Here is a 41,289-nt window from a genome sequence, read left to right as displayed (position 1 = left end):
CGCGACCGCCGCGGGTCGTGTTGCACGCGCGCGGACATCGATGCCCCGGCATCGGCTGCCGATGCGCGAATCTGCACGAAACGCCAGCCCGACGCGGGCTCGGGCGCTTCCGCGGCGGACGCCGCGTCGGCCGTATCGCCGGCGGCGGCCGCATTGTCGTCCTGCTGGAGGTCGCACGCGCAGAGCACGGCGCATACGGCGAGCGCGATACCCGCGCGGCGTCCCGGCACCCGGGCCGCCGCGCGCGACAGGAGCGACACGAACGGGATCAGTGCCATGGGCTGCACGGCCCCACGAAAGCGGTGACGATCCCCGTAAACACGAGACCGATCACGAAGCCGAGCGCGGCGAGCATCCCGCAGCGCGCGAGAAAACGCATGCTGTCGTCGTGCGTCGCGGCGGGCGCATCGGCGTCGTGGCGGTGCCGCCATGCACGTGCGAGCCACGTCGCGCAGGCCGCGGCCAGTGCGAACGCACACGCGGCGATCAGCGCGAGCCACACGCCGACGTGTGCCCAGCGCGGCACCGCCTGCGCGATGCCGAGCGGATAGCACGCGGTGGACGCGAGCGTTTCGGACACGAGCATCTGCGCGAACCACAGCGCCGGCGCACCGACGAGCCCGGCCGCGATTGCGAGCAGCGGCGTCCACGCGCGTCGCGCGCCGTTCATTCCGTGCTCCTGAGCCAGAACGGCGAGACGTACAGCGCGGTGAAGATGAACAGCCACACGAGGTCGACGAAGTGCCAGTAGAGTGCGCCGACCGTCAGCGCGACGCGCCGCTCGCGGTCGAAGAAGCCGGCGGCCGTCCAGCCGGCGAGCAGCGCGAGGATGGCGAGACCCGCGACGACGTGCGCGAGGTGGAATCCGGTGATCGTGAAATACAGGCTGCCGTACAGATGCGCGGTCGGGCCGTACGGATGGTCGCGCCATTCGTGCAGCTGGACCAGCGCGAACGCTGTGCCGAGCACCAGCGCGACGGCGAGCATCGCGACCGCGCGCCGCTGCCGGCCGGCCCGTACCGCGCGCTCGGCGAGCCATACGAACCCGCTGCTCGACAGCAGCACGACCGTGTTGACGGCCGCGAGCCCGATCTTCGGCATCCCTTCGGGCGGCCACGGGGCCGAGGTCTGCGACTGCAGATAGAAATAACAGAACAGCAGGTAGCCGAACAGTCCGGCCTCGGTCACGATCAGCGTCAGCACGCCCCACCAGCCGCCCGCGCGCGCGCCGCAACTGCCGACCGGCAGCGGCTCGACGCAGGGGGACGGCGCACCGTGGGGGAGCGTCGCCGACGGCGGTTCGTCCGGATGAAGGCCAGCGGCGGCGGGCGCCTGCGTGTCGGGGTGGGCCGCCAGGCCGGCGCGCTGCCCGAGCGTGCGGCGCGGCCACAGCCACGCGGCGGTCGCGATCGCGCAGCCGGCCACGGCCGCACCGACGAGCGCGGGCGAGCGCACGAGCATCGCCGCGAACACGGCGGTCGCGAGCAGCGCGAGCCCGAATGGAATGCAGGTGTCGTCGGGCATCTTCAGGATCGCGTTCGGCGTTGCGGAAAGCGGCGTGACCGCGAGCGCCTCGCGCCCGTCCGCGAGCCGGTAGCCGATGCGCACGCTGGTGCGACGCGCATCGTCGCGCGTCTCCCACAGCGGGTGCCGCGATGCGACGAGCGGCAGCGTCGCGAAGTTGTACACGGGCGTCGGCGACGTGACCGACCATTCGAGGCCGGCCGCGCCCCAGGGATTCTCGCCGGCGCGCGCGCCGCGCCGCGCGCTCACCAGCGCGTTGACGATGAACATCACGATGCCGATCCCGAACACGAACGAGCCTATCGTCGTCAGCAGGTTCGACGTATCCCAGCCCATTCCGGACGGATAGGTATAGATGCGGCGCGGCATCCCGAGCAGCCCGGAGACGTGCATCGGGAAGAAGCCGAGATTGAAGCCGATCAGCACGACCCAGAAGGTCCAGCGGCCGAACCGCTCGTTCATCATGCGTCCGGTGAATTTCGGGAACCAGTACGCGACGCCGCCGAGCACCGGGAACACGTTGATGCCGAGCAGCACGTAATGCAGGTGCGCGACGACGAAGTACGTGTCGGTGAGCTGCCAGTCGAGCGGCACGGCCGCCGTCATCACGCCCGACACGCCGCCGATCACGAACATCAGCACGAAGCCCGCGAAATACAGGAACGGCGTGCGGAACACCGGGCGGCCGGTCCAGATCGTCGCGATCCACGCGAACACCGCGACCGCGCTGGGGATCGAGATCAGCATGCTGGCCGCGCCGAAGAACGCGAGCGCGAGCGGCGCGATGCCCGTCGCGAACATGTGGTGGACCCACACTTCGAAGCCGATCAGCATCGTCGCCACTGTCGATACGGCGACGGCCTCGTACGCGACGAGCGGCCGCCGGCAGAAGGTCGGCAGCGCATCCGACACGATTCCCATCGCGGGCAGCACGACGACGTACACCCACGGATGCGCGAACATCCAGAACAGGTGCTGCCACAGGAGCGGCCGCCCGCCGTTCGCGACGTCGAAGAAATGCGTGCCGGCATTGCGGTCGAGCCACAGCAGCAGGAACGCAAGGCTCACCGACGGCACCGCGACGAGGTTCGCGACCGACGCCGTCAGCGTGCCCCACACGATGATCGGCAGCCGGTCGATCGACATGCCGTGCGCGCGCATCCGCAGCAGCGTGACGACGAAGTTCGCGGCGCCGCCGGTCGTCGAGATGCCAAGCAGGATCATGCCGAGCGCGTAGATGTCGATGTTCGCACCGGCACTGTAATCGAGCGACGTGAGCGGCACGTAGTTGAACCAGCCGCCGTCCGGCACCGCGCCGAGCGGGAAGCTCGCATACAGGAACAGCCCGGCGAACAGGAATACCCAGTACAAGAAGGCGTTCAGCCGCGGGAACGCCATGTCGCGCGAGCCGAGCATCAACGGCCAGAGGTAGTTCGCGAAGCCGGACAGCACGGGCAGCGCATACAGGAAGATCATCGTGACGCCGTGCATCGTGAACAGCGAGTCGTATTGCGCGGGCGTGAGCAGCGTCGCGTTCGGCCGCGCGAGCTGGATGCGCATCACGAGCGCCTCGACGCCGCCGAGCAGCAGGAACGCGAACGCGGTGACGATGTAGCGCAGGCCGATGCGCTTGTGATCGACCGTCCCGAGCCAGCCGCGCCAGCCGGGCGCCGATTCCCACAGCGCGGCCAGCGCACGCTCGTGCGCGGAGCCGGGCGGCGCGTCGCCGAGGTCGGGCACGCGGCTGAGCGGGGGCGGCGTGTCGCGGGCAATGGCCATCGGCATTCTCCGTTCAGTGCAGCGTGGCGAGATACGCGGCGAGATCGTCCGCGTCGCGCGGCGCGAGCGCGATCGACGGCATCAGCGATTGCGGCTTGATCTGCTGCGCCTGCGCGATCCAGCGGCGCAGGTTGTCGGGGGCGTTGTCGAGCGTGCCGGCCGCGAGCAGCCGGCGTGAGCCGACGTGCGTGAGATCGGGGCCCGCGTCGCCGACGGCGTCGGTGCCGTTTACCGCGTGGCAACCCGCGCAGCGCGCGGCGAATACGCGCCGGCCGCGCCGCTCGGCGTCGGTGCCTGGCACGGGAGCAGGGCGGCGCTGCGCGGCGAGCCATGCGCGAAACGCGGCGGGCGGCTCGGCCACCACTTCCAGTGCCATGTGCGCGTGCTGCGCGCCGCAGTATTGCGAGCACTGTCCGCGATAGACGCCCGGCCGGTCGGCCTGGAGCCATTGGCGATTGGTCTGGCCGGGGATCGTCTGCGTCTTGCCCGCGAGTTGCGGTACCCAGAACGCGTGGATCACGTCGGCGCTGTTCAGTTCGATCGCGACGGGCTCGCCCACCGGGATGTGCAGCTCGTTCGCGGTGACGAATGCGCTGCCGTTCGCGTCGGCCGGATAGCGCGCGGCCCACCACCAGTCGTGCGCGGTGACGACGAGCGTCAGCGCTGGCGGATGCGGCGGAGATGCCACCGCGCCAAGCACGCGCAGCATGTACACGAGCGCGCCGAACAGCAGCACGATCGAGATGCCGCTGCCGAGCGCGACGAACGTCACGCCGCTGCCCGGGCGGCCCGCGGGGGCGCGGCGGCGAAACAGCGCCACGAGCAGCAGCACCGCGATCGCGATGCACACGAACGTACAGAGCGCGAGCAGCGCCCAGCCGAGCACGAACACCGGCTGCGCGGCCGGCCCGGCCGCGTGCACGACGTACGCGAGCGGCAGCGGCCCGGCGGCTGCGCAGGTGGCGGCCGGCGCGACCGCGCAGGCGAATCCGGCGACGCGCGCGAGACGGCGCGCTTTCATGGGCGGCGGGACGGGCAACGCAACTCCTTGCGGCGGCGGGATGGCGGCAACCCCCGATCGAGCAATTTCCGTGCGTGCGATCGACACGGGGGTGCCGCCGCCGGGTTGCATGCGCAACGTCCGATGCGTTACAGCCGGCTTGTAATTCGGCGCCTGCGTCCGCCGGCGTTACGTGCCGCCCTTGCCGCCGTGCTCGCCGTTGCCCGGCAGTACGGCCGACAGCACTTGCCGCGCGGTTTCGACGATCACGCTGGTTTCGCGGCTATCGCCCTTCACCAGCGTTTCGGCGAAGTGCTTCGCCTGCTGGAGCGTCACGTGCGGCGGCAGCGGCGGCACCTCGGGATCGCTCTTGACTTCGAGCACGACCGGCCGGTCGGCCGCCAGTGCTTCGTCCCAGGCGGCGCCGAGCTGTTCGGGATCGTCGACGTAGATGCCTTTCAGGCCGAGCAGCGTTGCGAAGCGGTAGTACGGCACGTTCGGAATCTGCTGCGACGCGTCGAACTTCGGGTCGCCTTCCATCACGCGTTGCTCCCACGTGACCTGGTTCAGGTCCTCGTTGTTCAGCACCATGCAGATCCAGCGCGGATCGGGCCATTGCCGCCAGTATTTCGCGACCGTGATCAGTTCGGCCATGTTGTTCATCTGCATCGCGCCGTCGCCGACCATCGCAATGACCGGACGCGCCGGATGCGCGAACTTCGCGGCGATCGCGTAGGGCACCGCGGCGCCCATCGACGCAAGCCCGCCGGACAGCGAGCCCATCATCCCGCGCCGGATCATCAGGTCGCGCGCATACCAGTTTGCGCAGGAGCCCGAATCGCTCGTCAGGATCACGTCGTCGGGCAGCCGCGGCGACAGCTCGGTAAATGCGCGCTGCGGGTTCACGCCGCGCCCCGGCGTGGCCTTGGCGGCCGCCCGCGCCGCGAGCGTCTCGTGCCAGGCGTCGTTCCATGTCGCGATCCGCTCGCGCCAGCCGGTGTCGTCACGCGCCTTCAGCAGCGGCAGCAGCGCGCGCAGCGTTTCGGCGCTGTCGCCGACGAGGTTGACCTCCATCGGGTAGCGCAGGCTCAGCATGTCGGCCTTCAGGTCGATCTGTACGCCGCGCGCCTGGCCCTCCTTCGGCAGGAATTCCGAATACGGAAAACCTGAACCGACGACCAGCAGCGTGTCGCATTCGGTCATCAGCTCGTAGCTCGGCCTGGTGCCGAGCAGGCCGATCGAGCCGGTGACCCACGGCAGGTCGTCCGGCAGCGCAGTCTTGCCGAGCAGCGCCTTGGCGGCGCCCGCGCCGAGCCGGTCGGCCACCGCGATCACCTCGTCGGTCGCCTTCAGCGCGCCCGCGCCGACCAGCAGCGCGACCTTCTTGCCGGCGTTCAGTACGTCGGCCGCGCGCTGCAGGTCGTGGGCGTACGGCACGACTTTCGGCGCGGTGTAACCGATGCCCGAGTGCACGGTACCGTGCGCGCGTTTCGGCGGCGCGTAGTCGAGTTCCTGCAGGTCGTTCGGCAGCACGAGCGCGGTGACCGTGCGTGCGCCGAGCGCGGTGCGTATCGCGCGGTCGACCAGGTGACGCACCTGGCCGGGCACCGTCGCCATCTGGACGAATCCGCCGGCAACGTCCTTGAACAGCGCCGGAAGATCGACTTCCTGCTGGTAGTGGCCGCCGAGTGCCGCCCGTGCCTGCTGGCCGACGATCGCGAGCACCGGCATGTGGTCGAGCCGCGCGTCGTACAGGCCCGTCACGAGGTGCGACGCGCCCGGGCCGGACGTCGCGACGCACACGCCGAGCTCGCCTGTAAATTTTGCGTGCGCGGAGGCCATGAAGGCGGCCATCTCCTCGTGGCGCGCCTGGATGAATTCGATCTTGCCGTCTGCGCGGTTAAGCGCACCGAAAAAACCGTTGATGCCGTCGCCCGGGTAGCCGTAGAGGCGACGCACGCCCCAGTCGTACAGCCGCTCGACGATGAAATCCGCCACTGTCGCCATGCCGTTTCTCCTTGATTCGCGATGAGCCGATGCCGGCTGTCGCGCAAGGCATGTGCCGCGCCGGGCACAGCGGTTGCATGCGGTGGGCGCGTACGATCCGTCAACCTTTATCGAGGATGCGCCACATGACTGCATTCAACCGTTTATCCGCGCGCCGTTGCGCCGCCTGCTTGATGCTCGCGGCCTGCGCGTCGGCGCTGCCCGCTGCGGCACAGTTGCGCCCCGCCGAGCCGGCCAGCGTGCCCGACTCGTCCACGCAGGCTTTCAAGCGCGCCGACCGCAGGATGATGGACGCGATGGACGCCGCGCGGTACACGGGCGACGCCGATCGCGATTTCGTCGCGCACATGGCGCCGCATCACCAGGGGGCGATCGATATGGCGCAGGTCGAGCTGAAATACGGTAAGGACCCGACGCTGCGGCAGCTCGCCAGCCGGATCGTCGCCGCGCAGCGCGACGAGATCGCGCTGATGGAGCGCTGGCAGAAGGAGCATGGCAACGCGCCGTGAGCCGTAAAGACCGCAAGGCTTCAGCGGCGATGCGGGCACGCGTGATGCTCGTCGGTCATGCGCAGATACGGGACCGAACCCCGGGCGGCTTCGTGCGCGACCGACGTGGCCGGACGCGGCACGGGAATCCGCGTGCGCAACCAGATCAACATCCGATAGCCGGAGACATCATGCGCGAATCCCAAGACTCACAGCCCGAGCGTTGCGACGCGGGCAAGGCCGGCAAATCCGCCGGGCAGGCCGGGCATCCCGTCACGCACGCGTTCGAACGCTTCGCGTCGCACGTGACCACCTGGGCCGGTTCGCCGGTCGCGTTCGGCAGCGCGGTGGCGATCACGGTGCTGTGGCTCGTCACGGGGCCCGTGTTTCACTATTCGGATGCGTGGCAACTCGTGATCAATACCGGCACGACGATCATCACCTTCCTGATGGTGTTCCTGCTGCAGCGCAACCAGAACCGCGACAGCGTCGCGCTGCACCTGAAGCTCGACGAGCTCCTGGCCGTCACGCATGCGGCGAGCGACCGGCTGATCGGGATCGAGGACGCATCGGAAGCAGAACTGCGCGCGATGGCGCAGACCTACCTCGACATAGCGCAGCAGGCCGCGGATCGGGAAGACGAAGCGGGCACGAACCGCCCGGCGACGGCCGACACGCCGCCCGAATCGTGACCGGGCGGCGTGCGCGCCGATGATTTTTCAAACGCTTGTCGTTTCTGTCGCCGTATCGCGTGGCGACGGCGGATGCGCGGCACGCGCGCGGGGAACGGCATGTGCTCGACGTCCTCACGAAGCCCGGTCGTTCCGGGTATTGCCCACGGTGCCTCCATGAACTCCAGAACGCCTTCGAATCCCGTGTTGAATCTTGCGGTGGCCGTTGCCTGCGGCGCGGCCGCGATGTACTTCCTCGATCCGTCGTCCGGCCGGCGGCGGCGCGCGTATCTTCGCGACAAGGCGGCTGCGGGCCGTCACGACGTGGCGGACTATGCGGCCACGCAGGCGAAGCGGGCGGCCGCGCATGCGCGCGGCACGATCGCCGGCCTGCGGGCAGACTGGCTTGCGGGCGAAGCGAGCGACGTGCAGGTGGCCGAGCGCGTACGCTCGGCACTCGGCCGTCTCGTCGGCCACCCGCGCGACGTCGACGTGAGCGTCGAGCGCGGACAGGTGCGCCTGACCGGCCAGATCGACGAATCCGAACGACAGGCGATCGTCGACGGCGTGACCGCGCTGCATGGCGTGCAAGGCGTCGAAGACGCGATGGGCGCGCGCAGCGAGTACAAGGCGCCGCTCGACGGCCACTCGCGCTGATGCCACCGCGGCTGCCCGCCGCGACAGCCCGACGCCTCATCCGGAGCAAGCCCATGACCGAACGCCAGCCTCCCGACACGACGCCTCCGCCTGCGGAGCCCACGGCGCGCGACGCCCTCGAACATCTGCTCGGCAGCCTGCACCGTCACGGCTACTTGCACTTCGCGAACGAGGTCGTCAGCGCGAACGCGCGGCTGGCCGACACGTTCGTCGACGCGCTCGACAAGCCCGGCATGCGGAGCGGCATGCAGAATCTCGCAGTGCTTCTGACGGCGCTGTCGCGCATTCCGACTGATCAATTCGGACGCGCCGCGTTCGCGGCCGCCGACGCGCTGCATCACGTCGGCGCGTGGCAGCCGGCGCAGCATCCGCATGTCGCGCCCGGCGTGCGCGGCGTCTACCGGCTGCTGCACGACGAAGCGCTGTGGGATGCGCTGACGCCGTTGATCGAAGGATTGAAGGTGTTTGCGCAAGGGCTCGCGCGCGAGCCGCAGACGCCGGTTGCCGGGTTCGACGAGACGACGAAAGACGCGTGACGGTGTCCGGTCGAACGTCGTCCTCGAATCGTGCGGGACAGACGGGCGATTGAAAGCTTCGAGACGATCCCCCGCGACGCGTACTCCTGTATCCCTGTTCCCATGCCGCCGCCGCGCTCCGCGATTTTTCAACGGCTTGTCATTTCTGCCGCGACCTTCGTCGAGAGAGCCGGGGGAGAGCCAAATCGGCGATGTCATGGTGCGCCCCAGCGGACCGGATGAACAGAGGACAAGTGCATGGCCGATTGGGATCGCCATCGCAGCCGGGCCGGGCCCGCGGTTTGCTGGAGGGCGGGTTTGAGGCGGACGTGTGCAATGGCGCATGCGGCCGCCGCCCGGAGTCCTGTTCGATGTCCGATGCCATCCTGTGTCCGTGGTCCGTTCGCGAGCGAAGGCGCGTCGTATTGCGGCGTGGTCCGAGCCGGCGCACGGCGATCGTTCCGACACGCGCCGCTTCCGTGTTGCCGACGTCGGGCCGGGCGCGCTTCACGGCGGCCGAATCCATGCCGCCCGCCGTCGCGCGCGCGGGCGACGGCGGCAATTCGCCGGACAGCGGCCGGCGTGACGGCCCTGCACCGGGCCACCGCGCCGATCAGCCGACCGACGCGCCGGGCGGCGGTGGCGGCGATGGCCATCCGCACGACGACCGCGGCGGCCGCACCGGCGGCGACGGCGACGGCAACAACGGCGAAGGCGAACGCCGGCGGTCCGGCAAGAAACCGTTGATCATCCTCGGCGTGGTGCTGTGCGTGCTGCTCGTCGCGGCGCTCGTGTGGTGGTTCGCGACGCGCAACCAGGAAAGCACCGACGACGCGTACACCGACGGCAACGCGGTGGCGGTCGCGCCGCACGTGTCCGGCTACGTGACGCGGCTGGCCGTCGACGACAACACGTTCGTGCGGCGCGGCGACGTGCTCGTCGAGATCGATCCGCGCGACTACCGCGCCCAGGTCGATGCCGCGCAGGCGCAGCTCGGTCTCGCCCAGGCCCAGCTCGACGCGTCGCGCGTGCAGCTCGACATCGCGCGCGTGCAGTACCCGGCCCAGTACCGGCAGGCACGCGCGCAGATCGAATCGGCGGAAGCGGCTTACCGCCAGGCACTCGCCGCGCAGGAGCGGCAGCGCGCGGTCGATGCGCGCGCGACGTCGCAGCAGGCGATCGACGCGGCCGACGCGCAGCGCGCCAGCGCCGACGCGAACGTCGCGATGGCCCAGGCCCAGGCGCGCACCGCGAGCCTCGTGCCACAGCAGATCCGGCAGGCCGAGACGGCCGTCGAGGAACGCCGGCAGCAGGTGCTGCAGGCGCGCGCGCAGCTCGACACGGCCAACCTGAACCTGTCGTACTGCGAGATGCGTGCACCGTCCGACGGCTGGGTCACACGCCGCAACGTGCAGCTTGGCTCGTTCCTGCAGCCGGGCACGTCGATCTTCTCGATCGTGACGCCGCGGATCTGGATCACCGCGAACTTCAAGGAGTCGCAGCTCGAACGGATGCGCATCGGCGACCGCGTCGACGTGTCGGTCGACGCGTATCCCGATCTCGCCCTGCACGGCCGCATCGACAGCATCCAGCTCGGCAGCGGTTCGCGCTTTTCCGCGTTCCCCGCCGAGAACGCCACCGGCAATTTCGTGAAGATCGTGCAGCGCGTGCCGGTGAAGATCGTGCTCGACGGCCCGCTGCCGACCCGTCCGCCGCTCGGTCTCGGCCTGTCGGTCGAACCGACCGTGCACCTGAAATGACTGGCCGCCGCGCCGCGGCCGGGTTCGACCGGAGCGATCGACTCATGCCTGCCATCCGCCTGTCGTTGCCGTTTCCCGGAGCGTGCCGGTGAACCGGCCGCCCGACCGGCCGGCTTCGTCCGGCGACGCATGGCGGCCGGCCGCGAACCCGTGGCTCGTCGCGATCGTCGTCACGCTCGCCGCGTTCATGGAGGTGCTCGACACGACGATCGTCAACGTCGCGCTGCCGCACATTGCCGGCACGATGTCCGCGAGTTACGACGAGGCGACCTGGACGCTCACGTCGTACCTCGTCGCGAACGGCATCGTGCTGCCGATCTCGGGTTTCCTCGGGCGCCTGATGGGCCGCAAGCGCTACTTCCTGCTGTGCATCGCCGCGTTTACCGTGTGTTCGTTCCTCTGCGGCGTCGCGACCAATCTCGGCGAACTGATCGTGTTCCGCGTGCTGCAGGGGCTGTTCGGCGGCGGGCTGCAGCCGAACCAGCAGTCGATCATCCTCGACACGTTTCCGCCCGCGCAGCGCAATCGCGCGTTCTCGATCTCGGCGATCGCGATCGTCGTCGCGCCGGTGCTGGGGCCGACGCTCGGCGGCTGGATCACCGACCATTTCTCGTGGCGCTGGGTGTTCCTGCTGAACGTGCCGATCGGCGCGCTGACCGTGCTCGCGGTGATGCAGCTCGTCGAGGATCCGCCGTGGCGGCGCGGCGCCGAACGCGGGATCTCCGTCGACTACATCGGCATCGGGCTGATCGCGATCGGCCTCGGCTGCCTGCAGGTGATGCTCGATCGCGGCGAGGACGAGGACTGGTTCGGCTCCCCCTTCATCCGGGTGTTCGCGGTGCTGTCGGCGCTCGGGCTCGTCGGCGCGACGCTGTGGCTGCTGCGCACGAAAAAGCCGGTGGTCGACCTGTCGTGCCTGCGCGATCGCAACTTCGCCCTCGGCTGCGTGACGATCGCGACGTTCGCGGCCGTGCTGTACGGCAGCGCGGTGATCGTGCCGCAGCTCGCGCAACAGCACCTCGGCTATACGGCGACGCTCGCCGGGCTCGTGCTGTCGCCCGGCGCGTTGCTGATCACGCTCGAAATCCCGGTCGTGAGCCGGCTGATGCCGCACGTGCAGACGCGCTATCTCGTCGGCTTCGGCTTCGTGCTGCTGTCCGGCGCGCTCGTCTATTCGCGCATGCTGGTGCCCGATATCGACTACCTGCATCTCGTGCTGATCCGCTGCGCGCAGTCGCTCGCGATCGGTTTCATGTTCGTGCCGATCACGACGCTCGCCTACCTGACCGTGCCGCAGCGGCTCAATGACGACGCGTCCGCGCTGTTCACGATGTTCCGCAACGTCGCGGGCTCGATCGGCATCTCGGTGTCGACCGCGTTGATCCGCGAGCGCACGCAGGCGCGGATGGCGCATCTGTCCACGCACATGTCGCCGCTGTCGCAGAACTTCCAGGACGCGCTGCAGCAGAACGCGCAAGCGATCGGCGCGCTGACGGGCGCGCGGCCGGCGGCCGCGCTGCAGACGGCCACCGGGCGGCTGTACGAGACGTTCGTCGCGCAGGCGACGATCCTCGCGTATATCGACGTGTTCGCGATCCTCGCGGTGTTCTGCGCGTTCAGCATTCCGCTGACGTTCCTGTTTTCGCCGGCGAAGGCCGCGCGCGGCGCGGGAGGGCATTGAGATGAGTGCGTGCCGCGACAGCCGCCGCCGCCGGATTCGTTCCGTCGCGGGCGATGCCGCCATGCTATTCCTTGCATGCGCAACGATATCGGGGTGCACCGTCGGGCCCGACTACCAGCCGCCGCACGCGGAGGTTCCGCCTGCCTGGCATGCGATGCAGGCGGCGCCCGCGTCGGACGTCGCGGCGCGCTCCGCGCCGGTAACTGATGCGGATCCCGATCCCCGCTGGTGGCATGCGTTCGGCGATCCGGTGCTCGACCGGCTCGTCGAGCGTGCGGCGCGCGACAACCTCGACGTGCAGGCCGCCGTGCTGCGCATCGAGCAGGCTCGCGCGCAGGTTCGGGCGGCTGCCGCGCAAGGCCTGCCCGACGTGCGCGCGAACGCAAGCTACCAGCGCGAACAACTCGGCCTGCGAGGCATCGTCGAGGAGCAGGGCATCGACCAGCGAGTCGACCGGCTCGGCGCACCGGGCTCGCCGCTCGACCGGTTCGGGCCCGGGACCGGCGCGAGCGTGCGGCAAGGCGCGCGCGGCGTGCTCGATGCCCTCGAGGCGCCGGTCAACCTGTGGCAGGCCGGGTTCGATGCATCGTGGGAGCTCGACCTGTTCGGGCGCGTGCGCCGCTCGGTCGAGGCGGCCGGCGCACAGGCGAGTGCGGCGGTCGCGAGCCGCGACGACGCGCTGCTGTCGCTCGAAGCCGAAGTCGCGCAGACCTATCTGCAACTGCGTGGCGCGCAGGCGCAACGCGCACTGGCCGAGGACCTGCAGCGCGCGCAGCGCGAACTGCTTGACCTGACGCGCGAGCAAGCCGCGCACGGGCTCGCGAGCGACCTCGACGTACGGGCGGCCGAGGCGCGGCTCGCGCAGATCCGCGCGCAACTGCCGCAATTCGACCAGCAGATCGTGCTGCTGCGCAACGGCCTGGCGTATCTGGTCGGCGGCGCGCCGGGCGCGCTCGACGATTGGCTGGCCGCGCCGGCCACGCTGCCCGGCGTGCCGCCGACCGTGCCTGTCGGCCTGCCGTCGACGCTCGCGCGCCGGCGCCCCGATATCCGCCGGGCGGAGGCCGACCTCCATGCGGCCACCGCCGACGTCGGCGTCGCGGTCGCGCAGTTCTATCCGGACATTTCGCTGACGGGGCAGGTCGGCCTGCGCGCGTCGCACGTGCGGGAGCTGGCGCACTGGTCGCACCTGTTCTATGCGTTCGGGCCGGCCGTTTCGCTGCCGATCTTTTCCGGCGGCGCGCTCGTGTCGAACTTGAGGCTGTCGCAGGCCCGCCAGGCCGAAGCCGCACTGGCCTACCGGCAGGCCGTGCTCGTCGCGCTGCGCGACGTCGACAATGCACTGGCCGTGTATCGCACCGACCAGGCGCGTGCGGCGGCGCTCGACGATGCGGTGAAGGCCGAACAGGGGGCGCTGGATCTTGCGCGCGATCGCTACCGGAAGGGGTTGTCGCCGTTCCTCGACGTACTGGATGCCGAACGGCAGTGGTCGCAGGGGCGGCAAGACGCCGAGCAGGGAACCCTGCAGACGACGACCGACCTCGTCGCGCTTTACAAAGCCTTGGGCGGCGGATGGCAGGCCGGACGCTGATCCGGCACACGTGCGGCAGCCGCGGGCGCATGCCGGACGTCGCGGCCCGAGCACCGTGCAACGCCGCATGGTTGCGCGCGCAGCGAATCACTCCCACGCGTGCTTGCTGAACTGATAACCCTTGGAGCGAATGGTCTTGATCCGTTTAGGCTCGGTCGCGTCGTCGCGCAGTTTGCGGCGCAGCTTCGAGATGCGGCCGTCGATCGAACGATCGAGGCCATCGAACGCGATGCCGCGCAGCAGCAACGTCAGGTCGGCGCGGCTGACTACTTCGCCGGCGCGGCACGCAAGGGCCCACAGCAGGTCGAATTCGGTCGACGTCAGGCGCGGCACGCTGCCGTCGGGAAGGTGGACGCGGCGATCCGTGCGGTCGATCGAGAGCTTGCCGAACGTGAACCGCTGCGGCGATTCCGGCCCGCGGTCGGCCGGCTGCGGGCGTGCCCGCCGCAACTGCGCCTTGATCCGCGCGAGCAGGATGCGCGGCTCGACCGGCTTGCGGAGAAAGTCGTCGGCGCCCAGTTCCAGGCCGAGCAACTCGTCGAACGGTTCGTCGCGGGCCGTCATCATGATGAGGATGCCGTCGTATTGCGTGCGCGCCGCGCGGCAGATCTCGAAGCCGTCCTTGCCCGGCAGGTTGATGTCGAGCAGCACCAGGTCCGGGCGGCTCGCGATGATCGTCGCCGCCGCGCCCGTGCCGTCGGACAGCGTGTCCACCTGGTAATGATGCTGGCGCAGATAGTCGGCGATCAGCGCGGACAGGGGGACGTCGTCTTCGACGAGCAGGATTCGGATGGGCATCGCGGAACGAGGGGGGAAACGGGAAAGTGGCGAGCGGTCAGGCCCAGTCCGAACGCGGGGTAGCCGACGCGACGTGCATGGTACTGCGCGACATTCCGACGGAATGTGACGAAATCTGATTCGTTCGGTGAGCGTATCGATGGGGGGACCGCCGCTGCCTGGCGAAGCGGCGAATGGCTGTCGGCGTGCAGACGCACGTTTGGCCGAAACGGTCGGCGCGATAGCCGGCGCGGGGCCGGCGAGGATGCGCGATCGGGCATCCTTCAGACGAAAACGTTTGCGGAAAATCCGTTGTTTCCACCGTCGTCTGTATGGGCGAAACCGAGGCCAGGCAAGGTTACTCGACATATCATTACAAAATATTACCAATGTCGCCGAGTATCCGTCCCTACAATTTCGGCACCTGTCGCGCGCGCCGGACGGATCGCGATTCGTTGCAGGTGCGCGGGGCGGGGAGCCGGGTCGCGCCGCACGAAATCCACGCGGGGATCATCGCGCCGAAGGCGGCACCGCCGCCTCGAGCCGCGCTTTCCGCGCGGGCACCCGATCCGTTTCCCGTCCGGCAACACGAAGCGGATATTCGCTTCCTTTGGGAATGGCATGAGATTCAGAAAACGCACCAGTTATGTCGATGCAACACGGTGGTTCGCCGACGGCGATCATGACCGGGTGAAGAGCCGTCACGGCGTTTGGGCCATCGCGACGCCGGAAGGCTGGCGCACGGTGAAGCCGGGCGACTGGATCCTGCTCGATGAATGCGGAAACTGCTGGCCGATGGACGACAGTCTTTTCAGGCATTTCTACGAACCGGCAGCGGAGTGAGGCGGCCGCCGGATTAACGCGGTATTCGCGTCTATCGACGCCTGCGCGAGAACAGCAACGAATCGGCGTCGTTGAAGCGGATGCGTTCCGGTTCGCCATACCCGGCCTTCTCCGCCACGCGGATCGACGCGACGTTGGTCGGCGCGATCAGGCACACGCTGCGCTCGAAGCGCTGCTGCCCGTCGAGCCACGCCAGCGCGGCCGCGAGCGCCTCGGTCGCATAGCCCTTGCCGTGCGCCCAGCTCGCGAGCGCCCAGCCGGCTTCCGGCACGCCGCGCACCGACGGCTCGATGTTCCGGTGGAAATCCGCGAAGCCGAGATCGCCGACATAGCGCCCTGACGCCTTCTCGCGAATCGCCCAGTAGCCGTAGCCGAGCAGCGGCCACAGCCCGCGATACGCGAGCATGCGCATCCACGAATCGCGCGGCGCGGACGGCTGGCCGTTGAAGATGTGCGCGACGACCGCCGGCTCGGCCCACATCGCCGCAAGCGCGTCGAAGTCGCCGAGCGGATGGCCTTCGAGGACGAGGCGGGGCGTGTCGAGAACGGGCGGGGAAGAGACCGGCGGCATCGAGGTTTCCGGAACAGGGTTGAACAGAACAACCAGGCCGTCAAGGCGCCGAAATCATATCAAAACCCCTGCGCGGCGGTGGCGGCGTCGCGCAGCCGCTGTTGCCCGATGCAACGGGAATCCGCATGGCCGCGGGCATCCCCGCCGTGGAACCCCGTGCGGCCGCAACCGGCAATCGGGCTCCTCCCGTGCAAGGCAAGGCCGCTCGCGGGCGGCGGCCTATTTCCGGCTTTTCAGGAAGGTCCGCCCTTCGGCCGTGATCGACGCGCCGGAGCGGCCGTGCACCGGATGACTGACGAAGCCGGCGCTGACGAGCTCCCGCGCGATCGACCAGCCGAGTGCCGGCGCATCGCGTCCGTAGCGGACATCGGCGAGGCGTTCCAGCGCCCAGATGGCGGAGGCGGACAGGTTGGGGGTGTTGGACATGTCGGTATCGCTCATCGCTTCCTCGGGGAGTGGAGATTCGGGGGGCGCGGCGCAATGCCGCGAGACGGGTGGCGCAAGCATCAGCGCGCCTGGAGCAGCGGCAGCAGCGCGTGCAGCGCGGCTTCTTCATCGGGCCCGGTGGCCAGCACCTGGGCCGACGTGCCGCCGTGTACCTGCAGCGACGCGATGGCCGCGCTGTCCTTCGCGTTCCCGCTGAGCCCGTTCGCGATCAGCAGGATGTTGCTTTCGAAGCGGCGCGCTGCGTCGGCGGTTGCGTCGCGGGCGGCGGCACCGCGGTTGCGGTTCCACGCCGAGCCGATCTGAACGTACACAACGGTTGCCACGATGCTGGAAATCCTCCGGACGGGGGCGGGATCGATGTGCGGCGTGCACCGTCGGGCCGGGCTTTCGCGGTTTTCCGCGGGAGCGCGGCGCGCGATCCGGTGCGAACTTGCAGACATCCTCAGTAAAGCTGCCTTCAAGTTCGCTGAATATCGTGAAGTCGAGGATTATAATGCATCGGTCAGGATATGTGTATTGCATTATAATGTCGTGTGCGCCGATGGCGACCTGCGCGTCCCTGGCAGGCGTGTCCCGGTTGCATGACCGGCCGGGTGTGCAACCTGCCCGCCCGGCATTTTCCTGACCGATCCAACTCCTCCCGAATGGAAGCTGCAATGAACGCCGCCCCCGCCTGCCCGCAATGCGCGATGGAAAACACTTACCCGGACGGCACGCTGACCGTCTGCGCCGACTGCGGCCATGAATGGTCGGCGGGTGCCGAAGTGGTCGACGAACCGGCGGGTGACGTCGTCAAGGATGCGAATGGCAACGTGCTGTCGGACGGCGATTCGGTCGTGCTGATCAAGGATTTGCGCGTGAAGGGCTCGTCGATCACGCTGAAGATGGGTACCAAGGTGAAGAGTATCAGGCTCGTCGGCGGCGATCACGAAGTCGATTGCAAGACCGACCTGGGCGGCTTCATGCTGAAGGCCTGCTACCTGAAGAAGGTCTGAGCGCACGTCGCGCCCGGCCGTTTTCGCCCGATTGCCCGCCCATGATCGACGATCCAGCTTCCTACGACGCGTTCGTCAAATTCCTGGCGACGCCGCTGAACGACGGCCGGCCGTTCGTGCTGGAGACACGGCATGCGCTGTCGCTGCACTTCGATCATTTCGCGACGCAGAGCTTCATGTCGCTGCGCGATCCTGTGCGGCTCGAGCTCGGTTATACGCGCGTGATGATGGGCTTTCTGCTGCTGCAGCCCGAGCCTGCGCACATCTGCATGCTCGGGCTCGGCGGCGGTTCGCTCGCGAAATATTGCTACCGGCACCTGCCCGGTACGGCGATCGACGCGGTCGAGATCAATCCGGACGTGATCGCGCTGCGCGACATATTCAGGATTCCCGCCGATGATGCACGGTTCTCGGTGATATGCGCCGACGGCGCGGATCATGTGAACCGGGCGGACGTCCGGACGGACGTGATCCTGCACGACGCGTTCGTCGCCGACGGCACGCCGGGCCGGTGTACCGGCCCGGCCTTCCTCGACGCGTGCCGCGCGCGCCTGGGCGACACCGGCGTGCTGGCGATCAACCTGATGGACGACGATCCGGCGCTGCCCCGGCATCTCGAGCACCTGCGAACGGTGTTCGGCGCGTCGTATACGCTGGTGCCGTGCGGCGACGACAACAACTTCGTCGCGTTCGCATGGAAGCACGACACCCGGCTGCCGTCGTTGCGGATCCTGCTCGAACGCGCGCTCGCGTGCGAGCAGGCCGGCACGCTGAAGCTGGCGGCCACGGCGAGGCGCATGAAGGCAGGGGAGAACGTCGATCCGCGGCGGCTGGCGCGGCGCGCGCAAGCGCGCGGGCGATGGGAAATCGGCGCATGACCGGCGTGTGACCGCCGTCGCGGGCGCGGCCGGTGTGGCCGCGCTTACTTCACGCGCTTGCCGAGCGCGCTCTTGGTCTTGTACGTGACGCCGTGCCGGTCGAGATAGTCGCGGATCAGTTGCCGCACGACTTGCGACGGCGTGAGATCCTGCTCCGCGCAGAGCATTTCGAAGGCTTCCTTCTTCGCGGGGTCGATCAGGACGGTCAGGCGGGCGGTTTTCGTTTCCATGACGGGTCGAGCGTGGTCGGTATGTTAATCAAATTATAATCGATCCGACTTCGGTGCCGCCGCCGGAACGAGGGCCTCGGGGCCGATCAGCGGCTGCCGCGGAGCAGCGCGAGCAGATCGTCGATCACGGGAACGATCGCGAGCATCACGAGCACCGCGGCGAGCGGCACCGTCGATACGTAGCCGACATGCTTGAAGCCGATCGCGCCGGCCAGCCCGCCGACGAAGAACGACGTGAGCATCATCGCGTGAATCCTCAGTTTCGAACGGTTGGCGATCACCGCATGCGCGTCGACGTCGATGGCCGACCGGTTCCAGTAGAACAGCTTCCCGAGCTCGATGCCGAGATCGGTCACGATGCCCGTCATGTGCGTCGTGCGGATCTCCGCGCCCGAGAGCTTCGTGATCGTCGCGTTCTGCAGCCCCATGATGAAGCACAGCAACGTCACGGTCACGGGCACGAAGAAGGTTTCCCACAGCGCGAGGTGGCTGCCGAGCAGCCCGAACAGGAGCAGCAACGCGGCCTCGACCAGCAGCGGCAGCACGAACTGGCTATGCAGCCCGCGGCGGCGCCCCCAGTTGACGAGGATCGCCGAGCAACTGGCGCCGAACAGGAACGACCCCAGCGAACTGATGCCGGCCAGGGCCAGCCGGACGTCGCCGAGCGCCGTCTGGTCGGCGATCGCGGACACGATGCCGCTCATGTGCGACGTGTACTGCTTGACCGCGAGAAAGCCGCCGGCATTGGCCGCGCCGGCGACGAAGGCCAGCGAAAACCCGAGCTGACGGTTCGCGGTCGCGCTGCGGTGTTTTCCGGTCAGGTTTCGAAAGTACTGCGCTGGCATAAGGGTTTCGCTCAATCGCCGCGGATCGCGGGCACGGACGGGAAAGCCGGCGCCGGGCGGCAGGGTGGGCACGCTGCCTGCGCCGGAGACCGGGTCTGTCGAATCATGTGATGAACATGATAATGTCATTATCATACTCTGTTAGCCGGATGGGGCTTTCAGTACAATATGCCCGGTACGACCGGCCTGTGGCTTCGCTGCCGCGCGGCCCGCGTTTGCGATTCCTTCGACCCACCGCTTCATGACCCCGATCAAGTTCATCCTTCGCTACACGGCGATCCCGTTCACGGCCATCGTGGCCGTGGTGCTCTGGACTGTCATACCATCGTCGAAAGAGATCGATGCGAGACAATATGCGGCGCTGTCGCGCGCCTACGCGAGTTTCCCGCTGCCGTTCCGGCGCGAGATCTCGGAAGCCATGGATCACGGCCGGCTCAACGACCGGCGCTACCAGGCGCTCGTGCGCGATTCGCTGGGCAACGGCGTCGCGCTGGACTGGCCCGCGTCAGGCGTCGGCGGCATCGCCGACGAACGGAATAAACTGGCCGAACTGATTCAGGCCGATTCGGATCTTCAAAGGCAACAGCAATGAAAACCCTGCTGGTTTCTGTGGCATTCGCGATGATCATCGCGAGCTTGATCTTCGCGCTGTATTTCATGAATCACGATCGCGGCAAATCCAAGCGGATGGCGTGGTCGCTCGCGGCCCGCGTCGGGCTGTCGGTCACGCTGTTTCTGTCGCTGCTGATCGCGTACAAGCTCGGCTGGATCGAGCCGACCGGATTGCCGATCGGACGTTGAGCGGGGCGCCTCGCGGCATGCGGGGCGTTCTCGTAAATGCGAGTTTGGTTATCTAATCGTGGTGTTGTGATAAGAAAACTTATCCTGACGTCGTTGATGTAAATGAATCCCGTTGGCGGAAGTGCCGCTTCGGCTGTGCCGCCGAGGCCATTCGCGGGCGCCAACAGACGCAGAGGCGACCGGCGCTAGCGGCCCGACCCGTCGGCCAGACCATGCCGATACGCGCGCGGCGAACAACCCACGATGCGCTTGAATGCGTGTCCGAACGCGCTGTCCGAGTCATAGCCGAGCCGCTGCGCGATCGCCGATATCGAGACGTTCGAACGTCGCAGCTCCCGCATCGCAAGTTGTATCCGCCAGCGCAGCACGTATTCGAGCGGCCCGAATCCCAGCCGTCGCTTGAAGTGCAGCGCGAACGTCGAGCGCGACACGTGGCAGCAGGCCGCGAGTGCGTCGACGCTCCAGCGTCGCGCCGGCTCTGCGTGAATGGCGGCCAGCGCCGCGCTCACCCGCGAATCCGCGAACCCCGCAAGCCACCCGACATCGCCGTTCGCACCGTCGTCCACATAGCGCCGCAGGATCTGCACCAGCATCATGTGTCCGAGATGCCGGACCATCAGCGACCCGCCTGGCGACGACGCACCGAATTCCTGCGCGAGTTGCTGCAGCGCCCAGCGCAGCACCGCCGCCTGTTCGGAGCCGCCGTTCACGACGACGACGGGCGGCAGGCTGCCGAGCAGCAGCGGCATGCCTTCTTCGTACACGAAGCGGCCACCGATCAGAAAGCAATCCGCCGGCTCGCCAAAGTGCGCGATACCGCGTTCGACATTCCGATAGACGTCGGCGGCCGGCACCGGGGCGAGCGCGGGATCGCTCGCCAGCGAAAACGCGCGCGGCGAAGCGAGCAGGAAACAGTCCCCCGGGCGTAGCCGGACAGGCGGCCCCGCTCCGTCGACGGTCAGCCAGCAGCTTCCTTCGACCACCGCGTTGAACTTGACCCCGTCGGGCGGCGGAATCGCGACTGCCCACGCACCGCCGGCGCGCAGGCCGGTGAAAAACGAATCGCGCGTTTCCAGCAGCGACAGCACTTCCGACAGCGGATCCATGCGCAACTCCCGGACGATCTCGACGAAAAAACGGATTCTATTGCATTCACAGTCCGGGTGCGTGCCCCGAGAATGGGCTCGTGCGGTGACGTGACCGGCGGGCGGCCGCGTGCCGTGCGTATCATTCCTGGAGCCTTCAATGACGAGCAGGCAACACCCCCTTCATTCCGGATTCGGCGCCGCGTCGACGGCGAGCGATGTATTGGCCGGTCTCGACCTTCGAGGCAAAACCGCCATCGTCACAGGCGGCCATTCGGGTCTCGGCCTCGAGACCACGCGCGCACTGGCGCAGGCCGGCGCGCGGGTCATCGTCGGCGCGCGGAGCGCCGATGCCGCGCGCGACGCGACGCGCGGGATGGCCGGCGTCGAGCGCGCGGCACTCGACCTCGCCGATCTCGCGAGCGTCGCCGCATTCGCCGCGCGGTTCGTCGACGCGCGGCGCGACGTGCATATCGTCATCAACAGCGCGGGCGTGATGGCGTGCCCCGAGACGCGCGTCGGCGACGCCTGGGAAGCGCAGATCGCCGTCAATCATCTCGGCCACTATGCGCTGGTCAACCGGCTGTGGCCTGCGCTCGCGCATGGGCACGGCGCCCGCGTGGTCGCGGTGTCGTCGCTCGGGCACCGGCTTTCGCCGATTCGCTGGGATGACGTTCAGTTTGCGCACGGCTACGACAAATGGCTCGCGTACGCACAGTCGAAGACCGCCAATGCGCTGTTCGCGGTGCAACTCGACGCGCTCGGCGCCCGGTTTGGCGTCCGCGCCTACTCGTTGCATCCGGGCAAGATCGCGACGCCGCTGCAACGTCATCTCACCCGCGAGGAGATGATGGCGCAGGGCTGGGTGGACGAGCACGGCGTGCCGATCGACCCGACTTTCAAAACGCCGGCGCAGGGCGCGGCGACGCAGGTGTGGGCCGCAACGTCGCCGCGCCTCGCCGAAATCGGCGGCGTTTACTGCGAGGATTGCGACATCGCGGTGGTGACGCGCGGCAACGAGGAGTCGGGCGTGCGACCGCACGCGATCGATCGGGAGGACGCTGAACGTCTGTGGGCTTGGTCCGCTGCGTTGACGGGGGTCGACGCCTTCGCGCCACGCCGCTGACGCCGGAGCGAGCGCCGGGAACCGCTCGGGCCCGGGCCGGGTTGGCGAGTCGGCGCACGGGTTCTGCCGGAACGGCGCGGCTGGCTGAGCGTTGTCTCTGCGCGCCGCGAGCGGATGGTTTCGTGCGCGGGCATCATCGTGACCGTGCGTCGCCGGCCCATCCGGCGCCGACACGGCAGCCATGCGCGACCATTCCCGGCGCACGCATAACAAAAGCTGAAATCGGCTTTTCACGTGCGCGGGACGCGTCCCTATACTTTGCGATGCCGCGATCGCACTTCGCCGCGACGCACCCGATCACCTCCCACAAGGATTTACCCGATGACTGCCCGTGATGCCGTCGATCCACGCGACGCGTTGCGCGACGCGCTCGCCACGCTGGCCGATCTCGCGAACGCGATCGGCGAGGATGCCGCGCAACGCGAGGCGCGCCGCGAACTGCCGTTCGAGGGCTTCGCGATCTTTCGGCGCTCGGCACTGGGCGCGCTGCGAATTCCGGTGGCGCGCGGCGGCCTCGGCGGCACGCTGGTCGATCTGTTCGATACGATCGCGACGCTGGCCGCCGCCGATTCGAATCTCGCGCACGCCTTGCGCATTCACTACGACCAGACCGAGACGCTGCGGCTGTCGCCGCGCACACCGTTCAACGACGTGCAGCTCGAACGGGTGCTGGCCGGCGCGATCTTCGGCGGCGCGTCGACCGAGCTCGGCACGTCGCGGCCGGGCGAAAACACGACCGTGTTGCGCCGGGACGGCGATCACCATCGGGTCACGGGTCGAAAATACTATTCGACGGGCACCGCGTTTGCCGATTTCGCGCGCATCAACGTGGAAAACGAGCAGGGCGACGCGCTGGCCGTGATCATTCCCGTCGCGCGCGACGGCGTGCAGGTGCTCGACGACTGGGACGGGATGGGGCAGCGCATGACGGCGAGCGGCAGCCTGCTGCTCGACAACGTGCAGGTGTTCGCGGACGAAGTGACCGCGCGCGACGGGTCGACGCTCGTCGGCCGCCATTGCGGCGCGCTGCGGCAGCTGCATCTCGTCGCGACGGCGGCGGGCATCGTGCGCAACGTGGTGGCCGATGCACGTCGCTACGTGCTCGCGCACGGACGCCCGGCGCTGCACAGCCCGGCGCCCACCGCGCACGACGACCATTTCGTCCAGCAGGTCGTCGGCGAGCTGTCCGCGCACAGCCACGCGATCGACGCGCTCGTGCGCGAAAACGCGCGGGCGCTCGATCGCTCCGCCGACGCGATCGAAGCGGGCGACGCCGACGCGCATGCGCACGTGCTCGACAGCGCGCTCGCGACCGCGCGCGCGCAGCTGATCGTCAGCAAGCTCGCGCTGCATGCGGCCGAGCGGCTGTTCGAAGTCGGTGGCGCGTCGGCGACGGCGCGCGCGCACAACTTCGACCGGCACTGGCGCAACCTGCGCACGATCTTCAGTCACAACCCGCTGCTGCACAAGGCGCGCGTGATCGGCGACTACGAACTGAACGGCGTGACGACGCACCTGACCGAAGGGCGCGTGTTCTGATCGCGCCAGGCCGGTTGCCGCGGCCGGACGTCAGCGCCGCAAGCCGGCTTCGCGCAGCAACGGCAGCACGCGTTCGCCGAAGAAGTCGAGGTCGGGCTTGAAGTCGTAGAAGCTCAGCTGGATACCGTCGATGCCGGCGCGGTGCAGCCGCACGATGGTGTCGGCGACTTCGTCGGGAGAGCCGGTGATCGAGATGTTGCCGCCGATCGCACGCGCGGCCGTCTGCGAACGCTGGTCGAAGCCGCCGCGCCACGCATGCGCGTCGCTGTCGAAACGGTGAAAGCTGCCTTCGTCCGCGTGCGCGACGATCGCGTCGCGGTACGCGCGCGCTTGCGCCGCCGTCTCGCGGCAGATCACGAGCGGATTGAGCAGCGTGCGGATCGTCCGGCCGCGTGCGGCAGCGGCCGCCTTCACGCGGGCAGTATGCGCGGGCAGCGCGTCGATCGCCCGTTCGGCGTCGGGGCCGGCCGGGCTCGTGACGAACACGATGTCCGAATAGCGCGCCGCGAATTCGATGCCGGCGTCGGAGCCCGTTGCGTTGATCAGCAACGGGCGGCCGTAACGCGGCTTCGGAGTCACGAATGCGCCGCCCAGGCGCCAGTTCGACAGTGCCGGCGTATAACTGAAGTTGTCCGGTTGCGCCCACAACTGCTGGACCGCATCGAGGAATTCCGCGGCCATCTCGTAGCGTCGGTCGTGCTCGATCCGGTTCCAGCCGAACATCTCGTGTTCGATCGCGCGATGACCCGTCACGACGTTGATGCCCCAGCGCCCGCGCGAGATGTGATCGAGCGTCGCGGTGAATTTCGCGAAATGCAGCGGATGCCACGGCCCGTAGAGCACGTGGCTCGTCGCGACGAGGATGATCCGCTCGGTGCGCGCGGTCAGCGCGGCCAGCGTCATGAACGAGTCGAGCGCCTGGCCGTCGAACACGCCGCCGTAGCCGCCTTTCGGCAGCCACTGCGACAGCGCGAACACCAGATCGAAGCCGAGTGCCTCGGCGCGCGCGACCAGATCGGCGTTGTAGTCGAAGGTCCAGTCGGTGGAGCGCGGCAAGGTCGACGCGCTCCATCCGCCGGCCTGGATCGGCAGGAACAGCCCGAGCATCAGCGGCTGCGCGAGCGCTCGCGACACGGGGCTGTCGGGGAAATCCGCCGGTGAACGGACGTCGACGAACGGCGACGGCGCGAGCGGGGCGGCAAGGGAGGTGTCGCTCATGGCTTGCTCCTGGCGAGGGTGGCGCGCGCCGGGCAACGGCGACGGGCGCGACGCCCGTCCGGTTCGGCGTTCACGCAGGCGGCCTCGCGCGGCGAAACGCACATTCTCGGCAACCGGGCACGGCGCGGCAAACAACGAATCCCGCTTTGCTTATCGCGCCGCCCCGATACGCGTGCCGTCAGAACTTCACGCGCAGCCCGCTGACGAACGCGAGCTGCCGGTTCGTCGACGACGCGCTGCCGATGTTCGAGATCGCGGCGATCTTGCGATAGCCGCCCGACGTGGCCGTGCTCGCATCGCCGGCCGCGAGCTGGTAGATGCCCGATACGTAGATGTCGGTGCGCTTCGACAGCGCATAGTCGAACCCGAGCGTGAACTGGTGCCAGCGGGGCTTCAGCGTCTGGCCGCCGGTGCCCGGCAGGCCGCTCGCGCGCCCGTCGGTGAACGTGTAGACGCCGATCAGCGTGGCGGCCGGCGTGATCTGGTAGCGCGCGTTCACGTCGTAGTTGTTGAACTTGCGCGACGAGCCGTCGACATAGTCGAGTTGCGTGTGGCTCCAGGCGAAGCCGACCGTCGCGCGGCCGAGCGCGTAGTTCGCGCCCAGCGCCCCGATCTGCTGCTTGAGCACACCGCCGTTCAGCCCGTAGAAGAATGCGCCGCTGTAGTCGTTGCCGGTGGTCGAGGTCGCGCCGCCCACCGCGCCGCTTGTGTTCGACGTCGCGTTCGGGTGATTGAACCGCACGTAGCCGCCGCCGACCGACAGCGGGCCGTTCACGTAGTTCGCCGATGCACCCCACGCGTTGTTGTTCGAGAAACCCGTGCCCGCTCCGCCGTTCGCCTGGTTGCTGAATGCATAGAGCAGGTCGGCCGTGAAGCCGGCGATCGTGTCGCTGCGGAACTTCACCGCGTTGTTCAGCCGGAAGCTCTGGTTCAGGTTGTCGTTGTCGCCCACGTGGGTGGCCGGCGACCAGAAGCCGGCGCCGGAGTACTGCGCGACGAGGTCGGTGATCGGCTCGTACTGGCGGCCGAACGTCAGCGTGCCGAGGCCCGACTTGGCGAGACCCACGTACGCGGAGCGGCCGAACAGTCGGCCGCCCTGGCCGAGGCCGCCGTCGCTCGGCCGGAACCCGCTTTCGAGCGTGAAGACCGCCTGCAGGCCGCCGCCAAGATCTTCCGCGCCTTTCAGGCCCCAGCGGCTGCCGCTCAGCTTGCCGCTCGTCTGCTGGATGTTGCTCGCGCCGCCCTGGTTGTTCGTATACGCGATGCCGGCGTCGACGACGCCGTACAACGTCACCGAGCTCTGCGCGTACGCACTGACCGAACCGATCGAAACCAAACCCAGTACTACCGATTTTTTGATCATCGCTATCCTCTGTTTTTTATGGGTACGTCCGTGAGGATCACGATGCTATTGACGACAGACGCGCCGATGAACGGTCGATCCGTGGTTTGTAAATCGTCGCGCGGTCGATTTGTAATGTGCAGGGTCGCCGGCCCGGCATGTCCGTCGTGATCGCGTCCGGCGTGCATGCTGCGGCGAACACATCGCCTGGACCGCATACGGCGGGCAGCGGTAACCCGTGCGTGATGTCATATCGATCGATGAAATCGTTCGATATCCGTAATATGTGCAGCCCCGACCGCGATGTTTTTATGCAACGCCCGCTAGGCGGCGTAGCACCGATGCGCTATGCGGTCCCGCATATCGATTCCGCAAAACGTTGGTAGGGCCGCACGACGCGTGACGGTAGAGTCGGGCATCCGGTCGCGGGCCGGCATGCGCCGGGAATCGACGCGCACACGGGTGCAAGCGTCCCGGCCGGGTGGATCAACGAACATGGGAGCCGATTGACATGAGTCGCGATGTACTGTTTCTGCTGGAACCGGGCTTTGCCGATCCGAAGCATCCGGGCCAACGCTTCGTCTGTCCGCATGGACTGTCGATCGAAGGACTGCTGGCGAGCGCGCCCGATCGTGCCGGCCGCCTCGACGTGAAACGCGTCGGGTTCGAGCGGCCGCGGGCCGCGGTGATCGACGCGCTCGACGATGCCCATCAGGGCCTGCCGGTCCTCGTGCTCGGCCGCGACCAGCCGGCGCCGGACGACGCGCAGACGCTCGGCGACGTGCGCTTCGTCACCGACGCGCGCCGCATTCTCGAGCTGCTGGCCGAGCGCCACGGATTTCCGGCGCTGCATTGACACGCCGGTTCCGGCAACCCAATCAATCGACAGGAGCACCCGATGTCGTCAATCTCGGCGTCACGCCGCCGCCTGCTGCTCGCCGGCGCCGCGGCCGTGGCGGCACCCCTGGCCGCGAGGTCCGTGTTCGCGGCGCCGGCCGTCAACACCGATCTCGCCGGCACGACGTTGCGCGTCGCGACCTACAAGGGCGGCTGGCGCGCACTGCTGCAGGCTGCCGGGCTCGGCGACACGCCGTACCGGATCGACTGGCGCGAGCTGAACAACGGCGTGCTGCATATCGAGGCGCTCAATGCCGATGCGCTCGATATCGGTTCGGGCAGCGAAATCCCCGCGGTGTTCGCCGCACGCCAGAAAGCCAATGTGCGGTTCATTTCGCGGGTGCGCGAAGACCTGAACAACCAGGTCACGCTCGCGCGCAAGGACACGCCGATCCGCAGCATCGCGGCGCTGAAGGGCAAGCGCGTCGGCTATGTGCGTGCGACGACGTCGCACTATTTCCTGTATCGCCAGCTGACGGAGGCCGGCCTCGGTTTCGACGACATCCAGCCGATCAACCTGTCGCCGACCGACGGGTTGTCGGCGTACGATCGCGGCGACATCGACGCGTGGGCGATCTACGGCTACAACGGCCAGCTCGCGCGCAATCGCTACGGCGCGCGCGTGCTGAAGACGGGGAAGGGCTATCTGTCGGGACATTTTCCGGTGTACGCGAATCCCCGGGTGCTCGACGATGCGCGCCGGCGCGCGGCCACCGCCGATCTGCTGCTGCGGTTCCGGCACGCGTATGCGTGGGCGAACGGGCGCTTCCGCGACTATGCGCTCGCGCAGAACCGCGAGACGCGCGTGCCGGTTGCCGATCTCGTCGCGATGTTCGACCAGCGCAGCGAAGACTTCGCGCTACTGCCGGTGACGCCCGACGTGGTCGCGCAGCATCAACAGGTCGCCGATGTGTTTACCCGGATCGGCGTACTCGACGGGCCGGCCAACGTCGCACCGTTGTGGGATACGTCGTTCAATTCGGTGGTTGCGGCGGGGTGACGCGCCGCCGCCGGGCGCTGCTCATGTGAACGGGCGATGCGACGGGCCCGGCGGAATCAGGAGAACGTCGTCGCGACCATGATGCCGAATACCAGCCCGATCGCGATCCCGCTGAGCCGGCCGTAAATCGACGCGCGAACATTGTCGTCGAGCACGAACGGCGAGCGCTTGTGCTTCCAGATCGTGCTCAGCGCCACCGGGCGGGTGAGCAGCGCGATGCATGCGATCAGCACGGGCGTGGCGATGAGCATCGCGATGCGCTGCCCGTTCCAGTCGACGCCGTGCATGGCGAGCGAAACCAGCGCGGCGAGCGGCACCTCGACGCACAGGCCGAGCAACGAGCCGCTGACGAATGAATCTCCCGGGGACTGGAACATGATCGGTCCTGGCGTTCGAATGAAATCGGCAACGCGGTCGAGCTGCCGAGGGAAAACTCCACGGCCGGCGCCCGCGGCCGGTCGACCGTGGGCGGCATCGGCGAGGATGACGGCCGGATGGTAAGGCAAATTGCCGGCCGGTTGTCGGTCATTCAAGCTATTTAACAAATGCCCGGCGCCGCGGCATTTTCATCCCGCATCGGGCGCCGGCGCGATCGTGATCGTCGGGCAATCGGGCCGGGTACGACGCACCGGCGTGCGTCTTCAGGAATCCGTCGTTCTTCATTACAATCGGACATCGCTTGTCGAGCGAACGGATGCGTCGATACGAAGCCGCTGAAATGGATTCGCCGCGATATCGTATGACGATAACGAATATTCGATTGCTGCCCGGCACCCGGTCTCGCGCGCAAGAACCTGCAGCCGGACTGACTCGATACGCGCCACCTTTTCGCCACCACACGCATGAACACGTCCGATAACAACGAGACCAGCCGCCGCCATCTCGTCGCCTTCGCGATCGACGACAACCGGCAAGCCTGGTACGAGATGGTCATTCCGTTCATCGTCTCGCTGCGCGCGACGGACTACCGCGGGCGCATCGGCGTCATCGGCTACGGCTTGTCCGCCGACAAGCAGCAGCGGCTGCGCGACAACGGTATCGAAGTCTATGCCGGGGCAGGCGTCGGCGACCTTTCGTGGGATCGCTACATCTCCGCGGCCGCAGTCTTCGACGCCGATCCCGAACTGCAGACGCTCGCGCTCTACGACGCCGATATCTGGTTCCCGGGGCCGCGATTCGATATCTTCGACGTCGCGACCGATCACGATCTGCTGCACGTCGCGCCCGACGCCCACTTCTGCGCGTTCGTGATGTCGCCGATCATCGGCGAGCGGCGGGACGCGCTGGTCCGTCAATGCGTCCAGGACGTACTCGATCGGGTCGGGCATCCGTTGCAGGCGGGGCTCGTCGTGGGCGGCCGAGCGCCGTGGGCGCGGTTTGCGCAGTATGTCCGCGAGCAGGCTGGACGCATCGGCCTGGACTTCGCCGGGATCCACGGGCTCGATACGACGTTCCTGCATCTGTGGGGCGGGCTGGGGCAGGTTCGCCTGGTCGGCTGCGAACAGAATTTCGTCACGAAATGGGGGCTTCACGAGCGGCACGATTTCGATGCCGTGCAAATCCTGCTCGAGCATCTGGGCAAGCCGATCCGCGGCCTGCACATGACGGGCGACGTGCGCTTCCTCAATCACTGGCGATATCTGTCTCGCGATGCCGAGCAGGCGATCGCGCTCGGCCAGGCGTTCGCGTTGCCGCCCGAACCCGGCATGCGGGAACAGCCGGCCGCCCTCGACGCGCTTCCGCTCGAACGCCTCGCCGCCAACGGGCTGGTGCTCGTGGCCGCGCACGAGGACGTGCTGCCGGATGTCCCGCGTCTCGCCGCGGGAGCGTCGTTCCGGCACCCGCAGGGCAGTGCGCTCAATGCATGGGCGTCGCACACGGTCGAATTCGAGGTGACGCGCGAACGGACGGTGCTGGACATCGGGCTGTCGCACCTGAGCGGCCAGCCGTCGGCGCCCCGGGCGCATGTGGCGCGCAACGGCGAAAGCGTCTCGCTGCAGGCGCCGTACAAGATCAGCGTCTCGACGCAACCGGGCGACCGCATCGTGTTGAGCGCGCTCACGTTGCCGGGGCAGGCATGCCATACCGCGTGGGATATCGTCGTGCGACACGCGTGATGCCGCGGCTGCCAGGCATGCAGTAGGCCGATACGTGCCGGCGCGGATGCGTCAGGCGGCGAAGATCCGGCGCTGGTAGTCGAGGATCAGGCGATCGATGTCCTGCGTGGCGCGCGGCGGCTGGCTTTTCGGTTCGAGCCAGAGCCATCGCATCATCCGGTAGCGCGCCTCGACGCACATCAGCCAGGCGTCCCAGTCCGACCAGTGGCGCAGCAGCGGGATATTGCGAATGTCCCGCAATCCGTCGCGGATCTCGTACACGTGGAAATGCTGGCTCGCGCGCTGGCTCAATTCGTCGAATGCGCGGGCGGCCTGCTCCGGGTCGGACAGCAGGAAATCGTGGATCTCGATGATCACGTGGCTGCCTGAGAGCTGTTCCAGCAGCGTGTCGTCGAACAGGTCGAATTCCGCGCCTTCGATATCGCACAGGATGACGCGCTCGGCCGGCGCGCCGCCGTGCTCCGACAGGATCGCCGGCAGGTCGCGATCGGCCTTGCCGTAGACCGCGACGCGATCCGCCAGCCCCATCTCCGCGGCGCGGTGCTGGATGGCCTGGCGGCGCTGCTCGTCCATCTCGAAGCACAGGCTGCGGGCAAAGACGTCGTTCCGGACCAGGCCGATGCCGAAGATCCCGTCGGCGGCCCCGAGATCGACCAGCACCTTGTCGGGTGACCCGAGCGCCTCGAGGATCGCGCAGACGGCAATTTCATAGGTGCCGAGCAGGTAGCCGCCGACCGCGACTTCCGCCCAGTGACTGAAGCCGATCGGAAACCCGCGAAGGATGCCGTACTGGACGATCGAGCCGGTCTGCTCGCGCAGCAACTGCGACAGATAGTGCAGGCGAAGATTCGCGGCCTGGATCGAGCTTTGGCTGAAGTACTGCGCGTGGTCCATTTTTTCGTTCTCGCTGGGTGAGGAAGCACGTCGGAGCATGCGGCGATGGCCGGACGGGCGTCTTCCGCGGAGGCGAGCGCGTCGTCCTGCTCGGACGAGAATATAGCGCGTTGCCGGCGTATCGCCAGCATGGCATGAACCCGGACGATGCCGGGCGGCGGGCCGGCGGGGCAGCGCAATGGGTTGAACGAACGTGTCGTCTGCTTGGGCGGATGCTTCGGTCACGGTGCCGCGTCGACGCCTCTGCAATGATCCGCCGGTCAACCGCCCGAGAATCGCAGGCGGTTGACCGGCAACGGTCCCCGTCGTTCGCGTGAACGTCGCGTGACCGCGTCCGGCCGGCCTTCGATGCGAAGGACCGAAGGACGGCTGTGCGATCGCCCGACGTTCGACGGGTTCACGCACGCACCGTCAATTCACCCCGACCGCGCTCCAGGCCCGCGCGACCGTTGCGCTTTCGGCCGAGTTCGCGCCATACAGGTCGTTCGCCGCCTGGATCGACGCCCGTCGCGCGTTCGGGTAGCTCGAGTTGGCGTTCAGGTACACGGTCAGCGTGCGGTACCAGATCTTGCCGGCCTTCTCGCGGCCGAGGCCGCTGAAGGTCGTGTCGCCGTTGCAGACCAGTTGCGCCTTCGACAGGCCGGTGTCGGTCGACGGCACCGACGGGCCTTCCGACAGCAGGTAGAAGAAGCGGTTGCCGACGCCCGACGTGAAATGCGGATCGTGGCGCGGATTCGACCACGAGAAGCCGCCGGACGGGTAACAGCTGAACGACCGGCCGTCGAGATCCTGCTTGTACATCTTGCGCAGGCCGCCGCTCACCACGCGCGCGCCGATCACGTAGTTGCCGGGATCGTTCGGGTTGTTCGCGTAGTACTTCACGAGCGTGCCGAAAATGTCGGACGTCGATTCGTTCAGGCCGCCCGCGTCACCCGAATAGTTCAGGTTGGCGGTGGCTTCGGTCACGCCGTGACTCATCTCGTGTCCGGCGACGTCGACTGAAACGACCGGTTTCGGCAGGCGAGTGCCCGGATCGCCGTCGCCATACACCATCACGTGCGACGACAGCCAGGCCGCGTTCGCGCCGGTCGTGCCGCTGCCGGTGTTGAAGACCACGTGAGCGTAGCTCTTCACGCCGCGGCCGTCGTTGAAGATGCCGTTGCGGTTGTGCGTGGTCTTGTAGTAGTCCCACGTCAACGCGAGCCCGTAGTCGATGTCCGCGGCGACCGTCTGCCGGTCGGTCGTCGTGTTGTTGCCCCACACGTTCGTGCTGCTCGTGAAGATCGGCAGGTCGGTCGCTTGCTCGACATCGTCCGAGCTCAGCCCGCGGCCATCGTAGACGGATCCGCTGCCGCGGCCCGGATCGAGCATCCGGTACGCGTTCGTGCCGGTCTGGTCCGTGGTGAGCGTCAGGTTGCCGTAGTACAGCGAGCGGCCGGTGCCGGTCGCGGCGGCGGTCTTGATCAGGTCTTGCGCGTCGAGCACGGTGCCGGTGCGTGCGTCGACGTAGTACAGCACCGCATCGCCGTGCGCTTCGCTGGCCTTGCCGTATACGCGCACCGCGTAGGCCAGAACCGGCGCGACGTCGCGCGCGAACACGACGAGTTCCGCGTCATCGACGCGGCGTACGTCCGAGTTGAAACGCGCGGCCGCGATGCGCGTGGCCCTGGACGCGCCAACATCGGGTGCGTTGCGTACCACCGCGCGGTTTCCGACCTTGCCGATCGTGGCGGCGAGATTGATCGGCGCGGGCTGGGTCAGGCTCGCTTGCTTCAACTGCCCGTTGCGCGAATGGACGACAACGTCGCCGCCTATCACGGGCAGGCCCGCGTGGAAGCGGTCGAAGCGCACGTGCTCGGTGCCGTCGGGATCGACGATCACGTCGCGTACCTGGAACTGATCGCCGTCCGCCGGCGCGTTCGCCTGCGGCCCCGCGAACTTCAACGTGCGTGCCGTGCCGCCGGTGGCGAGGCTGAAGGCGGACGGGTTCTGCTGGATCAGTTGCAGCGCTTTGTCGACCGCGGCCGACGGGTCGCCGGCCTGGGCAAAAACGCTGAGACTCGCGACGGTAATCGCGGTGACGGGCAGCAGTCGAGACAGTTTCTTCATGTAATTCCCCAGATTATGAATGGGTTTGTTCGAGGAATGAATCAAGTGAAGACTTCCATACAAGACATGTCGCGAACAGCAGAGGCATGCTAGAGGGTGGTTTTTATAATTACAAGATATTTCCGTTTGGATTAAATTTTCATATCGCTATCGTTAATCAAGTCATGATTTGGTGATGGATTTGAAATGATCTTGCCGGCTTCATCGGAGGCCTCGCCGGCATTGCATCGGCGGTGGATGACTGCGGGGCGTCTCGTGACGCTCAGCGCAGCGCGGGACGCGGCTCGACGTGGATCGAGAGGAATGAGCGAGGTGGAGCGGAGTGAAAGCAACCTCGGAAACCTGATTTATTAAACGTCGGTTTTTATTGTTGTCATTTGGTACTGAATTTGCGAGCGGGAATAATGATTGAGATATTTTAGTTTTTTGATGGCGATGCCTTCGAATTCGCATTGAGATTTTGGAAGACGCCCGCCGCGTAGCGAAATTTTGAACGTGATGCCGTCAGATATTGTGATGCGGTGTTGATCGTGACCCGATAGCGGGTAATCCTGGTCGTGCCAGCCGCTGCCGGACTGATCGTGTGACGGATATCGAGGCCGGCGACAGGCTTGCCGGGACCGGCCCAAACACAGCCGCTGCCGGTGGCTGCTTCGTCGAAGCGGGCGGCGCACCGCCGCGGGCGCGGGTGGCCGGGTTTATCCGGCCGACGGCTCGATGCTTGTAAGGGAGCGACGGATCGACCGTGGAGACACGAGCTTTCCAGAATCAACTGAGGGCATTCAATCGCAGCAGGCAAGCTCGGAATTATCAATAAAAAAGAGCAAATATCCGCAAAATATCGGGTTTGCCCGATGGTGCGGTATCGTACAAAGAGCGCCGGCAAAGTGACGGATCATTGGCCCGTCGGATTCAGTGCTGTAAAAAAACCTGCGGTGAAATCTGATGCCGACCCGCCATTCAATGACATTTCGTTGATTAGGTGAGCGGCATTTAGTGCGCGATTATTCTCGGTCGATCCTCGGTCGGGCAGTCGTTCTCGTTGAAATTTCGTACTCCATGACGTGCGGGTGCCGCGACATCCATGCACGGGGGCACCTGTACGTCCGTTACTCGACGTCTTTCAGACGGATGCCGGACGGGACGAGGAGTGCTCGTATAGCGCCGATGAATTACCGTCCGGTTGCCGATTACGGTGAAAGGTCGACCGATTGATCTCGGCCGCCGGGATTTTATGCGCCGTTTGAGCAGGATTGATGCAAGGGTTTAATTCGGATTGGTCGATATGTCGAGTCGTTCGAAAGTTTAAATCTATTTAACGTGTTGATCTGCGTCGCAATCGCGGCGTTGTTCGATGCCCCGCTAGATGGATTATCTAGCAATTTGAAACTGGAGAAATGCAATGCAAGAACTGAATCAACAGGAAATCGCACAAGTTTCCGGCGGCTACTACAGCGGCCCGGGCATCCCGTCGGCGTTGGGCAACATCATCGAATGGGGCGGCAGCACCGCGGAGAGCATCGGCAATGCGCTGACGTTCGGCATCTTCGCCGCACCGGTCAAGCAGGCATACAACATCGGCGAGACGATCACGACCGCCGCGGTGAACCTGCTGGATGGCCTGTTCGGCGGCCCGCAGTACTGAGTTGCCTGCATTGAGGCGACGCGGTAGCGGCCGCGTCTCCCGATGATGGAACTGACGATCCGGTATGCACGGGTCTTCCATGTATACCGGATCGCTTTTGCCTGTTCCGACGCGTGGAAGCGGAATGGACGCCGATACCGATATTGGGCGACACGTTGGTGAAAATGGAGTTCGGTCTTTTTCGTTCTGAAGCGGCACAGGCTCGGCGCATGCGGGTGCTGGGCGACATCGTGCTGGTGCGCCCTCTGTCCATGACGCTGCTGACGGTCGCCGCGATGGTCATGGCCACCTGCGTGGTGCTGTTCTTCACGTTCGGTACGTATACGCGGCGCACGACGGTCTCCGGTGTGGTGATGCCGGATGCGGGCCTGGTCAAGGTCTATGCATTGCAGCCGGGCATCGTCGTCGAGCGCGACGTGAAGGAAGGGCAGCGCGTGACGCGCGGGCAGACGCTCTACACGGTGTCGACCGACTTGCAAAGCGCGGCGCAAGGTGCGACGCAGGCCGCGTTGATCGCGCAGGCGCGGCAGCGCAAGGCATCCCTGCTCGCGGAAATGGACAAGACCCGCAGCCTGCAGCAGGACGAGCGCGACACGCTGCGCGCGAAGATCGCCAACCTGAAAGGCGCGCTCGCGCAAATCGACGACCAGCTCGCGGCCCAGCGGCTGCGCACGTCGATCGCGGCCGACGGCGCCACGCGCTATCGCCGCCTGCTCGCGCAGGATTACATCTCGAAGGACCAGGCGCAGCAGCGCGAGGCCGACCTGCTCGACCAGCAGTCGAAGCTGAACGGGTTGCTGCGCGACCGTGCATCGACGCTTCAGTCGCTCACCGAGGCGAGCAACGAACTGTCGGGGCTCGGCTTCAAGCAGCAGAACCAGCTCGCGCAGATCGACCGCAACGTGATCGACGTCGACCAGAACCTGATCGAAAGCGAGGCGAAGCGCCGGATCGTCGTCACCGCGCCGGAGGCGGGCATCGTCACGGCCGCGATCGCGGACGTCGGCCAGTCGGTCGATACGTCGCGGCCGCTCGCGAGTGTCGTGCCGGGCGGCGCGCGCTGGCAGGCGCACCTGTTCGTGCCGAGCACGGCGATCGGCTTCGTGCGGGCCGGCGAGCCGGTGCTGGTCCGCTATCAGGCATTCCCCTATCAGAAATTCGGCCAGTACGGGGCCACGGTCGTGTCGATCGCGCGCACGGCGCTGTCGGCGGCCGAACTCGCGAACGACGGCGGCCCGGCGGCGACCCCGGGCGAGGGGCGCGACGCGACGTTCTACCGTGTGATCGTCGCGCTCGACGCGCAGCACGTCACCGCATACGGCGCGCAGCAACCGCTGCAGGCCGGCATGACGTTGCAGGCGGACATCCTGCAGGAACGCCGGCGCCTGTACGAATGGGTGCTCGAGCCGCTTTACAGCCTGACCGGCAAACTCTGACGGGCGCACGCATGCGATTACTCGATCGACTCTCGTTCGGCCTCGGCCGCAAGCTGCCGATGGTCCTGCAGACCGAAGCGGCCGAATGCGGCATCGCATGTCTCGCGATGGTGGCCGGTTATCACGGCCATCACGTGGATCTCGCGACGCTGCGCGCGCAGTTCCCCGTTTCGCTGAAAGGCGCGGGCCTCGGGCGCGTGATCGAGATCGCGCAGCGCCTGTCGCTCGGCACGCGCGCGGTGAAGCTCGACCTGGCGCAGCTCGGCCAGTTGCGCCTGCCGTGCCTGCTGCACTGGAATTTCAACCACTTCGTCGTGCTGAAGGAAGTGAACGGCAAGACCGCGACGATCCACGATCCGTCGCACGGTATTCGCAAGGTATCGCTCGCCGATGTCTCGCGCGCGTTCACCGGCGTCGCGCTGGAGCTGTGGCCGAACGCCGGCTTCGCGCCGCGCGCGGCGCGGCCGGCGGTCAGGCTGCGCGAACTGCTGGGCCCGGTGTCGGGGTTGTCGCGCTCGCTCGCGCAGATCCTGGTGCTGGCGATCGCGCTCGAAGTCTTCATGCTCGTGCAGCCGTTCTTCCTGCAATGGGTGATCGACGAAGTGATCGTCAGCGCCGATCGAGACCTGCTGACGGTGCTCGCGCTCGGCTTCGGCCTGTTGCTGCTGATGCAGCAGGCGACCGGCGCGATTCGCGCGTGGGCGCTGATGTATGTCGGCGTGACGCTCAACATCCAGTGGCGCGCGAACGTGTTCACGCATCTGCTGAGCCTGCCGGTGCGCTATTACGAACGCCGCCATCTCGGCGACGTCGTGTCTCGCTTCGGCTCGATCGACACGATCCAGCAGACGCTGACCACGTCGTTTCTCGGCGCGGTGATCGACGGGCTGATGACGCTCGTCACGCTGGCGATGATGTTCGTCTACAGCCGCACGCTCGGCTTCGTCGCGCTGGCGACGATGGCGCTGTACGCGCTTGTCCGATGGATGTGGTACGGCCCGTTGCGGCGCGCGACGGAGGACCAGATCGTGCACGCGGCCAAGCAGCAGAGCCATTTCCTCGAGACGGTGCGCGGCGTGAAGACGATCAAGCTGTTCAACCGCCAGACGGAGCGGCGCGCGAGCTGGATCACGCTGCTGGTCGAGCAAGTGAACGCGAGCCTGCACGTGCAGAAGCTGCAGATCTTCTATCAGCAGCTCAACGGGCTGCTGTTCGGCATCGAGAACGTGCTGGTCATCTGGCTCGGCGCGCGGATGGTGATGGACGGCCAGTTCACGGTCGGCGTGCTGATGGCGTTCAACGCGTACAAGAGTCAGTTCGACAGCCGGGTCGGCAGCCTGATCGACAAGTATTTCGAGGTCAAGATGCTGCAGTTGCAGGGCGAGCGGCTGGCCGACATCGTGTTCGCGGAAGCGGAACCCGACGCGAGCCTGCGCAGCGTGCCGGGCGAGGCGGACACGCTCGACGCGAGCATCGAGATCGACGGGCTGTCGTTCCGCTATGCGGACGGCGAGCCGCTGGTGCTGGACGGCGTCAATGCGACGATCGCGGCCGGCGAATCGGTCGCGATCGTCGGGCAGTCCGGTTGCGGAAAGACGACGCTGATCAGCGTGCTGCTCGGGATTCACGAGCCGACGGGCGGCGCCGTGCGCATCGGCGGGCTCGACGTGGCCAGGCTCGGCATCGAGCGGCTGCGCGCGCTGGTCGGCACGGTGCTGCAGGACGACGTGCTGTTCGCGGGGTCGATCGCGGAGAACATCAGCTTCTTCGATCCGGAAGCGGACCCGGACTGGGTCGCCGAGTGCGCGCGCATCGCGGCCGTGCACGACGACATCGCGGCGATGCCGATGGGCTACAACACGCTCGTCGGCGACATGGGCACCGTGCTGTCCGGCGGCCAGAAGCAGCGCGTGCTGCTGGCGCGCGCGCTGTACAAGCGGCCGCGCATCCTGGTGCTCGACGAAGCGACGAGCCATCTCGACATTCAGCGCGAGATGCAGGTCAATGCGGCCGTCACGCAGCTCGCGATGACGCGGCTCATCGTCGCGCACCGGCCGGAGACGATCGCGTCCGCGCAGCGCGTCATCATGCTGCAAGGCGGGAAGGTCGTGCTCGATCAGTCGACCGCGGCGATGCGCGCGGCGGTCGCGGCGAAGTCGCATGCCGGCGTGCCGGCCGCGTCCCGGCCGGCACCGCACGATGCCGGGCCGGTAGAGCCGGTGGCGGGGCGCTAGATGATGAAGCGATCATTCGCCGTCGTGCTGACCGCCGTTGCGCTGGCCGCCGCGCTGCCCGCGAGCGCGCAGATGCTCGACGTCTATCGCACGCGCGACGACGTCGCGGCGACGCAGGCCGGGTCGATGGCATCGGCCACCGCGTGCGGCGCACGGCGCCTCGACGACCGGCCGCTCGCGCTGGAGGACGCGATCCTGCTCGCGATCTGCTCCCATCCGCAACTGAGCCGCACGTGGGCGGATGCACGCGCGGCGACGGCCGAGGTCGGCGTGTCGAAGGCCGCGTACCTGCCGACGCTGAACGCGACGGCCGGGATCCAGCGCGACAACGTGAACACGACCTATACGGGCGGATTCTCCGGCGATCAGCGCAGCACCAGCCGTTACGGCATGCTCAACCTGAGCTGGGTGCTGTTCGATTTCGGCAAGCGCGGCGCGAACCTCGACCGTGCGCGCGCGTTGCTGCGCGCGGCCAACGCGGCGCACGACGACGCGTTGCAGAGCGTCTTCTTCGACGCGGCGCAGGCGTTCTATGCGCTGCGCGATGCGCAGGCGGCGCTCGAGGCCGCCCAGGCGGTCGAACATGCGGCGCAGGAGAGCCTGGCCGAAGCAAGCGCGCGGCATGACGGCGGCGCCGGCACGCTCGGCGACGCGTTGCAGGCGCAGACGACCTATCGCAAGGCGCTGCTCGACCGCGTGAGCGCGGAGGGCGACCTGCAGAACGCGATCGGCACGCTCGCGACGACGCTCGGCGCGGACGCCGACACGCCGCTGCGGATCGCCGACGCGGAACCGTCGCCCGATCGCGACGATTTCACGCGCGGCGTCGCGAACCTGATCGCCGAAGCGAAGCGCGATCACCCGAAACTGATCGCCGCCCGCGAGCGGCTCGAAGCGGCGCGCGACCAGATCCGCGCGGTGCGCGCCCAGTCGCTGCCGACGATTTCGCTGATGGGCAGCCTCTCGCGCAACAACCCGTCGTACCAGCAGCAGCCGTCGCTGTTCCAGTTGCAGAGCAGTCACAGCAACTCGATCGGCATCCAGGTTTCGATTCCGCTGTTCGAGGGATTCGCATCCGGGTATCGCATCGCGCAGGCGAAGGCACAGGCCGATGCGCAGGAAGCCGATGTGCGCAGTACCGAACTCAAGGTGTCGCTCGACGTGTGGAAGAGCTACCAGAGCTTGCAAACCGACACGACGAACCTCGACAACTCGCAGCATCTGCTCGACACCGCGCTGCATTCGCTCGACATCGCCCGCGGCCGCTACAAGGCCGGGGTCGGCACGTTCACGGAACTGCTGAATGCGCAGTCGGCGCTCGCGGATGCGCGCCGGCAGCGCGTGCTCGCGGTGTCGAGGTGGCGGACCGCGAGACTGAAGCTGGCCGAGAGCCTTGGGAGGTTGGGATTATGGAACGACGCGAGTTGAACGGTACCGGGCCGAACGTGGGCGACGCGCAAGCGTGCGGCTGCGCGTTCCTGTTCCCGGGACAAGGGGCGTTCTATGCGGGCGCGTTGCGGCAACTCGGGCGAGAACACCGCGGCGTGCGGCAGACGCTCGACGCGATCGACGCGGTCGCGAGCGAGCGGCTCGGCCAGCCGCTGACCGGCGCGCTGTGGCGCGACGATGCGGGGCTCGATACGTGGCTGCGCGAGGCGCCCGACTTGTTGCAGCTCGGGATCTTCGGCGCATCGGTCGGGATGTTCGGCGTGCTGCGCGAACGCGGCGTCGTCCCCGACCTGCTGATCGGACACAGCTTCGGCGAAATCGCGGCGCTGGTGTGCGGCGGCGTCTATTCGATCGAGCAGGGCGCGCGCATCGTGTGCGACCGGATTGCGTCGTTGCAGGCCGCGGCGCCGGCCGACGGCATGATGGCCGCGATTTCGGCCGGCGCCGACGCGACACTCGCGCTGATCGACGCGAGCGCGATCACGTACGGGGTGCGCAACGTCTGCATCGCGGTCGAGAACCACGCGTCGCAGACCGTCGTGTCTGGCCCGCGCGACGCGCTGGAAGGTTTCGTCGCGGCCTGCGCGGCGCGCGGCGTGACCGCACAGACGCTCCGGTCTCCGTATGGCTTTCATCACCCCGACCTGGCCGGCGCGCGCGCGCAGTTCGCCGCGCGGCTTGCCGCCTATCGACCCGGCGCACTCGCGATTCCGGTGTATTCGCCGATCCTCGGCCGCCGCTATAGCGGCGCCGACGATCCCGGCATGCGGCTCGCGTCGCATTTCGTGATGCCGGTGCGCTTCGCGGACGCGATTCGCGCCGCGCGCGCGGACGGCATCGCCCGCTACGTCGAGTGCGGCGCGCTCAATGCGCTGGCGCGCATCGTCGTGCGCATCGCCGGGCCGGGCGCGGTCAGGACGTTCGGCGGCCCGACGAGCGTGGCAGAGGAATCGAGCGTCGTCACGACGATCACCCGTTATTTCCAGGAGGACAGCATCATGAAGGACGATATTCGCATCGGCAACGCCGGCTCCGGCTTCGACGCGTTCTGGCAAGCGCGCGGACCGCACATCGTCGACTGGCTCAAGGGCGAACTGCGTCACGCGTTCGACGCGGCGGGCACGGTGCCGGCAGGCAA

General features: G+C 67.7%; 40 protein-coding genes and 1 pseudogene. 22 read left to right on the top strand and 19 right to left on the bottom strand.

What is annotated here, in order from left to right:
- From G3N62_RS19030 to G3N62_RS19010, 5 genes and pseudogenes are all read right to left on the bottom strand, one after another.
- Positions 1-278, bottom strand: a pseudogene (locus G3N62_RS19030) (cytochrome c); the annotation flags it as partial.
- Positions 269-670 carry a cytochrome C oxidase subunit I gene (locus G3N62_RS19025; protein ID WP_124669507.1) on the bottom strand — a complete coding sequence of 134 codons (402 nt, stop codon included), beginning with the start codon at positions 668-670 and terminating at the stop codon, positions 269-271. The gene G3N62_RS19025 and the pseudogene G3N62_RS19030, both read right to left, overlap by 10 nt.
- Positions 667-3,303, bottom strand: coding sequence for a cytochrome c oxidase subunit I (gene ctaD, locus G3N62_RS19020; protein WP_124669506.1), 2,637 nt, complete (start codon positions 3,301-3,303; stop codon positions 667-669). Before ctaD ends, G3N62_RS19025 begins: the two co-directional genes overlap by 4 nt.
- Before the next feature lie 13 nt (positions 3,304-3,316).
- Positions 3,317-4,324: a cytochrome c oxidase subunit II gene (gene coxB, locus G3N62_RS19015; RefSeq protein ID WP_241013145.1), complete on the bottom strand. Its 1,008-nt coding sequence runs from the start codon at positions 4,322-4,324 to the stop codon at positions 3,317-3,319.
- Between the two features lie 168 nt (positions 4,325-4,492).
- On the bottom strand, positions 4,493-6,310 hold the full coding sequence (locus G3N62_RS19010; protein WP_124669504.1) for a thiamine pyrophosphate-requiring protein: 1,818 nt from the start codon (positions 6,308-6,310) through the stop codon (positions 4,493-4,495).
- 125 nt (positions 6,311-6,435) lie between these two features.
- Between G3N62_RS19010 and G3N62_RS19005 the strand changes: the two genes are divergently transcribed.
- Complete coding sequence (locus tag G3N62_RS19005; protein ID WP_034190032.1) at positions 6,436-6,819, top strand: DUF305 domain-containing protein; 384 nt, start codon at positions 6,436-6,438, stop codon at positions 6,817-6,819.
- A gap of 20 nt (positions 6,820-6,839) precedes the next feature.
- On the opposite strand, the gene G3N62_RS36270 is transcribed toward G3N62_RS19005, so the two are convergent.
- A complete protein-coding gene (locus tag G3N62_RS36270; RefSeq protein WP_260449317.1) occupies positions 6,840-6,971 on the bottom strand; it encodes a hypothetical protein in 132 nt (43 codons plus the stop codon).
- An 18-nt stretch (positions 6,972-6,989) separates the two neighbouring features.
- Here G3N62_RS36270 and G3N62_RS19000 point away from each other — a divergent pair, with 18 nt between their 5' ends.
- From G3N62_RS19000 to G3N62_RS18975, 6 genes are all read left to right on the top strand, one after another.
- On the top strand, positions 6,990-7,490 hold the full coding sequence (locus tag G3N62_RS19000; protein ID WP_124669503.1) for a low affinity iron permease family protein: 501 nt from the start codon (positions 6,990-6,992) through the stop codon (positions 7,488-7,490).
- Positions 7,491-7,646: 156 nt separating this feature from the next.
- A complete protein-coding gene (locus G3N62_RS18995; RefSeq protein ID WP_124669502.1) occupies positions 7,647-8,126 on the top strand; it encodes a BON domain-containing protein in 480 nt (159 codons plus the stop codon).
- Between the two features lie 53 nt (positions 8,127-8,179).
- Positions 8,180-8,662, top strand: a complete 483-nt coding sequence (locus G3N62_RS18990; protein ID WP_034190035.1) for a hypothetical protein — start codon at positions 8,180-8,182, stop codon at positions 8,660-8,662.
- Positions 8,663-9,012: 350 nt separating this feature from the next.
- Positions 9,013-10,401, top strand: a complete 1,389-nt coding sequence (locus tag G3N62_RS18985; protein WP_124669501.1) for an HlyD family secretion protein — start codon at positions 9,013-9,015, stop codon at positions 10,399-10,401.
- Positions 10,402-10,489: 88 nt separating this feature from the next.
- Positions 10,490-12,082, top strand: coding sequence for a DHA2 family efflux MFS transporter permease subunit (locus tag G3N62_RS18980; protein ID WP_124669500.1), 1,593 nt, complete (start codon positions 10,490-10,492; stop codon positions 12,080-12,082).
- Position 12,083: 1 nt separating this feature from the next.
- Positions 12,084-13,673: an efflux transporter outer membrane subunit gene (locus G3N62_RS18975; protein WP_124669499.1), complete on the top strand. Its 1,590-nt coding sequence runs from the start codon at positions 12,084-12,086 to the stop codon at positions 13,671-13,673.
- Positions 13,674-13,760: 87 nt separating this feature from the next.
- On the opposite strand, the gene G3N62_RS18970 is transcribed toward G3N62_RS18975, so the two are convergent.
- Positions 13,761-14,471: a response regulator gene (locus G3N62_RS18970; protein ID WP_034190038.1), complete on the bottom strand. Its 711-nt coding sequence runs from the start codon at positions 14,469-14,471 to the stop codon at positions 13,761-13,763.
- A 600-nt stretch (positions 14,472-15,071) separates the two neighbouring features.
- Here G3N62_RS18970 and G3N62_RS18965 point away from each other — a divergent pair.
- Positions 15,072-15,293, top strand: coding sequence for a hypothetical protein (locus G3N62_RS18965; RefSeq protein WP_034190039.1), 222 nt, complete (start codon positions 15,072-15,074; stop codon positions 15,291-15,293).
- 31 nt (positions 15,294-15,324) lie between these two features.
- Here the strand turns inward: G3N62_RS18965 and G3N62_RS18960 are convergent, their stop codons facing one another.
- From G3N62_RS18960 to G3N62_RS18950, 3 genes are all read right to left on the bottom strand, one after another.
- The gene (locus G3N62_RS18960; RefSeq protein WP_034190040.1) at positions 15,325-15,864 is read right to left on the bottom strand and encodes a GNAT family N-acetyltransferase; all 540 of its coding nucleotides are present in this window, start codon (positions 15,862-15,864) and stop codon (positions 15,325-15,327) included.
- Positions 15,865-16,083: 219 nt separating this feature from the next.
- On the bottom strand, positions 16,084-16,305 hold the full coding sequence (locus G3N62_RS18955) for a hypothetical protein (RefSeq protein ID WP_034190041.1): 222 nt from the start codon (positions 16,303-16,305) through the stop codon (positions 16,084-16,086).
- A gap of 65 nt (positions 16,306-16,370) precedes the next feature.
- Complete coding sequence (locus G3N62_RS18950; protein ID WP_260449316.1) at positions 16,371-16,634, bottom strand: HPr family phosphocarrier protein; 264 nt, start codon at positions 16,632-16,634, stop codon at positions 16,371-16,373.
- A gap of 333 nt (positions 16,635-16,967) precedes the next feature.
- Here G3N62_RS18950 and G3N62_RS18945 point away from each other — a divergent pair, with 333 nt between their 5' ends.
- Positions 16,968-17,306: a zinc ribbon domain-containing protein YjdM gene (locus G3N62_RS18945; protein ID WP_124669498.1), complete on the top strand. Its 339-nt coding sequence runs from the start codon at positions 16,968-16,970 to the stop codon at positions 17,304-17,306.
- Between the two features lie 41 nt (positions 17,307-17,347).
- The gene (locus tag G3N62_RS18940) at positions 17,348-18,184 is read left to right on the top strand and encodes a spermidine synthase (RefSeq protein WP_034190044.1); all 837 of its coding nucleotides are present in this window, start codon (positions 17,348-17,350) and stop codon (positions 18,182-18,184) included.
- Positions 18,185-18,228: 44 nt separating this feature from the next.
- Here G3N62_RS18940 and G3N62_RS18935 read toward each other — a convergent pair whose 3' ends face one another.
- The gene (locus G3N62_RS18935; protein WP_034190045.1) at positions 18,229-18,414 is read right to left on the bottom strand and encodes a ribbon-helix-helix protein, CopG family; all 186 of its coding nucleotides are present in this window, start codon (positions 18,412-18,414) and stop codon (positions 18,229-18,231) included.
- Between the two features lie 86 nt (positions 18,415-18,500).
- Positions 18,501-19,259 carry a YoaK family protein gene (locus tag G3N62_RS18930; protein WP_034190046.1) on the bottom strand — a complete coding sequence of 253 codons (759 nt, stop codon included), beginning with the start codon at positions 19,257-19,259 and terminating at the stop codon, positions 18,501-18,503.
- Between the two features lie 241 nt (positions 19,260-19,500).
- On the opposite strand from G3N62_RS18930, the gene G3N62_RS18925 reads away from it, so the two are divergent.
- A complete protein-coding gene (locus G3N62_RS18925) occupies positions 19,501-19,851 on the top strand; it encodes a hypothetical protein (protein WP_034190047.1) in 351 nt (116 codons plus the stop codon).
- Complete coding sequence (locus tag G3N62_RS18920) at positions 19,848-20,060, top strand: twin transmembrane helix small protein (protein WP_006489184.1); 213 nt, start codon at positions 19,848-19,850, stop codon at positions 20,058-20,060. Before G3N62_RS18925 ends, G3N62_RS18920 begins: the two co-directional genes overlap by 4 nt.
- 185 nt (positions 20,061-20,245) lie before the next feature.
- On the opposite strand, the gene G3N62_RS18915 is transcribed toward G3N62_RS18920, so the two are convergent.
- On the bottom strand, positions 20,246-21,166 hold the full coding sequence (locus G3N62_RS18915) for an AraC family transcriptional regulator (protein ID WP_049028927.1): 921 nt from the start codon (positions 21,164-21,166) through the stop codon (positions 20,246-20,248).
- Positions 21,167-21,305: 139 nt separating this feature from the next.
- Between G3N62_RS18915 and G3N62_RS18910 the strand changes: the two genes are divergently transcribed.
- On the top strand, positions 21,306-22,271 hold the full coding sequence (locus tag G3N62_RS18910) for an SDR family NAD(P)-dependent oxidoreductase (RefSeq protein ID WP_124669497.1): 966 nt from the start codon (positions 21,306-21,308) through the stop codon (positions 22,269-22,271).
- Positions 22,272-22,592: 321 nt separating this feature from the next.
- Positions 22,593-23,810, top strand: coding sequence for an acyl-CoA dehydrogenase family protein (locus G3N62_RS18905; protein ID WP_124669496.1), 1,218 nt, complete (start codon positions 22,593-22,595; stop codon positions 23,808-23,810).
- Between the two features lie 30 nt (positions 23,811-23,840).
- Here the strand turns inward: G3N62_RS18905 and G3N62_RS18900 are convergent, their stop codons facing one another.
- Positions 23,841-25,028 carry an LLM class flavin-dependent oxidoreductase gene (locus G3N62_RS18900; protein ID WP_124608246.1) on the bottom strand — a complete coding sequence of 396 codons (1,188 nt, stop codon included), beginning with the start codon at positions 25,026-25,028 and terminating at the stop codon, positions 23,841-23,843.
- 178 nt (positions 25,029-25,206) lie between these two features.
- On the bottom strand, positions 25,207-26,391 hold the full coding sequence (locus G3N62_RS18895) for a porin (RefSeq protein WP_034190051.1): 1,185 nt from the start codon (positions 26,389-26,391) through the stop codon (positions 25,207-25,209).
- A 490-nt stretch (positions 26,392-26,881) separates the two neighbouring features.
- Here G3N62_RS18895 and G3N62_RS18890 point away from each other — a divergent pair, with 490 nt between their 5' ends.
- Both G3N62_RS18890 and G3N62_RS18885 read left to right on the top strand, forming a co-directional pair.
- Complete coding sequence (locus G3N62_RS18890; protein ID WP_034190052.1) at positions 26,882-27,226, top strand: DUF3088 domain-containing protein; 345 nt, start codon at positions 26,882-26,884, stop codon at positions 27,224-27,226.
- Positions 27,227-27,268: 42 nt separating this feature from the next.
- Positions 27,269-28,267: an ABC transporter substrate-binding protein gene (locus G3N62_RS18885; protein WP_124669495.1), complete on the top strand. Its 999-nt coding sequence runs from the start codon at positions 27,269-27,271 to the stop codon at positions 28,265-28,267.
- Positions 28,268-28,323: 56 nt separating this feature from the next.
- Here G3N62_RS18885 and G3N62_RS18880 read toward each other — a convergent pair whose 3' ends face one another.
- Positions 28,324-28,644, bottom strand: a complete 321-nt coding sequence (locus tag G3N62_RS18880; protein ID WP_034190054.1) for a hypothetical protein — start codon at positions 28,642-28,644, stop codon at positions 28,324-28,326.
- Positions 28,645-29,109: 465 nt separating this feature from the next.
- On the opposite strand from G3N62_RS18880, the gene G3N62_RS18875 reads away from it, so the two are divergent.
- Complete coding sequence (locus tag G3N62_RS18875; protein ID WP_124669494.1) at positions 29,110-30,384, top strand: hypothetical protein; 1,275 nt, start codon at positions 29,110-29,112, stop codon at positions 30,382-30,384.
- A 51-nt stretch (positions 30,385-30,435) separates the two neighbouring features.
- Here G3N62_RS18875 and G3N62_RS18870 read toward each other — a convergent pair whose 3' ends face one another.
- From G3N62_RS18870 to G3N62_RS18860, 3 genes are all read right to left on the bottom strand, one after another.
- Positions 30,436-31,278 (bottom strand): hypothetical protein, encoded by an 843-nt coding sequence (locus tag G3N62_RS18870; RefSeq protein ID WP_124669493.1) that lies wholly within the window; start codon positions 31,276-31,278, stop codon positions 30,436-30,438.
- A gap of 411 nt (positions 31,279-31,689) precedes the next feature.
- Positions 31,690-33,387 (bottom strand): M4 family metallopeptidase, encoded by a 1,698-nt coding sequence (locus G3N62_RS18865; RefSeq protein ID WP_124669492.1) that lies wholly within the window; start codon positions 33,385-33,387, stop codon positions 31,690-31,692.
- 418 nt (positions 33,388-33,805) lie between these two features.
- Positions 33,806-34,273: a hypothetical protein gene (locus G3N62_RS18860; RefSeq protein ID WP_206141280.1), complete on the bottom strand. Its 468-nt coding sequence runs from the start codon at positions 34,271-34,273 to the stop codon at positions 33,806-33,808.
- Positions 34,274-34,789: 516 nt separating this feature from the next.
- Here G3N62_RS18860 and G3N62_RS18855 point away from each other — a divergent pair.
- The 5 genes from G3N62_RS18855 to G3N62_RS18835 all read left to right on the top strand — a co-directional run.
- Entirely contained in the window at positions 34,790-35,032 is a 243-nt protein-coding gene (locus tag G3N62_RS18855) for a hypothetical protein (RefSeq protein ID WP_034190058.1), read from the top strand.
- A 164-nt stretch (positions 35,033-35,196) separates the two neighbouring features.
- Positions 35,197-36,468 carry an HlyD family efflux transporter periplasmic adaptor subunit gene (locus tag G3N62_RS18850; RefSeq protein WP_124669491.1) on the top strand — a complete coding sequence of 424 codons (1,272 nt, stop codon included), beginning with the start codon at positions 35,197-35,199 and terminating at the stop codon, positions 36,466-36,468.
- An 11-nt stretch (positions 36,469-36,479) separates the two neighbouring features.
- A complete protein-coding gene (locus G3N62_RS18845) occupies positions 36,480-38,702 on the top strand; it encodes a peptidase domain-containing ABC transporter (RefSeq protein WP_124608251.1) in 2,223 nt (740 codons plus the stop codon).
- Complete coding sequence (locus tag G3N62_RS18840) at positions 38,703-40,130, top strand: TolC family protein (RefSeq protein ID WP_059561069.1); 1,428 nt, start codon at positions 38,703-38,705, stop codon at positions 40,128-40,130. It begins immediately after the preceding gene.
- Positions 40,127-41,289 (top strand): acyltransferase domain-containing protein (locus G3N62_RS18835; RefSeq protein ID WP_241013144.1); only part of this gene is annotated, 1,163 nt, incomplete at its 3' end. The genes G3N62_RS18840 and G3N62_RS18835, both read left to right, overlap by 4 nt.

This window comes from Burkholderia sp. Tr-20355 (assembly GCF_017104685.1).
In the GTDB taxonomy this organism is placed as follows: Bacteria; Pseudomonadota; Gammaproteobacteria; order Burkholderiales; family Burkholderiaceae; genus Burkholderia; species Burkholderia seminalis.
The sequence above is the reverse complement of the archived record's forward strand: the minus strand, read 5'-3'. Positions and strand labels throughout refer to the sequence as shown.

Bases quoted from the DNA above. Each gene is read 5' to 3' on its own strand.
- G3N62_RS18920 (WP_006489184.1), top strand. From the start codon at position 19,848: ATGAAAACCCTGCTGGTTTCTGTGGCATTCGCGATGATCATCGCGAGC.
- G3N62_RS18880 (WP_034190054.1), bottom strand. From the start codon at position 28,644: ATGTTCCAGTCCCCGGGAGATTCATTCGTCAGCGGCTCGTTGCTCGGC.
- G3N62_RS18870 (WP_124669493.1), bottom strand. From the start codon at position 31,278: ATGGACCACGCGCAGTACTTCAGCCAAAGCTCGATCCAGGCCGCGAAT.
- G3N62_RS18875 (WP_124669494.1), top strand. From the start codon at position 29,110: ATGAACACGTCCGATAACAACGAGACCAGCCGCCGCCATCTCGTCGCC.
- G3N62_RS18955 (WP_034190041.1), bottom strand. From the start codon at position 16,305: ATGAGCGATACCGACATGTCCAACACCCCCAACCTGTCCGCCTCCGCC.
- G3N62_RS18855 (WP_034190058.1), top strand. From the start codon at position 34,790: ATGCAAGAACTGAATCAACAGGAAATCGCACAAGTTTCCGGCGGCTAC.
- G3N62_RS18845 (WP_124608251.1), top strand. From the start codon at position 36,480: ATGCGATTACTCGATCGACTCTCGTTCGGCCTCGGCCGCAAGCTGCCG.
- G3N62_RS18905 (WP_124669496.1), top strand. From the start codon at position 22,593: ATGACTGCCCGTGATGCCGTCGATCCACGCGACGCGTTGCGCGACGCG.
- G3N62_RS18890 (WP_034190052.1), top strand. From the start codon at position 26,882: ATGAGTCGCGATGTACTGTTTCTGCTGGAACCGGGCTTTGCCGATCCG.
- G3N62_RS18900 (WP_124608246.1), bottom strand. From the start codon at position 25,028: ATGAGCGACACCTCCCTTGCCGCCCCGCTCGCGCCGTCGCCGTTCGTC.
- G3N62_RS18840 (WP_059561069.1), top strand. From the start codon at position 38,703: ATGATGAAGCGATCATTCGCCGTCGTGCTGACCGCCGTTGCGCTGGCC.
- G3N62_RS18895 (WP_034190051.1), bottom strand. From the start codon at position 26,391: ATGATCAAAAAATCGGTAGTACTGGGTTTGGTTTCGATCGGTTCGGTC.
- G3N62_RS18865 (WP_124669492.1), bottom strand. From the start codon at position 33,387: ATGAAGAAACTGTCTCGACTGCTGCCCGTCACCGCGATTACCGTCGCG.
- G3N62_RS18970 (WP_034190038.1), bottom strand. From the start codon at position 14,471: ATGCCCATCCGAATCCTGCTCGTCGAAGACGACGTCCCCCTGTCCGCG.
- G3N62_RS18960 (WP_034190040.1), bottom strand. From the start codon at position 15,864: ATGCCGCCGGTCTCTTCCCCGCCCGTTCTCGACACGCCCCGCCTCGTC.
- G3N62_RS18965 (WP_034190039.1), top strand. From the start codon at position 15,072: ATGAGATTCAGAAAACGCACCAGTTATGTCGATGCAACACGGTGGTTC.
- G3N62_RS18995 (WP_124669502.1), top strand. From the start codon at position 7,647: ATGAACTCCAGAACGCCTTCGAATCCCGTGTTGAATCTTGCGGTGGCC.
- G3N62_RS19000 (WP_124669503.1), top strand. From the start codon at position 6,990: ATGCGCGAATCCCAAGACTCACAGCCCGAGCGTTGCGACGCGGGCAAG.
- ctaD (WP_124669506.1), bottom strand. From the start codon at position 3,303: ATGGCCATTGCCCGCGACACGCCGCCCCCGCTCAGCCGCGTGCCCGAC.
- coxB (WP_241013145.1), bottom strand. From the start codon at position 4,324: ATGAAAGCGCGCCGTCTCGCGCGCGTCGCCGGATTCGCCTGCGCGGTC.
- G3N62_RS18915 (WP_049028927.1), bottom strand. From the start codon at position 21,166: ATGGATCCGCTGTCGGAAGTGCTGTCGCTGCTGGAAACGCGCGATTCG.
- G3N62_RS18975 (WP_124669499.1), top strand. From the start codon at position 12,084: ATGAGTGCGTGCCGCGACAGCCGCCGCCGCCGGATTCGTTCCGTCGCG.
- G3N62_RS18850 (WP_124669491.1), top strand. From the start codon at position 35,197: ATGGAGTTCGGTCTTTTTCGTTCTGAAGCGGCACAGGCTCGGCGCATG.
- G3N62_RS19005 (WP_034190032.1), top strand. From the start codon at position 6,436: ATGACTGCATTCAACCGTTTATCCGCGCGCCGTTGCGCCGCCTGCTTG.
- G3N62_RS36270 (WP_260449317.1), bottom strand. From the start codon at position 6,971: ATGTTGATCTGGTTGCGCACGCGGATTCCCGTGCCGCGTCCGGCCACG.
- G3N62_RS18925 (WP_034190047.1), top strand. From the start codon at position 19,501: ATGACCCCGATCAAGTTCATCCTTCGCTACACGGCGATCCCGTTCACG.
- G3N62_RS18985 (WP_124669501.1), top strand. From the start codon at position 9,013: ATGTCCGATGCCATCCTGTGTCCGTGGTCCGTTCGCGAGCGAAGGCGC.
- G3N62_RS18945 (WP_124669498.1), top strand. From the start codon at position 16,968: ATGAACGCCGCCCCCGCCTGCCCGCAATGCGCGATGGAAAACACTTAC.
- G3N62_RS18990 (WP_034190035.1), top strand. From the start codon at position 8,180: ATGACCGAACGCCAGCCTCCCGACACGACGCCTCCGCCTGCGGAGCCC.
- G3N62_RS18930 (WP_034190046.1), bottom strand. From the start codon at position 19,259: ATGCCAGCGCAGTACTTTCGAAACCTGACCGGAAAACACCGCAGCGCG.
- G3N62_RS18935 (WP_034190045.1), bottom strand. From the start codon at position 18,414: ATGGAAACGAAAACCGCCCGCCTGACCGTCCTGATCGACCCCGCGAAG.
- G3N62_RS18885 (WP_124669495.1), top strand. From the start codon at position 27,269: ATGTCGTCAATCTCGGCGTCACGCCGCCGCCTGCTGCTCGCCGGCGCC.
- G3N62_RS19025 (WP_124669507.1), bottom strand. From the start codon at position 670: ATGAACGGCGCGCGACGCGCGTGGACGCCGCTGCTCGCAATCGCGGCC.
- G3N62_RS18940 (WP_034190044.1), top strand. From the start codon at position 17,348: ATGATCGACGATCCAGCTTCCTACGACGCGTTCGTCAAATTCCTGGCG.
- G3N62_RS18910 (WP_124669497.1), top strand. From the start codon at position 21,306: ATGACGAGCAGGCAACACCCCCTTCATTCCGGATTCGGCGCCGCGTCG.
- G3N62_RS19010 (WP_124669504.1), bottom strand. From the start codon at position 6,310: ATGGCGACAGTGGCGGATTTCATCGTCGAGCGGCTGTACGACTGGGGC.